Here is a 56,713-nt window from a genome sequence, read left to right as displayed (position 1 = left end):
GCTTGCCCCGCGATGGTGTCTACCGGTTTCAGCGGTTGAAGCGTTCCACCAGCGAGTACTGGGTACCCGCGGTGCTGGTCAGTTCTTCGCTGAGCAGCGCCGAGCGCTGGGCCTGGCCGGAGGTCTGATCGGCCAGGTCGGCAATGGTGCTGATGTTGCGGCTGATCTCCTCGGCCACCGCGCTCTGCTCTTCGGTGGCGGCGGCGATCTGGGTCGCCATGTCGGTGATGTTGGCCACGGCCTCGCTGATGCCTACCAACGCCTGGTCGGCCTCCATCACCCGCTCGACACCTTCCTGGGCCTGGCGGTGGCCGGTCTCCATGGTCTGCACCGCGTTGTTGGCGGTCTGTTGCAGCTTGGCGATCAGGGTGTGGATCTGCCCGGTGGATTCGGCGGTGCGCTGGGCCAACTGACGGACCTCGTCGGCGACCACGGCAAAGCCGCGGCCCATCTCGCCGGCGCGTGCCGCTTCGATGGCGGCGTTGAGCGCCAGCAGGTTGGTCTGGTCGGCGATGCCCTTGATCACATCGACCACGCCGCCGATCTCGTCGCTGTCCTTGGCCAGCTGGGTGACGGTCAGCCCGGTCTCGCCCACGGCGGCGGACAGCCGCTCGATGGCGTCACGGGTTTCACCGGCGATGTTACGGCCCTGGCTGGTCAGGCGATTGGCTTCCTGGGTGGCGTCAGCGGTGCGCTGGACATGGTTGGCCACTTCCTGGGTGGTGGCGGCCATCTGGTTGACGGCGGCGGCGACCTGCTCGGTTTCCACCCGCTGGCGCTCCAGGCCCGAGGAACTCTGGTGGGCCAAGGCGTCGGACTGGCGTGCCTGGTCGCTGAGCTGCTCGGCGCTGTCCTGCAGGCGGGTCAGGCAGGTCTTCATCCGTGCGTCCTGGCTGAGCATGGCCATTTCCAGGCGTGCCTGGACACCGCGGCTGTCGGTGTACATCTGCGCGATCAGCGGATCGGAAGTGGTCTGTTCGGCCAGGCGCAGCAAGCGCTTGAGGCCGCGCTGCTGCCAGCTCAGGCCGAGCAGGCCGAGCGGCACCGACAGGCCGGCGGCCAGGGCGAAGCCCCAGGAGTGACCGAGCCAGTTGCCGATCAGGAAGCCGATCTGGCTGACCAGGATGAACGGCAGCCAGTCCTGTAGCACCGGCAGCCACTTGTCGCGTTTCGGGATGGCCGAGCGGCCCTGGTTGATGCGCTGGTACAGCGCCTCGGCGCGACGGATCTGCTCGGCGGTGGGCTTGACCCGCACCGACTCATAACCAATTACCTGGTTGTTGTCGAAGATCGGCGTGACGTAGGCATTCACCCAGTAATGGTCGCCCGACTTGCAGCGGTTCTTGACGATGCCCATCCACGGCAGGCCTTGCTTGAGGGTCTGCCACATGTGGGCGAACACGGCCGGCGGCACATCGGGATGGCGCACAAGGTTGTGCGGCGCGCCCATCAATTCCTCGCGGGTGAAACCGCTGATCTCGATGAAGGCATCGTTGCAGTAGGTGATCACGCCCTTGGCGTTGGTGGTGGAGATCAACCGCTGCTGGGCAGGGAAAGTCCGTTCTCTCTGGGTAATCGGCTGGTTGTTACGCATTGGCTGTTCAATCCGCAAGGCTTTCGACGGGTATCGGCAAGCCTCTGGTTTTATTGAATGAATATTTAACTGGCTTGATCTGGGGCAAGGTGGCATCAGTGCCGCTGAGCTAATGCAGCCCACCTGATCGCAGCCGTTGCCGCCAATATTGCAGTTTTCTTTATAAATGATGACGAATAGGTCTGATCATGACCGATTGTTCAATGCGGGGCCAGCATCGGGTAGCTGAAAGCGGCGAAGTGCGCCAGGTTGACGCAGGTGTGGCAAAGCACCGCCGTCGCCAACCCGCCATGGCGATAGGCCAGACCATACCCCACTCCGGCCAGGGTCGCCAGGTAGAACCATTGCCAGCCACCGGCCAGGTGCGCAAGGCCGAACAACAGCGCGGCCACCAGCAACGCCAGCCCCTCGTGCCTGAACAGACGTTGCAGGCCGCCCTGGATGTAGCCACGGAACAGCAGTTCCTCGGTCAGGCTTACCAGTAGCAGGTTGTTCAGCAGCCACAGCCAGGCCTGGTCGGGCCATTTCGGTGCCCAGGCCACCATGCCCAGGGCCCAGGCGCCGCCCAGGCAGGCGAGCAGGGTCAGGGGCAGGGTCAGCGCCAGGCCCGGCAACAGGCCGCGTGGGCGCAGCATGATCAGCCACGGGCAGGCCAGCAGCAACCACAGGCCGATCAGGGGCTTGTCGAGGTTGAGGTACAGGGAGAAGGGCACGGCGCCTTCGCTGAGCACGGCCTTGTCGATCACCTTGGCGCTGTGGAAGCCGGGTAGCCAGTGCAAGGCCAGGGCGATGGCCAGGAGGATGAACAACAGGTGGCCGAGGCTTTGTTGCCAGCGTACCGGACGTCGAGCGAGCAGGGCACTGCACAGCAGGGCGAGCAAGGCGGGCAGGGCAGCGAGACCGAGGCTGCCGTAGGTCAGGGCGATCGCATAGCCGAGGGCGAGCAGGATCAGGGCGATCCAATGGGGAAGAGGCATGACATTTCCTTAGTGCCGGTGAATCCGAGGAGGGTAGGACTCCTCGTTTGGCCGTCAGGACACCTGAAATCAGCCACGCGGGGCAAGCCCCCACATTGCGTGGGAGCGGGCTTGCCCCGCGATGGGGCCTTACCCTGCGATCAATTGCCGCAGCACATAATGAAGGATCCCTCCCGACTTGAAGTACTCCACCTCATTGAGGGTATCGATCCGGCACAGTACCTCGATCTGCTCCTGGCGTCCGTCCTCGCGGGTAATGCGCACCGGCAGGCTCATGCCCGGGCGGATCTGCGCGCCGCCAAGGCCCAGCACATCGATGCGTTCCTTGCCGGTCAACCCGAGGCGCTTGCGGTCGTCGCCAGCCTTGAACTGCAACGGCAGCACGCCCATGCCCACCAGGTTGGAGCGGTGGATGCGCTCGAAGCTTTCCGCCAGCACCGCCTTGACCCCCAGCAGGTTGGTGCCCTTGGCCGCCCAGTCGCGGCTGGAGCCGGTGCCGTATTCCTGTCCGGCAATCACCACCAGCGGCGTGCCATCCTGCTGGTAGCGCATGGCGGCATCGTAGATCGACAGTTTCTCGCCCGTGGGTACGTACAGTGTGTTGCCACCTTCCTCGCCACCGAGCATCTCGTTGCGGATGCGGATGTTGGCGAAGGTGCCGCGCATCATCACCTCATGGTTGCCGCGCCGTGAGCCGTAGGAGTTGAAGTCCCGCGGTTCCACGCCCTTGCCGCGCAGGTAGCGGCCGGCCGGGCTGTCGGCCTTGATGTTGCCAGCCGGGGAGATATGGTCTGTGGTCACCGAGTCGCCGAGCAGGGCAAGGATGCGCGCGCCGTGGATATCGCCGATTTCCGGCAGTGGACCACTGATGTCGTCGAAGAACGGCGGGTGCTGGATATAGGTGGAATCGTCCTGCCAGACATAGGTGGCCGCCTTGGGCACCTCGATGGCCTGCCATTGGGCGTCGCCGGCGAATACTTCGGCGTATTCCTTGTGGAACATGCGCGTGTCGACATTGCCCACGGCCTCGGCGATCTCCTGCTGGCTGGGCCAGATATCGCGCAGGTACACGGGCTTGCCATCCTTGCCGGTGCCCAGCGAGTCCTGGGTCAGGTCGACGCGCACGCTGCCGGCCAAGGCGTAGGCCACCACAAGCGGCGGCGAGGCCAGCCAGTTGGTCTTGACCAATGGGTGCACCCTGCCTTCGAAGTTGCGGTTGCCCGACAGTACCGAAGCCACGGTGAGGTCGGCGCTGCCGATGGCCTTCTCGATCGCCTCGTCCAGGGGGCCGGAGTTGCCGATGCAGGTGGTGCAGCCATAGCCGACCAGGTCGAAGCCGAGCTGATCCAGATAAGGCGTGAGACCGGCGGCCTTGAAGTAGTCCGTCACCACCTTGGAGCCTGGGGCCAGCGAGCTCTTGACCCAGGGCTTGCGGGTCAGGCCCTTCTCCACGGCTTTTTTCGCCACCAGCCCGGCGGCCATCATCACGCTGGGGTTGGAGGTGTTGGTGCAGGAGGTGATGGCGGCGATCACCACGGCGCCGTCGCGCAAGGTGTGGGTCTGGCCGGCATGGCTGTAGTCGATCTCGCCGGCCTGGTCGGCATTGCCCACCGCCACCCCACCACCGCCTTCGCTTTCCAGGCGACCGACCTCCTTGGCCAGGGGTTTGGGCTGCAGTTCGATGAAGTGGTCGAAGGCCTGGGCGACCTGGCCCAGAGCAACCCGGTCCTGCGGCCGCTTGGGCCCGGCGAGGCTGGCTTCGACGTCGTTCATGTCCAGTGCCAGGGTGTCGCTGAACAGCGGCTCCTGGCCTGGCAGGCGCCACAATCCCTGGGCCTTGCTGTAGGCCTCGACCAGTTGCACGGCCTCTTCGGGGCGTCCGGACAGGCGCAGGTAGTCCAGGGTCACCTGGTCCACCGGGAAGAAACCGCAGGTGGCGCCGTACTCAGGGGCCATGTTGGCAATGGTGGCGCGGTCGGCCAGCGGCAGGTCGGCCAGGCCGTCGCCGTAGAACTCGACGAACTTGCCCACCACGCCCTTCTTGCGCAGCATCTGTGTCACCGTCAGCACCAGGTCGGTGGCGGTGATGCCCTCGCGCAGCTTGCCGGTGAGCTTGAAGCCGATGACCTCGGGGATCAGCATCGACACCGGCTGGCCGAGCATCGCCGCCTCGGCCTCGATACCACCGACGCCCCAGCCGAGCACGCCCAGGCCGTTGATCATGGTGGTGTGCGAGTCGGTGCCGACCAGGGTGTCGGGGAAGGCGTAGGTGCGGCCGTCCGCCTCACGGGTCCACACGGTGCGCCCCAGGTACTCGAGGTTGACCTGGTGGCAGATGCCGGTGCCCGGCGGTACCACGCGGAAATTGTCGAAGGCGCTCTGGCCCCAGCGCAGGAAGGCGTAGCGCTCGCCGTTGCGTTGCATCTCGATGTCGACGTTCTGAGCGAAGGCATTGGGGCTGGCGTAACGGTCGACCATCACCGAGTGGTCGATCACCAGGTCCACCGGCGACAACGGATTGATTCGCTGTGGGTCGCCACCGGCCTTGGCCATCGCCGCGCGCATGGCGGCCAGGTCGACCACCGCCGGCACGCCGGTGAAGTCCTGCATCAGCACCCGCGCCGGGCGGTACTGGATCTCGCGGTCGGAGCGACGCTCCTGCAGCCACTGGGCCAGGGCGCGCAGATCGTCGCCGGTGACGGTCTTGCCGTCTTCCCAGCGCAGCAGGTTTTCCAGCAGCACCTTCAGTGACATGGGCAGGCGCTGCAGGTCGCCGAGCTGGCGCGCGGCGTCGGGCAGGCTGAAATAGTGGTAGACATGGTCGGCCACCTGGAGAGTCTTGAGGGTTTTCAGGCTATCGAGCGAGGGCATTTACAACTCCTTGTGCTCCGGTGTCCGGCGATTGCGTGTCGCTCGCCGGTGTCACCGCTCTGGACCGGTCCGCACGGCACGGACCTGGCTGAACAGTCAGGTTAGACCGGTTTGTCTGGCCTGACCCTTTTCTGGACCGATGGGGCGTGTCGTCGGTTCCGATCTTCCTTTATCATTCGCCGCCCTGGCGCCGTCTGCGCCAGTGATGTGGAGTGAGAAATGAATACCCTGTTCATGCATTGCCGGCCCGGCTTCGAGGGCGAGGTCTGCGCCGAAATCAGCGAACACGCCGCCCACCTGGGTGTGTCCGGCTATGCCAAGGGCAAGCCGCAGAGCGCCTGCGCCGAGTTCGTCTGCAGCGAGCCGGACGGTGCCGAACGCATGATGCAGACACTGCGCTTCTCGCAGCTGATCTTCCCGCGCCAGTGGGCCCGCGGCACCTACGTCGAGCTGCCGGAGACCGACCGCATCAGCGTGCTGCTCGAGCACCTGGCCGCGCTGCCGGTGTGCGGCAGCCTGTGGCTGGAAGTGCTCGACAGTAACGATGGCAAGGAGCTGTCGACCTTCTGCCGCAAGTTCGAGGTGCCGCTGCGCAAGGCCCTGGAAAAGGCCGGGCGGCTGGTGGACGACGCCCGGCGGCCACGCCTGCTGCTGACCTTCATCAGCGGCCGGCGGGTGTTCCTGGGGCTTGCCGAGGCCGACAACTCGGCGCTGTGGCCGATGGGCATCCCGCGCCTGAAATTCCCCCGCGAGGCCCCCAGCCGCTCGACCCTCAAGCTCGAGGAGGCGTGGCACCAGTTCATTCCCCGCGAGCAGTGGGACCAGCGCCTGAACGACGACATGACCGGCGTCGACCTGGGCGCCGCGCCCGGCGGCTGGACCTACCAGCTGGTCAAGCGCGGCATGCTGGTGACCGCCATCGACAACGGGCCGATGGCCGAAAGCCTGATGGACACCGGCCTGGTCACCCACCTGATGGCCGACGGCTTCACCTGGAAGCCCCGCCAGACCGTCGACTGGATGGTCTGCGATATCGTCGAGAAGCCGGCGCGCACCGCTTCGCTGATCGAGACCTGGCTGGGCGAAGGGCTGTGCCGCGAGGCAGTGGTCAACCTGAAGCTGCCGATGAAGCAGCGCCACGCTGAGGTGCGCAAGCTGCTCGAGCGCATCGAGGCCGGGTTCAAGGCGCGCAAGGTGAAGGTATCGATCGCCTGCAAGCAGCTGTATCACGACCGCGAGGAAGTGACCTGCCACCTGCGCCGGCTGGACCTGAAACCGCGCTGAGGCCAGCGCGGGGGCTGTGACAGCCCCGCTTCATGCGCCACAATGACGATCATTTTGCGGAGCCCTACATGACCGATTTCACCCATGATGCGATCCTCGACGCCACCGGCCTGAACTGCCCGGAGCCGGTGATGATGTTGCACAAGCACGTGCGCGAACTGGCCGGCGGCGGCGTGCTCAAGGTGATCGCCACCGACCCGTCGACCCGCCGCGACATTCCCAAGTTCTGCATCTTCCTCGGCCACGAGCTGCTCGGCCAGCAGGAAGAGTCCGGCACCTACCTGTACTGGATCCGCAAGAAGGCCGACTGAGCCGCCTGTGATCGCGCTACACTGCGCTCCCCCTGACAGGAGAGCGCCATGCTGATAGTTGCCGACGAGAATATCCCGCTGCTCGATGCCTTCTTCGCCGGTTTCGGCGAGATCCGCCGTTACCCCGGCCGGGCCATCGACGCCGCCTGCGTCAAGGATGCCGATGTGCTGCTGGTACGCTCGGTGACCCGCGTCGACCGGCAACTGCTCGAAGGCAGCCGGGTGCGTTTTGTCGGCACCTGCACCATCGGCACAGACCACCTTGACCTCGAATATTTCGCCCAGGCCGGTATCCACTGGAGCAGCGCGCCGGGCTGCAACGCCCGGGGCGTGGTGGACTACGTGTTGGGCAGTTTGCTGACCTTGGCCGAGCTTGAAGGGGCAGACCTAAGCAAGCGCGTCTATGGCGTGGTCGGCGCCGGCGAGGTCGGTGGCCGTCTGGTTCGGGTGCTGCACGGCCTGGGCTGGAAGGTGCTGGTGTGCGACCCGGTGCGCCAGGCCGGCGAGGGCGGCGACTTTGTCGACCTTGAGATGATTCTTGATCAGTGCGACGTGATCAGCCTGCACACGCCGCTGCAGCGCGGCGGCGAGCACCCGACCTGGCACCTGCTCGACCATTCGCGCCTGGCGCGGCTGCGTGCCGGCGCCTGGCTGATCAACGCCAGCCGCGGACCGGTGGTGGACAACGCGGCCCTGCGCGAATTGCTGCTGGACCGCGAGGATGTGCACGCGGTGCTCGATGTGTGGGAGGGCGAGCCGCAGGTGGACCTGCAACTGGCCGATCTTTGCACCCTGGCCACGCCGCATATCGCCGGCTACAGCCTGGATGGCAAGCAGCGGGGCACGGCACAGATCTACCAGGCCTTCTGCCGCTGGCGCGGGGAACCCGAGCAGGTATACCTGGCCGATCTTCTGCCGGCTCCGGGCCTGGCTCAGATCGAGTTTGACGCGAACGCGGACCCGGCCTGGGCGCTGGCCACCCTGTGCCGGGCGGTCTATGACCCCCGCCGTGACGATGCGGATTTCCGTCGCAGCCTCAGCGAAGACCCAGCCGAACAGCGTGCGGCGTTTGACCTGCTGCGCAAGCACTATCCGGTACGGCGTGAGATCGAGGGGCTGGCAGTGCGTGTAGGTGGGCAGGCGCCGCAACTGGCGCAACTGGTCAGTGCTCTGGGGGCGGTGCTGGCCTGACGGCCGGCCAATAAAAACCCGGCGCAAGCGCCGGGTTGCACGCAATTCGGGGTCAGGCCTTGCCGGTTTTCTTGACCCGGCTCTCTTCCAGGTCCTTGCAGGCCTTCTGGATCATCTGCTCGGTGATCGGGACCTCACGGCCCTGGGCATCGATGATCGAGCCGCAGACCTGAGGTTGCGGACGGTTCTGTGTCTTGGGCGTGTCGGTGCTGTGCTGCAAGCTCATGTCCTGTCTCCTCTTTCAGGTTCAAGCTCAAGGTAGCGCTTCGCCGTGACTGGTCTGTGACAGTTTTCGGCGTCATGCCGGATCAGTCCAACAGAAACGGTGGTAAAGCTCTAGTCGCAGGTTAGAACGAATGGGCATAGTCACTGTCGTTCTCTTCGTTCATGGGACGGCGTCGTATTCCCGGACGTTGCACAGGGCCGACGAGTGGTAGTCTTGGTCTTGTCTCCGTATGGAACCACCCTCGCCATGCCCGATCCTATCTCTGCCCGCCAGCGCCGCGCCCTGTACCTGGGCTGGCGCTTCGTTCGTCCCTATCGCCGCCAGGCCCTGCTGGCCTTGCTGGCGCTGGTGGTCACCGCCGCCATCACCCTTTCCATGGGCCAGGGCATCCGTCTGCTGGTCGACCAGGGCTTCATGACCGGCTCGGCGCACCAGCTCAACCAGACCATCGGCCTGTTCCTGCTGCTGGTGGTGGCGCTGGCAGTGGGGACCTTCGCCCGTTTCTACCTGGTGTCGTGGATCGGTGAGCGCTGCGTGGCCGATATCCGCCGGGCGGTGTTCGACCACCTGATCGGCCTGCATCCGGGCTTCTTCGAGGACAATCGCAGTTCTGAGATCCAGTCGCGGCTGACCGCCGACACCACCTTGCTGCAGTCGGTGATCGGCTCGTCGCTGTCGATGTTCCTGCGCAACGCGTTGATGGTGCTGGGCGGGGTGATCCTGCTGTTTGTCACCAATCCCAAGCTGACCAGCATCGTGGTGCTGGCACTGCCGCTGGTGCTGGCGCCGATCCTGCTGTTTGGCCGGCGTGTGCGCAGCCTGTCGCGGCAGAGCCAGGACCGGGTGGCCGACGTGGGCAGCTATGTCGCCGAGACCCTGGGCCAGATCAAGACGGTGCAAGCCTACAACCATCAGGGGCATGACCAGGCGCGCTTCGCCGAGACCGTGGAGGCGGCGTTCGGCGTGGCGCGCCGGCGCATCGCCCAGCGCGCTTGGTTGATCACCCTGGTGATCGTGCTGGTGCTTGGGGCGGTGGGGGTGATGCTCTGGGTCGGCGGCATGGATGTGATTGCCGGGCGCATCTCTGGTGGCGAGCTGGCCGCCTTCGTGTTCTACAGCCTGATCGTCGGCAGTGCCTTTGGCACTCTGAGCGAGGTGATCGGCGAACTGCAACGGGCCGCGGGTGCCGCCGAACGTATCGCCGAGCTGCTGGCGGCGCAGACGGCGATCCTGGCGCCAGTGCCAGCGCAGGGGCTGGCGCAGGGGCGCGTGACGGGTGACATCCAGTTGTGCGACGTGCGCTTCGCCTACCCGTCGCGCCCCACTGCGGCGGCCATCGATGGTCTGAGCCTGCACATCCGCCCAGGCGAGACCGTGGCCTTGGTCGGGCCGTCGGGGGCCGGCAAGTCGACCCTGTTCGACCTGCTGCTGCGCTTCTACGACCCACAGGGCGGCGCGATTCTGCTCGACGGCCAGCCGATCACCGGGCTGGAGCCTGCCGAGCTGCGCCGCCAGTTCGCCCTGGTGGCCCAGCAACCGGCACTGTTCCGTGGCACGGTCGAGGCCAACATCCGTTACGGCCGGCCCGACGCCAGCCTGGCTGAGGTCGAGGCGGCGGCGCGCAGCGCCCATGCCGATGAATTCATCGCCCAGTTACCCCAGGGCTACCAGACGCTGCTGGGCGAGGGCGGCGTGGGCTTGTCCGGCGGCCAGCGCCAGCGCCTGGCGATTGCCCGGGCGCTGTTGGTGGATGCGCCGATCCTGCTGCTGGACGAGGCCACCAGCGCCCTGGACGCGCAGAGCGAGCACCTGATCCAGCAGGCCTTGCCGCTGTTGATGGCCGGGCGCACCACGCTGGTCATTGCCCACCGCCTGGCGACGGTGCAGCATGCCGACCGTATCGCGGTGATCGACAAAGGCCGACTGGCGGCAGTCGGCAGCCATCGACAACTGATCGAGCAAAGCCCACTCTACGCACGCCTGGCGACGCTGCAGTTCAACCCGGCCTGAGCGGCCATGGCTGTCGCAGTTTTGTAACAATTCTGTAGCAATTGCCTGAGACTATCTGCCTCGCTGTTGCGCAGTTGCTCGCCCTCGCTGCCATCGCCCGATGGCGGCGTTTTCGGGCCAGCGAAAGAGGACAAGGATGCCTCCGTCGGCGGTGCCGTCGTGTGCCGTTTTCCCTCTTCCTTGTTCCGAGATCCGCAATCTTGCGTAAATCCCTCAGAGTGCAAATTCTCTCCCTGCTCGGCGGCAGCCTGCTGGCGATCCTGCTGATCGCCCTGGTGTGCTTCCAGTTCCTGTCGTCCAGCGTGCGTGGCTATGCCGAGCTGGTGGACGGGCCGTTGCGTGCCTCGCAACTGATAGACGAAGCCAATCTGCAGTTCAAGATCCAGGTGCAGGAGTGGAAGAACGTGCTGTTGCGTGGTCGCCAGCCAGCGGAGCTGGACAAGTACTGGCAGCAGTTCCAGGCCCGCGAACAGCAGGTGCAGCAGTTGCTGGGGCAACTGATCGACAGCAGCGAGCCAGCGCTCAGGGCGCGCCTGGAGCAGCTCAAGGCCAGCCACCGGCAGCTGGGCTCGGCCTACGCGCAAGGTCGCCAGGCGTTCCTGGCCGCCGGCGGCGACCCGGTGGCGGGCGACCTGGCGGTAAAGGGCGTGGACCGTGCCACCAGCGACCAGATGAGCGCGTTGGTGGAGCAGTTGCGCGCCGATGCCCTCGGGCGTGCCGCCGCCATCAGTGCCAGCGCCGAGCGCACGGTGTGGCTGGGCGTGCTGGTAATGCTGGGTTCAGCTGTGCTGGTCGGGCTGTTCAGCCTGTGGCTGGTCAACCGTAGTCTGGTCGAGCCGATCCGCCAACTGATCGATTATGTCGCCCAGCTCAGCCAGGGGCGTTTCGCCGCCCGTGTCGACAGCCGCCGCGAGGATGAACTGGGACGCCTGGCGCTGGCCGCCAATACGCTGCGTGACTTCCTCGCCGATACCGTCGGACGCCTGAAGGACAATGCCGAGGAGCTGGAAACAGCCAGCGGCCGGCTGCGCAGCATCGCCGGCGACATGGCCCACGGCACCCACGATCAGTTCCAGCGCACCGACCAGGTCGCCACGGCCATGCACGAAATGTCCGCCACCGCCCAGGAAGTGGCGCGCCACGCCGCCGACGCCGCCCGCGCCGCGGACGAGGCCGACCACAGTGCCCAGGCCGGCGAGCAGGTCATGCAGCGGACCATCGACACCATCGCCGTGGTCAACCGCGAAATCGCCGGTACCGCGACGGTGATCCGTCACCTGGAGCACGACAGCACGCGCATCGGCAAGGTACTCGAAGTGATTCGCGGCATCGCCGAGCAGACCAACCTGCTGGCGCTCAACGCCGCCATCGAGGCCGCCCGTGCCGGCGAGGCCGGGCGCGGCTTCGCGGTGGTGGCCGACGAGGTGCGCAGCTTGGCCCAGCGCACCGCCGCGTCGATCGCCGAGATCCACCAGATCATCGAGGCCGTGCAGTCGGGCGCGGTGGAGGCGGTCAAGGCCATCGAGAGCGGCCAGCAGCGCAGCGAGGAGGGCGCTGAGCAGGTGCAGCAGGCCGGGCAGATGCTGCAGCGCATCACCACGGCGGTTGAAGCGATCCGCGACATGAACCGGCAGATCGCCACCGCTGCCGAGGAGCAGACCAGCGTCGCCGAGGACATCTCGCGCAACCTGGTCGAGATCACCCGCATCGCCACCGCCAACCAGGAGGCCGTGCAGCACACCGAACAGGCCGGGCAGCGCTTGCACGGATTGTCGGGGCAGTTGGGCGAGGTCACTTCCCGCCTGAGCGCTTGAAATCGCCTTCGCGGGTGGGGAAATCCGCCAGTTTCGCATGCGGTATCAGATGCCTGTGGCGGATTGTCGCCATCCACTGGGTAGCCGGGAACGCTAGGGGCGGTATCAGCCGTGGCCCAGGCCAACCTGGCACACTCTCTGCTTTACGCCGCCCCGGGCCACGGCCCGAGGCGATCGTGCCCCGATTTCGCAAGACTCCTGCTGACCAGAACAACAACATCCGGGCGTGCACGCCGGGGGCAACGACTGCCAGTCCTTCACTTCAATTGGATTGAGCTAATGAAAAAAATCCTGCTGACGCTCCTGTGCCTGGGCGTCATCGGCTGCTCCAAGCCCGCGGAGCCACAGAAGTCCGTCGATGTCCTGCTGATCGGCGGCGGCATCATGAGTGCAAGCCTTGGGACCTACCTCACCGAGCTGGAACCGAACTGGAAGGTCGACGTCTACGAGCGCATGGAGCAGGTCGCCGAGGAAAGCTCCAACGCCTGGAACAACGCCGGCACCGGCCACTCGGCGTTCTGCGAGCTGAACTACACCAGCGTCGGCAAGGACGGCAGCATCGACATCGGCAAGGCGGTCAACGTCAACGAGCAATTCGAGGTATCCAAGCAGTTCTGGGCCTACCAGGTCGAGCAGGGCGTGCTGAGCAACCCGCGTTCGTTCATCAACAATGTGCCGCACATGAGCTTCGTCTGGGGTGATGACAACGTCGCCTTCTTGCACAAGCGCGTCGAAGCCTTGCAACACAGCTCGCTGTTCCGCGGCATGGAGATCACCGAGGACCACGAGCAGATCCGCAAGTGGGTGCCGCTGGTGATGGAAGGCCGTGACCCCGGGCAGAAGGTGGCCGCGACCCGCATGGCCATCGGCACTGACGTGAACTTCGGCGAGATTACCCGCCAGCTGTTCGCCTCGATGGCCCGCAACCCCAATGTGCAGCTGCACCTGAGTCATGAAGTGCGCGACATTGTGCGCAATGACGATGGCAGCTGGAATGTGGTGGTGGCCGACCTGGCCAACGGTGGCAAGGAGTCGGCGGTCAAAGCCAAATTCGTCTTCATCGGCGCCGGTGGCGGTGCGCTCAAACTGCTGCAGAAATCCGGTATTCCGGAGGCCGAAGGCTATGCAGGCTTCCCGGTCGGTGGCCAGTTCCTGATGACCGACAATGCCGACCTGGTCACCCGCCACAAGGCCAAGCTGTACGGCAAGGCCTCGGTCGGCGCGCCGCCGATGTCGGTGCCGCACCTGGACACCCGGGTGATCGATGGCAAGGAAGTGCTGCTGTTCGGCCCGTTCGCGACCTTCTCCACCAAGTACCTCAAGCACGGCTCGTTGCTGGACATGTTCAGCTCGCTGACCACCCACAACATCAGCCCGATGATGCATGCCGGGATCGATAACATTGACCTGAGCACCTACCTGATGGGCCAGCTGATGCTGAGTTTCGATGACCGCATGGCAGCGCTGCGCGAGTACTTCCCCAACGCCAAGAACGAAGACTGGAAGCTGCTCCAGGCCGGCCAGCGCGTGCAGGTGATCAAGAAGGATCCCGAGCACGGTGGCGTCCTGCAGTTCGGCACCGAAGTGGTGGCCGCCAAGGACGGCAGCATTGCCGCGCTGCTGGGCGCCTCGCCCGGTGCCTCGACCGCCGCGCCGATCATGCTGAGCGTGCTGGAGAAGACCTTCAAGGACCGGATCAACAGCGCCGAGTGGCAAGCCAAGCTCAAGCAGATCGTGCCCACCTACGGCCAGAAGCTGAACAACGACCTTGAGCTGACCAACAAGACCCGTGAGTGGAGCAGTGCGCGCCTGCAACTGCTGTACGTGCCGGTGTTGCCGGAGTAAAGCAGTAGAAGCCCGTGCCATGCAGCGTCACGGCACGGGCCTGTCTTACTCCGGGCTTTTCGCAGGCAACAAAAAACCCGCTCTAGGCGGGTTTTTTGCGGGATATGGTCGGAGAGACAGGATTCGAACCTGCGGCCTTCTCGTCCCGAACGAGACGCGCTACCTGGCTGCGCTACACTCCGATGTGCAAAATGCTACTGCATCGCTTTTTTCAACGCAACCCCTTGTTGCAAAAAGGAGTTGCGTCCAAAAGCATTCCCGGATCACAGCTCCTTGACGGTGCGGATCTGGTCTTTGTTGATACGCGTGCGCTTGCCGTCGAGCTGCTCGAATTCGTAGAAACCGGAATCGTCGTCATAGGATGGGGTGTCCACCGCCTGGATCTCGCGGCCGTCGTTCAGGGTGATGACGGTTGGCGAGGCGCAGCCGGCGAGGGCGCCCAGGCCCAGGACAAGCAGGAAGGCGGGAAGGGTCCGTTGGATCATCGTGTTTCTCCAGTGCGATGGTGCTAGATGTCATTAAGACGCAGGGCGTCCACGCAAGTTCCTTGCACAGTCCAGCATAGCGCCATCGCGGCGGCATTGACCAAGAACAACGCCGCAGGCCGCCTGTGATATAACAGCGCACATTCCCAGTTACCCTGCGACGGACCCCCATGAAAGCCAAGGCAGATACCCCATTCGTTGCGCTGAACATCGCCGTGCTGACAGTCAGCGATACCCGCACCTTCGACACCGACACCTCCGGCCAGCTGTTCGTCGATCGCCTGGGCGCCGCCGGGCACCGCCTGGCCGAGCGCGTGCTGCTCAAGGACGACCTGTACAAGATCCGCGCCCAGGTCGCGACCTGGATCGCCGATGACCAGGTGCAGGTGGTGTTGATCACCGGCGGTACCGGCTTCACTGGCCGCGACAGCACCCCGGAAGCCGTGGCGTGCCTGCTGGACAAGCAGGTCGAGGGCTTTGGCGAGCTGTTCCGGCAGATCTCGGTGGCCGACATCGGTACCTCCACCGTGCAGTCCCGCGCCCTGGCGGGGCTTGCCAACGGCACCCTGGTCTGCTGCCTGCCGGGCTCGACCAACGCTGTGCGCACCGGCTGGGACGGCATCCTCGCCGAGCAGCTGGACGCCCGTCACCGGCCGTGCAATTTCGTGCCGCACCTGAAGCAGGCGGCGGCCTGTGACAGCCGTGGTTGAGGTGGCCCGGCCCTTGATGCCGGTGGAAGAGGCCCTGGAGCGCCTGCTGGCGCTGGCCGATACGGCGCCCATCGCCGAGACCGAACACGTAGCGCTGGGCGAGGCCGAAGGGCGGGTCCTGGCCCATGAGCTGGTGGCCGGCCTCGACCTGCCGCCGTGGCCCAACAGCGCCATGGACGGCTACGCCCTGCGCCTGGCCGACTGGCAGGGCGAACCGCTGCGGGTGACCCAGCGCATCTTCGCCGGGCATGCGCCACAGCCCCTGGAGCCTGGCACCTGCGCACGGATCTTCACCGGCGCGCCGCTGCCGGAAGGCGCCGATTGCGTCGAGATGCAGGAAAACACCAAGGTGCTTGAAGACGGCCGGGTGCGCTTTCTTGAACCCCTGGCGCTGGGGCAGAACGTTCGCCCCAAGGGCCAGGAAACCCGTGTCGGCGAACAGGTGATGAGCGCCGGCACGCGGCTGGGTCCGATCCAGCTCGGCCTGGCCGCGACCCTGGGCTTCGCTACGCTCGAAGTGCGGCGCCGGCCCCGGGTGGCGGTGCTGTCGACCGGCGACGAACTGGTCGAGCCGGGCCTGGCCCTGGGCCCCGGGCAGATCTACAACAGCAACCGACGCCTGCTGGTCAGTTGGCTGCAACGCCTGGGCTGCACGGTGGTCGATGCCGGCATCCTCCCGGACGATCTCGAGCGCACCCGCCAGTGCCTGGGCGGGCTGGGCGATGTCGACCTGATCCTGTCCACCGGCGGCGTGTCGGTGGGCGAAGCCGATTTCCTCGGCCTGGCCCTGCGCGAGGTGGGCGAGCTGGCGCTGTGGAAGCTGGCGATCAAGCCGGGCAAGCCGCTGACCTTCGGTCATTACCAAGGGGTACCGGTGATCGGCCTGCCGGGCAATCCGGCCTCGACCCTGGTCACCTTCGGCCTGCTGACCCGGCCCTATCTGCTGCGCCGACTGGGCGTGGCCCATGTCGCGCCGCTGCGCTTCAGCGTGCCAGCGGGCTTCGACTGGCCCAAGGCCGGAACCCGCCGAGAGTACCTGCGGGCGCGCATCGAGGACGGTCGCGTGCGCATCTACAAGAACCAGAGCTCCGGTGTGCTGCGCAGCGCGGCATGGGCCGACGGCGTGGTGGAAGTGCTCGAAGGCACGACGCCGCAACAGGACGATGCGGTGACATTCATCCCGTTCAGCGAACTACTTGGCTAGTACGCTACCGGTGGCCGCCGCGCCGGTCGGCGCCAGTTGGGTCAGGCGCATGTGCACGTTCTCCAGCTGCTGGGCGGCGACGCTCCAGTCATGACGCTGGCGGGCGAACTGGCGCCCGACCTCGCTGAGCTGGCACATGCGCCATGGCTGGTTGAGCAGTTGGGTGACCAGCAGCGCCAGCTGGCCGCTGTCGTCGCTGCCCAGGTAGTGCTCGCCGTTGTTCATGGCCAGGCCCGAGGCGCCCTTGCTGGTGGTGATTACCGGTAATCCGGCGGCCATCGCCTCAAGGATTTTTACTTTGGAGCCGCCGGCATGGCGCAGCGGTGCGAAGAACAGCGCCGAGCGCCGTTGCAGCTCGCGCAGGTCGGCACGATAGCCCACCCACTCGATGCGCGGGTCGTTCCAGTGCAGCTTCCAGCTGGCCGGCAGGGCGTGGCCGGCGATGGCCAGGCGCACCGCCGGATTGCTCATCCACACCTGGGGCAGGATCTCCTCCAGCGCCCATTCGATGGCCTCCAGGTTGGCGCCGTACTCGAAGTTGCCGACGAACAGCAGGCGCTGGCTGTGCGGCGTGGGGCGCACGTCCTGATAGTGGTCGCAGTCCACGCCATTGACCACCACGTTCACCGGGCGGCCGCTGATCTGGCTGATAAGCTCGGCATCGTGGGCGCTGACCGCCACCACCTCCGTGGGTTGGCGCAGCACCCGCTGTTCCCAGCGCCGGTAACGCCAGCGGTCGAAGGCGTTCAATGGCCGTAGCCACAAGGGCAGGCGGTCGTGGCAGGCGGCGCCCGTCACCGATTCCAGGTAGTGCTCGCTGAGCATGTAGGGCAGGCCGCGGGCCTGCAAGGCCTTCTCGAACGGCTGGAAGCTGTAGCTGTGCTCGATCTGGATCACATCCCAGGGTTCGTCCAGCAGTTGCTCGAAACGGTGCCTCAGGCACGGTGCCAGGCCGTTGATGATGGCCCGCATGGGGTAGTCGATAATGGGCGAGGCCAACAGGTTCAGCGGGCTGTGCAGTGGGCGCCGGGGCAGCACCAGCAGGCGCTCCACCAAGGGCTCCAGGGTCTCGCGCGCAGCGTCACACAAAGGGATCTTCGACTGCACCAGCAAGGTGATCCGGTGGCCATGCTGCGCCAGGGCGCGCAGCAGGTGGTATTGCCGGGTCTTGCTGCCGCTGGTGGTGGGCCAGGGCAGGTAGGGCAGGGTCCAGAGTATGCGCATGAGCCCGAATCCTCGCGGTTGGCCGGGTGTCGGCCCTGGATGGCAAGACGCGCCCGCTGGCAGTCAAGCAGATGCTGCTGCCGGGGCGCGTCCATAGATATCAGTAAAGCGCACGATGTCGTCTTCGCCCAGGTACTCGCCGCTCTGCACCTCGATCATCACCAGGTCGATGACGCCGGGGTTGGTCAGGCGATGGCTGCGCCCGGGCTTGATGAAGGTCGACTCGTTGGTGTCGAGCAGAAACTCCTCTTCACCGTTGGTCACGCAGGCCATGCCGCTGACCACGATCCAGTGCTCACTGCGGTGATGGTGCATCTGCAGCGACAGCGATTCGCCGGGGCGGACCATGATGCGCTTGATCTTGAACCGTGGCCCTTCCTCGAGCACGGTGTACAGGCCCCAGGGGCGGGTCACGGTGCGGTGCAGGCGGTAGGCGTCATGGCCCTGTCGCTTGAGTTGCTGGGCGATCACCTTGACCTCCTGGCTGCGCGCCGCGTCGGCGATCAACAGGGCGTCGGGGGTGTCGATGACGATCAGGTTGTCCAGGCCCACCGCGCCCACCAACCGTCGCGGCGAGTCGATGTAGCAGTTGCTCACGTCATGCAGCACGGTTTCGCCGTTGCAGTGGTTGCCCTGGCTGTCGGCCGGGCGCAGCTCGCGCACCGCTTCCCAGCTGCCGATATCGCTCCAGCCGATGGCGCAGGGCACCACGGCCACCTGGGTGGAGGGCTCCATGAGCGCGTAGTCGATTGAGATATCAGGCGCGAGCGCGAAACTGTCGGCGTCGAGTTCCACCTGCTGGCCGCACGCCCCCTCCTTGAACGCGCTCTGCACCAGGCAGTGGGTCACGTTGTGCAGCAGCTCGGGGGCGTGGGCCTGCAGCTCCTGCAGCACCGTGCCCGCGCGCAGGCAGAACATGCCGGCGTTCCACAGGTGCCGGCCACCGTCCAGGTAGGCCTGGGCGGTGTCTGTGTCTGGCTTTTCGACGAAGCGGGCGACCCGGTAACTGTCGCCGTCGAGCGGCTGGCCCAGTTCGATGTAGCCGAAGCCGGTCTCGGCGCGGGTCGGCAGCAGGCCGAAGGTGGTCAGCCAGCCTTGTGCGGCCAGGGCCATGGCCCGCTGGACAGCCGCCTCGAAGGCGTCCTGGTCCTGGATCAGGTGGTCGGCGGGGAGTACCAGCAGCAGGCTGTCCTCGCCATGCAGGCGGGCGCAGTGCAGCGCTGCGGCGGCGATGGCGGGGGCGGTGTTGCGACCGAAGGGTTCGAGGATGAAGTCCAGGGCGATGCGCTGGCTGCCGACCTGGCGATACTCGTCCTGGGTACGGAACACCACTTCGCGGTTGGTCACCGTGAGTACCCGCTCGACGCCGGGCAGGCTGCTGGCGCGGCTGAAGGTCTTCTGCAGCAGGCTCATGCCATCGGGTAGGCGCATGAAGGGCTTGGGCATGGCCTCGCGGGAGACCGGCCACAATCGGGTGCCGGCGCCGCCAGCGATGATGCAGGGGATCAGAACGCTCATAGTCACAGCCTCGAATCAGGGCGCCGGGGGCGGCGCAATGCACGGAAATCACGACCTGTCAGGCGTCTGGCGGCACAAAGTCAATAAAATGACTTTTCGAGTCGGCTTCGTCCGTGATGGCCAAATATTTGTCAGATGATGCACCTGTGATGCTCGGCTTTCAATGGCATTTGTGTGAAGCGGCGGTTTTTCGGCGTAGCGGGGAGCAATCTGCTCGTCGCAGTGGTCGAGATTGCGGTAGGGCATTTCTATTCGGGGAGAACGGCATGAGCGAGCGCAAGGCACTGTTGATCCTGCATGGCAAACAGGCCGGCAACGAAGAGGTGCGAGCCGCGGTGGGCCAGCTGCGCGAGCGGGGCTGGACCCTGGATGTGCGCCTGACCTGGGAGGGCGGCGACGCCCAGCGCCTGGTCGGCGAGGCCCTGGCCGCGGGCTATGGCCAGGTGGTGGCCGGTGGCGGTGACGGCACGTTGCGTGATGTGGCCGAAGCCATGGGCCTGGCCGCGACCCAGGCCAGCCTGGCACTGTTGCCGCTGGGTACCGCCAACGACTTCGCCAGGGCGGCCGGCGTGCCCCTCGAACCGCAGGCGGCTCTCGACCTGCTGGAGGTGCCGGCGCGGCCGATCGACCTGGGGCGGGTGGGCGACCAGTTGTTTTTGAACATGGCCACCGGGGGCTTCGGCAGCCAGGTCACGGCCAACACCTCGGAAGACCTGAAGAAAGTGCTGGGTGCGGCTGCCTACCTGTTCACCGGCCTGTCACGCTTCAGCGAGCTGCAGGCCGCCTCGGTGGAACTGCAGGGGCCCGGCTTCCAGTGGCAGGGCGAATTGCTGGCGCTGGGCATCGGCAACGGCCGCCAGGCCGGCGGCGGGCATGTGCTGTGCCCGGAGGCGACGGTGGATGACGGCCTGCTGGATATCGGCATTCTGCCGGCGCCGCAGGAGGTGGCGGGGGCCTTGCGCGACTTGCTGGCCGGCGACGGGCTGTTCGTTCGCGCGCGGCTGCCCTGGGTGGTCATCAAGGGCGCCCAGGGGCTGGACATGAACCTCGACGGCGAGCCGCTGCAGGCCGCCAGCCTGCGTTTCGAGGCCATGCCGCAGGCGTTGCGCGTGCACTTGCCTGCGGGCTCGCCGCTGCTCAGTCGTCCAGGCTGATGATCTTTTCGCGCACGGCGAACAGTACCAGGCCCGCCACGTCGTAGATCTGCAGGCGTTTCATGATCTGCGAGCGGTGGGTCTCCACGGTCTTGATCGACAGGCCCAGGCCGGCGGCGATCTCTCGGGTCGACTTGCCGCGCACGATAAGGCGCAGGATCTCCAGCTGGCGACCGGTCAGGTTATGGCCTTCGCTGCTCGGCTGGCGGCCGTTCTGCGCGCGCAGCAGCGCCTGGTTGATGACGGTGTGGGCGATGGCCGGGCTGAGGTAGCGTTCGTCGTTGCGCAGCGCGGTGAGCGCTTGTTCCAGTTCGGTGGCCGTGGTGTCCTTGAGCAGGTAGCCGTGGGCGCCGCTTTCCAAGGCACGCATGATCAATTCCGGATCGGTGTGCATCGACAGGATCAGGACCTTGCAGGTGCAACCGTTTGCGCGCAATTGCGTCAGCGCGTCCAGACCGCTGGTCGAACGCATGGAAATGTCCAGCAGGACGATGTCTGGCGCCAGGCGCAGCACGTGGTCCAGGAGCTGGCTGCCGTCGTCGGCTTCGCCGACCACGGTGTAACCGGGGATGTCCGATACCAGTGCCCTGACGCCTGCGCGAATCAGGGAGTGATCGTCCACCAGCAGTAATCTACAGGTCATCGGGGGCAGGGGTCCTGGCGCGTTCTTGGCTGCGGGGTGGCCACGGAAAGAGGGCTTCTATCTGGGTGCCTTGGCCGGGCTGGCTGGTGATGGTCAGGCTGCCTTGCAGCGCGGTCACCCGCTCCTGCATGCCAGCCATGCCGCGCTGGCCGTATTCTGCGGGGAACTGGGCCGGAACGAAGCCGCCGCCGTCGTCGTGGATCGACAGGGCCAGGCCGGCCGGGGTGCGTTGCAACCTAACCACCAGATTACGCGCGTCGGCGTGGCGTAGCATGTTGGTGACCGCCTCCTGGGTAATGCGGAAGGCGGCCATGGCCACTTCTTCGCTGATGCCGCCCAGGCGCTGGTTGCATTCCAGGCTCCAGTGTACCTCGGTGTTCTCCAGGGTGCGCAGCAGGTGCGCGCGCAGGCTTGCCTCCAGGCCCAGGCTGGCCAGCTGGCGCGGGTTGAGAATGGTGGAAACGTCGCGCACGTTGCTCAGGGTCAGGTCCAGGGTGCTGCGCAGGGTGCTGCAGTGCTCCTGCAGCTCGGCCGGTACCCGGCGTTGCAGCCAGTCGACCTGGAGCTTGGCGGCGGTCAGCAGTTGGCCGATATCGTCGTGCAGCTCGCGGCTCAGTCGCTGGCGCTCGCTTTCCTGCACCTTGAGCATGCGCGTGGCCAATTCCGCCGGGCGCAGGCTGATCGAGCGCGCCCAGTGGCGCAGGTGCCAGCCGACGCCGAGCATCGCCAGCAGTTGCAGCAGCAGCTGGCTGGCCGACAAGGGCTGAGTGCTCAGGTACACCACCAGGTTTGCCGCCAGCGATGCAACGCACAGCAGGGCGGTCGTCCAGCGCAGCAGGGCAACGGGGGGGCGACAACGCTGGAGAAACTTCAAGCGTGGGAGCATAGATAAGGAAGCCACTGAGTTATAGCGGTTTTTAGCATTGCACGCGTCTGCCCCGAGATTTTTCCGCTCCACCACTCATCAAGTGTCGGATGCGGATCCAATCGGCCGATAACCTGGGCGCGCATGTTCGAATGCACGCATGTTATCACTTTGATTGAGTTTGGTCGCGGGGGGATAACTGCTTGAAAGCTCGTATTTTCCGGGCTGTGGCGGGCCTGTCGGGCGAGGGGGATGGCTAGCAGAGTGCCATTATTAAATGATGTTTCCGCTGGGTGTGGAATAACTAACAATTCGTCTTTGCCAACACATTTGGAAAAACTTGGCCAACTTTGCAAGTTTAACCCGGGTGCGGGCTTAGTTGGGACTCAGTTGCTCGCTTTAGTGTTGCAGGTCGCAAGCCTCGGTACCGTTATCCACTGTATGGGGGTGAGCGCAGAACACCCCCGTCTGCTGGCAGTCCGCGCACAGCTGCACGGACGGCTGGCCCAGTGCGGTGGCCAGTTCACCCAGCAGCTGCCGCTGTTCATCGGTGTCCATGCCTAGCTGGCCGGTGTGTGGGTCGAGCAACTCCAGTTGCCAGTCGAGCAGGGTCAGGCAGGCGTCCAGTGCGGGCAGGCTGCTGCCGTGCAGGTGCTGCTGGGCGCAGGTGGGTGCGAGCAGCTTTTGCAAGGCGAACGCATAGTGGGCGACCTCGAGCAGGCCGAGCGTGTCTGCACGGCGGGCCAGGGTGTCGAGTGCAGTGGTGAGGCTGTGGCAGGCGTCCGGGTCGTTGGCGATCAGCTCCAGGTGCTGCAGGCATTCCTGGGATCTGGCCAGCAGGACCTGCGCGTCCTGCAAAAAGGCCGCCACGGCGGCGTTGTGCAGTGGTGTGCTATCCATCATGGCGCCCCGTGGTCAGGGATTGGCCGTACCAAGATGATTGCTCGCAAAAGCCTGACTCCGTTCATGCAGTGAGAATGGCGTCACATTAATGGCTAATGGATATTGCGAACATCAGGTTGCACCCGATTGCTACTAGGGGTTTCCCTGATGAGGATTCAGGTGGTTTGTTCGTTGCGAGCGAGGGACGCGGCGGGATGTGGCAGCAGTAAAGCATGATGGTAAAGTGATATCAATCACCTGGAGCGGCTTTTTCCATCAGGGGTCAAGCTACGCGCGCATCCGCCGATACAGGGGGATGCATTCATTTTTACCGACTCACGCCTGGGGGCTTTCCAATGGCTGGCATTCTCGACACGGTAGACCAACGCACGCAACTGGTGGGTGAGAACCGCCTGGAAATCCTGATGTTCCGTCTGGCCGGCCGACAGTTGTTCGCCATCAACGTATTCAAGGTCCAGGAAGTGCTGCAGCTGCCAAAGCTGACGCTCATGCCGCAGCGCCATTCCTTCGTCTGCGGCGTGGTCAACCTGCGCGGCCAGACGCTGCCGGTGATCGACCTGTCCCAGGCGATCGGCATGCGCCCGCTGCTGCCGGGTCCTGACAGCACCATCATCGTCACCGAATACAACCGTTCGGTGCAGGCGTTCCTGGTAGGCGGTGTCGATCGTATCGTCAACATGAACTGGGAAGCCATCATGCCGCCACCGGCCAGCGCTGGTCGCCAGCACTACCTCACCGCGATCACCAAGGTCGACGAGAAGCTGGTGGAGGTCATCGACGTGGAGAAGGTGTTGGCCGAGATCGTGCCGTACAACGCCAAGGTGTCCCGCGACAAGCTGGAAGACCCGGTACTGGCCCGCGCCCGTGGCCGCGAAGTGCTGCTGGTAGACGACTCCAGCGTGGCCCTGGCGCAGTTGCGCGACACCCTGTCGCAATTGGGAGTGAAGCTGCACGTGGCCAGCGACGGCCTCAAGGCCCTGCGGCTGCTCAAGGGTTGGGCCGACGCCGGGGAGAATGTCTGCGAGAAGTTGCTGATGATTTTCACCGATGCCGAAATGCCAGAGATGGACGGTTACCGGCTGACCACCGAGATCCGCAACGACCCGCGCCTGCGTGGCCTTTACGTGGTGCTGCACACCTCGCTGTCGGGTAGTTTCAACGAATCCATGGTCAAGAAGGTCGGTTGCGACAACTTCCTGTCCAAGTTCCAGCCCGATCGTCTGGTGGATGTGGTGCGTCAGCGTCTGAACATGGATCACGCCTAGGTGTAAGCTTGGTTTTTAAATGGCAACCAGGTGAGCAGGGATGTTTCTGAGTGCGTTGTATCGATACCCGGTAAAATCGGGGCGGGCCCAAGGCCTGCAAGCGTCCGCGGTCGGCAATCTGGGCCTGGACGGTGACCGCCGCTGGTTGGTGGTGGAGGAGGAGAATGGCCGCTTCCTGACCCAGCGGGCCTGGCCCCGGTTGGGGCAGGTCGGCGCCGATTACGGCGAGCAGGGCCAGTTGCTGCTGCAGGCACCGGGACAGGCACCCTTGGAGGTGCCCGTGCCGCCGGCCGACGAGGCCCTGCGCGGCGTCACCATCTGGCGGGACACCTTGCGCGTACCCGATGCCGGCGATGCGGCTGCAGCCTGGCTCAGCGACCTGCTGGGCAAGGCGGTAAGGCTGGTGTACTGCCCCGAACAGCGGGCCCGCTACCTGCCCAGCGGCTACGGCCTCAACAGTGACCGGGCAGCGTTTCCCGATGGTTTTCCGTTGCTGCTGATCGGTCAGGCCTCACTGGATGAGCTGAGCCAGCGGGTGGGGCGCCCCATGGAGATGCTGCGTTTTCGCCCGAACCTGGTGGTCGAGGGGGCCGAGGCCTTCGCCGAGGACCGCTGGAAGCGTATCCGTATCGGTGACATGACCTTCCGCGTGCTCAAGCCGAGCGTGCGCTGCATCCTCACCACCCTTGATCCCGTCACGGGCGAGCGCAGCCCGGACCGCGAGCCGTTGACCACGCTCAAGACGTTTCGCGAGAAGGAAGGGGATGTGCTGTTTGGCCAGAACCTGGCGGTGGATGGCGAGGGGCAGCTGCAGGTGGGAATGGACGTCCAGGTCCTCGATTAGTGCCATCGCGAGGCAAGTCACATCGGTGCGCCGATGCGACTTGCCTCGCGAAAGGGTTCGATCACATATCGTCGAAATACCGTTCATGCCAATCCACCAGCGGTTGCGGTGAATTGAGCTTCTGCCCATAGATGACCGAATACGACAGCACGTTCTGCACGTACTGGCGCGTCTCGTCGAACGGAATCGACTCGACCCACACATCGAAGCTCAAGTGCTTGGCGCCCTTGAGCCACTGGCGTACGCGTCCGGGGCCGGCGTTGTAGGCGGCCGAGGCCAGCACGCGGTTGCCGTTGAACTGGCTGTGCACCTGGCTCAGGTAGGCGGCGCCGAGCTGGATGTTCTTGTCCGGGTTGAATACCTGGGCCGGCGAGGCCAGCGGGATGCTGAACTTGCGCGCGGTTTCCTTGGCCGTGCCTGGCATCAGCTGCATCAGGCCGCTGGCGCCGACACTGGAGCGGGCGTCTTCCATGAAGGCGCTTTCCTGGCGGGTAATGGCGAACACCCAGCTTGAATGCAGGCCGCGGACCTTGGCTTCGCGCACCAAGGTGTCGCGATGGGCCATGGGGAAGCGGATGTCCAGGTCGTCCCAATACTGGGCCTGGCTGATGGTGCGAATGGCCGGGAAGTACCAGCGCATGTCGTAGGCCAGGCGGGCCTGGGCGACCATCTCGTCACGGTTGAAGTGACGGCTGACGTGGTACCACTCGCGCCGGCCCTCGACGATCTGGCCGCGGGCATGGAACTCCAGGGCGCGACGCACACCCGGGGTGTTGCGGACCTTATTGATCACCGCCTGGCTGAGTGCCAGCGGCTTGTTGTTCAACTGGTAAGGCGTCTGCGCCCGGTCGGCGGCGAGGAAACCGTAGAAATCGCGCTCGCGGGCGACGGTTTTGTACAGCAGCGGAATCTGCGGGTTGTTCGGCTGTGCCAGTTCCAGGCTGCGTGCCTGCCAGTACTTCCAGCGGTTGCTGCTGGCCAGGTCCTGGGGCAGGCGCCTGGTCAGCTCGTAGGCGTCCTCCCAGCGGCCCAGGCGCAGCAGCAGACGCAGGCGCCATTCGCTGACGGTGTTGTCACGCAGCTCGGGGTCGTAGCGGGTCATCAGGTCGAGGGCGCGCGGGTCGTAGCGCCGGGCCAGGGTCAGGCCGATCTCGCGGGCGATGGCGACCTTCTCGTCACGGGAGAAGTGCATGCGCTGGGCGTAGTCGTCGAGCAGCGCCATGGCCTGCTCGGGGTCCTGGCGGGCCAAGCGGCGCAGGCCGAGGCTGACCACGTCGGACATGGCTTCGTTGACCGGGGTGAAGCGCGATGGCTGGTTGAGCAACTCCGGCTTTTGCGCCACGTCGATCAGTAGCTTGCCCTGGGGGGCGAGGGTGGTGAGGGTCTTGACCAGGCTGTTGGCCAGGCCATAGTTGCGCGCCTGGGCCGCCAGCTTGGCGCGCTGCCAGCGCTTGGCCTCGGTCAGTTGGCCTTCGGCGGCCCACATGGCGAACAGGGTGTCGCAGGCGGTGGGCTGCGACTTGCCGACGTTCCACAGCTTGTCGGCGGTGGCGAAACCTTCGGCGCGCAGGCCGTGGGAGAGCTGGTACTGGCCGTTGAGGCAATCCAGCTCGGTGAAGTTGAGCTTGGGGTCGTAGTATCGGGTAAAGGTGTTCCACTCGCCGCGTTCAGCCAGCCAGCGCAGCCAGCGCAGTTTCATCCAGTTGGCCTGGGGCAGGTCGCCGTGGGCCTTGAGGAAGCCCTCGATCTCCTCGTTGCTGGCGCTCTTCAGGCGGGCGGTCAGCTCGTCATAGGTGAGGTAGGGTGTCAGCGGATAATCGCGCAGCGCCTGCGCGTAACGCAGGTAAGGACCCTTGTCGCCCTTGGCCAGGGCGCGCTTGGCCTCGTCGTAGTACTGACGCTGCTGGGTGATGTCGACGGCCTGTGCGGCGCTCGCGGCGGTGGCGGTGAGCAGCAGGCAGGAAGCAATTTGTAACAGGCGGCTGCGCATGATACGTCCGGGCAGTAGAACCATGGAAAGTGACGGCGGAGCCAGCACTGTTGGGTATTAGTGTCTAGCTTAGCCGTTTGCCGGTGGCGGGTGAAAGCACTGTGCTTGTATCGAGTTGTTATCCGACGCCCTGCTGCCGGCGATGGGCTTTTGATGTCGTGAAGGGGCAAGTCAGGTAGAATGCGCGCCCGGTTTTTGGAGATGATCATGACCCTGCTCAAATTCAGCGATGTGTCCCTCGCGTTCGGCGCCATGCCGCTGTTGGACAAAGTGTCCTGGCAGATCGCCCGTGGCGAGCGGGTGTGCATCATCGGCCGCAACGGCACGGGCAAGTCGAGCATGCTGCGCCTGGTCAAGGGCGAGCAGAAGCCCGACGACGGTGATATCTGGCGCGCGCCGGGGCTGAAGATCGGCGAGCTGCCGCAGGAACTGCCGGTGGCCGACGAGCGCAGTGTGTTCGACGTGGTGGCCGCAGGCCTGGATGGCGTGGGCGAGCTGCTGGCCGAGTACCACCACCTGAGCCAGAACATCCACGGCGATGACGACCTGGAAAAGCTCATGCACGTCCAGCATGAGCTGGAGGCCCGCGACGGCTGGCGCCTGCAGCAAGTGGTGGAAAGCACCCTGAGCCGCCTGCAGCTACCGGCCGACAAGACCCTGGCCGAGCTCTCCGGCGGCTGGCGCCGTCGCGTGCTGCTGGCCCAGGCACTGGTGTCCGAGCCCGACCTGTTGCTGCTCGATGAGCCGACCAACCACCTGGATATCGGCGCCATTGCCTGGCTGGAAGAGGCCCTGAGCGGCTTCAACGGCGCGGTGCTGTTCATCACCCACGACCGCTCCTTCCTGCAGAACCTGGCTACACGCATCCTCGAGCTGGACCGTGGCGGGCTGATCGACTGGAACGGCGACTACGCCAGCTTCCTGGTGCACAAGGAGGCTGAGCTGGCCGCCGAGGCCACTGCCAACGCGCTGTTCGACAAGCGCCTGGCCCAGGAGGAGGTGTGGATTCGCCAGGGCATCAAGGCCCGGCGTACCCGTAACGAAGGCCGCGTACGCGCGCTCAAGGCGCTGCGCGTGGAGCGCAGCGAGCGCCGTGAGCGCCAGGGCAAGGCCAATATCCAGATCGAAGTGGCTGACAAGTCAGGCAAGCAAGTGATGGTGCTGGAAGATGTCAGCTTCGCCCACAAGGATGGCCCGAAACTGGTCAAGGACTTCTCCATGGTACTGCAGCGCCAGGACCGCATCGGCCTGCTCGGCGCCAACGGTACCGGCAAGACCACGCTGCTCAAGCTGATGCTCGGTGACCTGGAGCCGACGTCTGGCAAGGTCGAGCGCGGCACCAAGCTGGAAGTGGCCTACTTCGACCAGATGCGCCATCAGCTGGACCTGGAAAAGACTGTCATCGACAACCTGGCCGAAGGCCGCGACTTCATCGAGATCGATGGCCAGAACCGCCACGTGCTGAGCTACCTCGGCGACTTCCTGTTCAGTCCGCAGCGTGCGCGCACGCCGGTCAAGGCGTTGTCCGGTGGCGAGCGCGCGCGCCTGCTGCTGGCCAAGCTGTTCAGCAAGCCGGCCAACCTGCTGGTGCTGGACGAACCGACCAACGACCTCGACGTCGAGACCCTGGAGCTGCTCGAGGAAGTGCTGTCCAACTACAAGGGCACGGTGCTGATGGTCAGCCACGACAGGGCCTTCCTCGACAACGTGGTGACCAGCACCCTGGTGTTCGAGGGTGAGGGCCGTGTGCGCGAGTACGTCGGTGGCTACGAGGACTGGATCCGCCAGGGTGGTTCGCCGAAACTGCTGGGCGTGACCGAGAGCAAGGGCGGCAAGTCCGAGCTCAACAGCGCGGTGGTAGCCAAGACGGTGGAAGAGCAGGCACCTGCCGCTGCCGTCGCGCCTGCTGCCGATGCCAGCAAGAAGAAGCTCAGCTACAAGCTGCAGCGCGAGCTGGAGGCGCTGCCAGGGCAGATCGATGCGCTGGAACAGCAGATGGCCGAGGTACAGGAAGAGGTCAATGCCTCGAACTTCTACCAGCGTCCTATCGATGAAACCTCAGCAGTGCTGGCCAAGCTGGAGAAGCTGCAGGGCGAGCTGGACGTGCTGGTGGAGCGCTGGGCCGAGTTGGAAGGCTGAACGCATCGCGGGGCAAGCCCGCTCCCACGCAGCCCCGTCTGACGAGCTGTGTGGGAGCGGGCCTGCCCCGCGATTACAGGCTTACTCGGCCTTCTTCTGCAACCGCACCGCCAGAACATCGCACGGCGCGCCGTGCAGCACGTCATTGGCGGTGGAGCCCAGCAGCAGCGCCAGGCCATGGCGGCCATGGCTGCCCACCACGATCAGGTCGCAGTGTTGATCCTTGGCCAGCTGGTGGATTTCCTGTCGCGGCTGGCCGTAGACCAGGTGGGAATCGCCACGATTGATGTCCGGATACTTGTTGTACAGACGGTCCATGCGCTCCTTGGCCTGGTCGAACTGTTGCTGCTGCAACTGCGAAAGGTCCATTGGCACGTCGCCGCCGAAGGCCATGGCCATGGGTTCGACGATATGCACCAGGGATACCTTGGCGCCGCTGGCCAGGGCGATGGCTTTGGCCCGCTTGATCACCGGGTCGCATTCTTCGGTCAGGTCGACGGCGACCAGAAGATGTTCGTAGGACATGTGCAGTACTCCTGACAATCGCGATAGTAGAAGTATGGTCGCTTTCGGGCCGGGCGTGCGTGAAACCTGGATAACCCGCTCATTTGCAACGCTTTATAAGGTCTACAGATATGACGGTATGGCTAGTGGTGTCAATCCTTGCGCTGATGCTCAGCCCGCTGGCCTGGCTGCGTCAGTCGCGCAAGCAGAGCGAACAGATGAACCTGCGCCTGGAGGGGCGGCGCATGGGGCTGGCCATGCAGCTGGCACCGCAGCAGTGGCCGCACTGGCTGGAAAAGGAGCCGCCCAGCCCCTGTCCGCAATACCACCGGGCGCGGCGCAAGGGCCGCGAGGACTGCTGGTGCTACTGGCAGATCAGTCCGGGCGTGTGGTGGAACCAGTGGCGCGAACCCTGCGAGGAGCCGCGTCTGGCCGAGGTCTTCGCTCGTCTGCCGGCAACCGTCTACAAGGTCGAGGCCGACCGGCGCATGATCGCCCTGTACTGGAGCGAGCGGGGCGATAAATCTGTTTTGCAGGATATTGCCCAGGCCCTCGATACCCTCGCCTAACCTGATCAACGCAAAACGGCGCGCAGGAGCAACCATGCTCTTGCGCGCCGTTTTGCGTTCTGCAGTGCAGAAAAGGGCCAGGCAGGCCGGAAACACTTTCATGCAGGCCCAGTGTAGCCATCGTTGGCGAATGCGTTTAGAAAAAAGCGCCGTTCGCCGTCGGTGATGGTCGATCGCTGACATGAATGGTCGGCGATCACTGTCATCATTTTTCGTACCCGGTGGGTAGAAGATGACTGGAAAGTCGCGTTTTCACGGTGTTCGCGAGCATTTGACAACGCCGTTCATTTCGGAGAATGTGTGCACACCCAAGTCAAACGGGCGTATGAATTGAGCGTTTGTATGTCAGACGGCTCTTACAGAATCCCGATTAGCGCGTCGACGGGTGTGCCTGGAGCGAGTGACCGGTAGACCGGCTCTTGCGCCAGCGTTCGACGTGTACTGTTCAGCTTCCATATCGTGGAGATCAGTTGATGATTTACGAAGGTAAAGCCATCACGGTTAAGGCTCTTGAAAGCGGCATCGTCGAACTGAAGTTCGACCTCAAGGGTGAGTCCGTCAACAAGTTCAACCGTCTCACTCTGAACGAGCTGCGTCAGGCCGTGGACGTGATCAAGGGCGCTGCCTCGATCAAGGGCGTGATCGTCAGCAGCGGCAAGGACGTGTTCATCGTCGGCGCCGACATCACCGAATTCGTCGACAACTTCAAGCTGCCCGAGGCCGAACTGGTCGCCGGCAACCTGGAAGCCAACCGCATTTTCAATGACTTCGAAGACCTGCAGGTGCCGACCGTCGTCGCCATCAACGGCATTGCCCTGGGTGGCGGCCTGGAGATGTGCCTGGCCGCCGACTACCGGGTCATGTCCAGCAGCGCCAAGATCGGCCTGCCGGAAGTCAAGCTGGGCATCTACCCAGGCTTCGGCGGCACCGTGCGTCTGCCGCGCCTGATCGGCTCGGACAACGCCATCGAGTGGATCGCCTCGGGCAAGGAAAACCGTGCCGAGGACGCCCTGAAGGTCGGCGCCGTCGACGCCGTGGTGGCGCCCGAGCTGCTGCAGGCCGGTGCCCTGGACCTGATCAAGCGCGCCATCAGCGGCGAGCTGGACCACAAGGCCAAGCGCCAGCCCAAGCTGGAAAAACTCAAGCTCAATGCCATCGAGCAGATGATGGCGTTCGAGACCGCCAAGGGCTTCGTCGCCGGCCAGGCCGGCCCGAACTACCCGGCGCCGGTCGAGGCCATCAAGACCATCCAGAAGGCTGCCAACTTCGGCCGTGACAAGGCCCTGGAAGTCGAAGCCGCCGGCTTCGCCAAGCTGGCCAAGACTTCGGTCGCCGAGAGCCTGATCGGCCTGTTCCTGAACGACCAGGAGCTCAAGCGCAAGGCCAAGGCCCATGACGAGATCGCCCACGACGTGAAGCAGGCCGCCGTGCTCGGCGCTGGCATCATGGGTGGCGGCATCGCCTACCAGTCGGCGGTCAAGGGCACGCCGATCCTGATGAAGGACATCCGCGAGGAAGCCATCCAGCTGGGCCTGAACGAGGCCTCCAAGCTGCTCGGCAAGCGCGTCGAGAAGGGGCGCCTGACCCCGGCGAAGATGGCCGAGGCACTCAACGCCATTCGTCCGACCCTGTCCTACGGCGATTTCGCTAACGTCGACATCGTCGTCGAGGCCGTGGTCGAGAACCCGAAGGTCAAGCAAGCGGTACTGGCTGAAGTGGAAGGCCAGGTGAAGGAAGATGCCATCCTGGCCTCCAACACCTCGACCATCTCCATCAACCTGCTGGCCAAGGCGCTCAAGCGCCCGGAAAACTTCGTCGGCATGCACTTCTTCAACCCGGTGCACATGATGCCGCTGGTCGAAGTCATCCGCGGCGAGAAGTCCAGTGAAGTCGCGGTCGCGACTACCGTGGCCTACGCCAAGAAGATGGGCAAGAACCCGATCGTGGTCAACGACTGCCCGGGCTTCCTGGTCAACCGCGTGCTGTTCCCGTACTTCGGCGGCTTCGCCAAGCTGGTCAGCGCCGGCGTCGACTTCGTGCGCATCGACAAGGTCATGGAAAAGTTCGGCTGGCCGATGGGCCCGGCCTACCTGATGGACGTGGTCGGCATCGACACCGGCCACCACGGCCGCGATGTGATGGCCGAAGGCTTCCCGGACCGCATGAAGGACGATCGTCGCTCCGCCGTCGACGCCCTCTACGAGGCCAACCGCCTCGGTCAGAAGAACGGCAAGGGCTTCTACGCCTACGAGACCGACAAGCGCGGCAAACCGAAGAAAGTCGCCGACGCCAGCGTGCTCGACGTGCTCAAGCCAGTGATCTTCGAGCAGCGTGAAGTCAGCGACGAGGACATCATCAACTGGATGATGGTGCCACTGTGCCTGGAAACCGTGCGCTGCCTGGAAGACGGCATCGTCGAAACCGCCGCCGAAGCCGACATGGGCCTGGTCTACGGTATCGGTTTCCCTCCCTTCCGCGGTGGCGCGCTGCGCTACATCGATTCGATCGGGGTCGCCGAGTTCGTCGCACTGGCCGACAAGTACGCCGACCTGGGGCCGCTGTACCACCCCACTGCGAAGCTGCGCGAAATGGCCAAGAACGGCCAGCGCTTCTTCAACTGAGCGCCCAACGAGCTAGAGCGAGAATATTGATATGAGCCTGAATCCAAGAGACGTGGTGATTGTCGACTTCGGTCGCACGCCGATGGGCCGTTCCAAGGGTGGCATGCACCGCAACACCCGCGCCGAGGACATGTCCGCGCACCTGATCAGCAAGCTGCTGGAGCGCAACGACAAGGTCGATCCGAAGGAAGTCGAGGACGTGATCTGGGGCTGCGTCAACCAGACCCTGGAGCAGGGCTGGAACATCGCCCGCATGGCGTCGCTGATGACCCAGATCCCGCACACCTCCGCCGCCCAGACCGTCAGCCGCCTGTGCGGATCGTCGATGAGCGCGCTGCACACCGCCGCACAGGCGATCATGACCGGTAACGGTGATGTGTTCGTGGTCGGTGGCGTCGAGCACATGGGCCACGTCAGCATGATGCACGGCGTCGACCCCAACCCGCACATGTCCTTGCACGCCGCCAAGGCTTCCGGGATGATGGGCTTGACCGCCGAGATGCTCGGCAAGATGCACGGCATCACCCGTGAGCAACAGGATCTGTTCGGCCTGCGTTCGCACCAGCTCGCCCACAAGGCGACGGTCGAGGGCAAGTTCAAGGACGAGATCATCCCGATGCAGGGTTATGACGAGAACGGCTTCCTGAAGGTCTTCGACTACGACGAGACCATTCGCCCGGAAACCACCCTCGAAGGCCTGGCGTCGCTCAAGCCTGCGTTCAACCCCAAAGGTGGCACCGTCACCGCGGGTACCTCCTCGCAGATCACCGACGGCGCCTCGTGCATGATCGTCATGTCCGGCCAGCGCGCCATGGACCTGGGGATCCAGCCACTGGCGGTGATTCGCTCGATGGCGGTGGCCGGTGTCGACCCTGCGATCATGGGCTACGGCCCGGTCCCGGCGACGCAGAAAGCCCTCAAGCGCGCTGGCCTGACCATCGCCGACATCGACTTCTTCGAGCTCAACGAAGCCTTCGCCGCACAGGCCCTGCCGGTGCTGAAGGACCTGAAAGTGCTCGACAAGATGGATGAGAAGGTTAACCTGCACGGCGGCGCCATCGCTCTGGGCCACCCGTTCGGTTGCTCCGGTGCGCGGATCTCCGGCACCCTGCTCAACGTCATGAAGCAAAATAGCGGTACCCTGGGCGTCGCCACCATGTGTGTCGGCCTGGGCCAAGGCATCACCACTGTCTTCGAACGCGTCTGATCGCGTTGCGGGACAGCAGCCGGGGCCATGTGCCCCGGCTTTTGTTTTTTACAGGATTTGTTCAAGAGGGCGAGTGACATGCAGATACAACCTGGTGTGTACCGGCATTACAAAGGCCCTGAATACCGCGTGTTCAGTGCGGCGCGGCATTCCGAAAGCGAAGAATGGATGGTCTTCTACCAGTGCCTGTATGGTGACTACAGCTACTGGGTCAGGCCACTTTCGATGTTCCAGGAGTCCGTCGAGGTTGACGGCGAGCAGGTGCCACGCTTTGCTTTGGTCAAGGCCGAAGAGGGGCTGGGCGAGCGGCTTGGCAAGGCGCACGAGTGATCGACCACGCTTGACCTCACTCTTTTGCCACTATATATAGCGGTGCCGCGTCCGGCACCTGACGCGTTTTTCATCTTCAGATTCAGGAATACTCCGATCCATGGGCAAATCGCTGGTCATTGTGGAATCCCCGGCCAAGGCCAAGACCATCAACAAGTACCTGGGCAGCCAGTACGTGGTGAAGTCGAGTATCGGCCACATCCGTGACCTTCCCACCAGCGGTTCCGCCAGTGCGAGCAAGGAACCGGCGGCCAAGCGCGGCAAGACCGCGGCCCAGGCCCCGGCCTTGTCGCCGAAGGAGAAGGCGCGCCGCACCCTGGTCGCGCGCATGGGCGTCGACCCGGAAGCGGGCTGGAAGGCCAAGTACGAGATCCTTCCCGGCAAGGAGAAGGTGATCGAGGAACTGCGCCGCCTGGCCAAGGATGCCGACACCATCTATCTCGCAACCGACTTGGATCGCGAGGGGGAAGCCATTGCCTGGCACCTGCGCGAAGCCATCGGCGGCGACGACAGCCGCTACAAGCGCGTGGTGTTCAACGAGATCACCAAAAAGGCTATCCAGGAAGCCTTCTCCCAGCCGGGCGAGCTCGATATCGACCGGGTCAACGCCCAGCAGGCGCGGCGCTTCCTCGACCGCGTGGTCGGCTACATGGTCTCGCCGCTGCTGTGGGCCAAGATCGCCCGCGGCCTCTCCGCAGGTCGTGTGCAGTCGGTGGCGGTAAAGTTGGTGGTCGAGCGTGAGCGCGAGATCCGCGCGTTCAATCCGGAAGAGTACTGGGAAGTCCACGCCGACCTGGGCACCGCCAAGAACGCCAAGGTGCGTTTCGAGGTGGCTCGCGAGAAGGGCGAAGCTTTCAAGCCGCTCAACGAAGCCCAGGCCATGGCCGCGCTGGAGAAGCTCAAGGCCTCCAGCTACAGCGTGAGCAAGCGCGAGGACCGGCCGACCAGCAGCAAGCCTTCGGCGCCGTTCATCACCTCCACCCTGCAGCAGGCCGCGAGCAACCGCCTGGGCTTCGGGGTGAAGAAGACCATGATGATGGCCCAGCGTCTGTACGAAGCCGGCTACATCACCTACATGCGTACCGACTCGACCAACCTGTCGACCGACGCGGTCGAGATGGCGCGCAGCTACATCGAGAAAGAATTCGGCAAGCAGTATCTGCCCGCCGCGCCGATCGTCTACGGAAGCAAGGAAGGCGCCCAGGAGGCGCACGAGGCGATTCGTCCGTCGGATGTAAACACCCATCCGACCAAGCTCAGCGGCATGGAGCGTGACGCCGAGCGCCTGTACGAGCTGATCTGGCGCCAGTTCCTGGCCTGCCAGATGCCGCCGGCGCAATACCTGTCCACCAGCGTCACCGTGGTGGCCGGCGAGTTCGAGCTGCGTGCCAAGGGCCGCATCCTCAAGTTCGACGGTTACACCCGCGTCCTGCCGCAGCAGAGCAAGCCGGGCGAGGACGACGTGCTGCCGGAAATGGCCCAGGGCGAGGCGCTCAAGCTGATCCAGCTCGATCCCAGCCAGCATTTCACCAAGCCACCGGCGCGCTTCACCGAAGCGAGCCTGGTCAAGGAAATGGAAAAGCGCGGCATCGGCCGACCGTCGACCTACGCGGCGATCATCTCGACTATCCAGGACCGTGGCTACGTTACCCTGCACAACCGTCGGTTCTACTCCGAGAAAATGGGCGACATCGTCACCGAGCGCCTGTCCGAGAGCTTCGCCAACCTGATGGACTACGGCTTCACCGCAGGCATGGAAGAGAACCTCGACGACGTGGCCCAGGGCGAGCGTGACTGGAAGAACGTCCTTGACGAGTTCTATGGCGACTTCAGCAAGAAGCTGCAGACTGCCGAGTCCACCGAGCACGGCATGCGGGCCAACCAGCCAACCCTGACCAACATCGCCTGCAAGGAATGCGGCCGGCCGATGATGATCCGTACCGCCTCCACCGGTGTGTTCCTTGGCTGCTCGGGTTACAGCCTGCCGCCGAAGGAGCGCTGCAAGGCCACGGTCAACCTGGTGCCGGGCGACGAGATCGCCGCCGACGACGAGGGCGAGTCCGAGTCGCTGGTGCTGCGCGGCAAGCACCGTTGCCCGATCTGCGCCACTGCGATGGACGCCTACCTGCTCGACGAGAAGCGCAAGCTGCACATCTGTGGCAACAACCCGGACTGCGCTGGCTACGAGATCGAGGAGGGCAGCTACCGCATCAAGGGCTACGAAGGCCCGAGCCTGGAGTGCGACAAGTGCGGCAGTGAGATGCAGCTCAAGACCGGCCGGTTCGGCAAGTTCTTCGGCTGCACCAACCCTACCTGCAAGAACACCCGCAAGTTGCTCAAGAGCGGCGAGGCAGCGCCGCCGAAGATGGACAAGGTGGACATGCCGGAGCTCAAGTGCGAGAAGGTCGACGACACCTACGTGCTGCGCGACGGCGCTTCGGGGCTGTTCCTGGCCGCCAGCCAATTCCCGAAGAACCGCGAGACCCGTGCGCCGCTGGTGTTGGAGATCGTTCCGCACAAGCACGAGATCGATCCGAAGTACCACTTCCTCTGCGAAGCGCCGCAGAAGGACCCGGATGGGCGCCCGGCGGTGATTCGCTACAGCCGCAAGACCAAGGAGCAGTACGTGCAGTCCGAGGTCGACGGCAAGCCGACCGGCTGGAAGGCGTTCTACGACGGCAAGGCGTGGAAGGTCGAAGACAAGCGCTGATCTAAGTTGTGACTGGGGCCGCGAAGCGGCCCCAGTCATTTGATGACAAGCAAAGCGCAATCCCTGAAACTGCAGGCAATCGTCTTGCAGCCTTCAGGAGTCAGCCGAAATGGCCCAGGAACTCTACACCCGCACCAACCAGAAACTGTTCTTCGCCGGCCTCGCCCTGGAATCCATGGCCAAGGCCGCCGACAGCCAGGCCATGAACGCCCAGGGCCTGCTCCAGGCCGAGCGCGAATCGGCGCTGTTCCACCTGTATGGCGCACTGCTGGGGTTGTGCCACGAGATCGCCGGCTTCTACCGCTTGCCGCAGGCTTCAGCGCCACGGGCCGAGCTGCTGTTCAGTGACGAGGTGCTGCAGAGCGTGGCGATCCCGGAAATGGCCGAGCTGCTGGAGCTCGCCCGTCAACCGGAAACCTGGCTGGCGCGTCTGCTGGCCGCTTATGCCGATTTGTTCCGACCGCCGGTCGCGCAGAAACCCGTGAAGGGCGACGTCACCCAACCGCTGATCCAAGCCGTCAATCTGGACGCGCGCGAGCCAGCCGAGCTTTCCCGCGAGGAGCTCGAAGCCTGGCGGCAGAATCTGAAAAGCCTGGTGAGACGCTTCCGCGAAGCGCTGAGTGAGTGCTGACTGCCGCCATGGCTGGTACACTACTGGCCTTTCGTGAAAAGCAGGCCCTTTATGTCAACGTCCTTTCTAGAAATTGTCGAGTTGCCTGATGGCCGGATCGAGCTGCGCCGCGCCGAAGATGAAGGCTCCCTGGTGACCTTGGATTTCTCCGAGGATGCCAAGGCATTCCTGCAAGGACAGCATGTGGAAGTGGCCAAGGCCATGCTCAGCGTCGGCGTGCAGATGGCCGGTCGCCTCGTCGAGGGTGACTTCGAGCGTGAAGAGGGGCCACGCGTCCTTCACTGAGGCAGGTTACAGGCCCAGGGTTTCAAGCGTTTGACAGGCAAAGCCTGAACATCAGCCGAGGCGGATGTTCAGGCTTTGTGCGTTTCCGCTGGCGGCGGCGCGCTGGAGCTGTTGACGAGCATTGCTATTCAGGGTGCCTAGCCAGCTGACCACCGTGTGGCTGTGGCCCAGGCGCAAGGCTTCGCAGGCCAGTTGCAGGGCGGTCTGGTTGCCGCCGGGTTGTAGCAGCAGGATGCGTTCACGGTTCAGGCCGGCATCGCGCAGCCAGGCCTGGGTGAGGCTGCCGGGCGGGGCGATGAGCGTCAGCCAGCGGCTGTCGTCTTCTTCGCTGAGTTCGCGCAGGACCGGTGCCAGCAGACTCTGGCAATGCCCGGGTGCGCCGCGCAGGGTCAGTTCGCTGAACAGCTCGGGCTGGCTGCTCTTGCGCGGCGTCGGGGCGGGCTTGAGGCCAGGCAGAACCGGCTGGGCGAGAAAGGCTTCGAACAGCGGCAGCTGGGCTTGCTGGGGTGCATGGGTGAACGGCTGCATGGCGCCTCCTGGTTCAGCGGCGCAGGACGCCGACGCTTAAGCCCTCGATCACCAGCTCCTGTTCTTTCAGGTCGACTTCGATGGGGGCGAATTCGGGGTTTTCGGCGAGCAGCCAGACCTTGCTGCCTTCGCGCTTGAAGCGCTTGACGGTCACTTCGTCGCCGATGCGGGCCACCACCACCTGGCCGTTGCGGGCTTCGCGGGTGGTGTGCACGGCCAGCAGATCGCCGTCGAAGATGCCGATGTCCTTCATGCTCATGCCGTGTACGCGCAACAGGTAGTCGGCGCGGGGATGGAAGAAGGCCGGGTTGATGTTGCAGGATTCCTCGATGTGCTGCTCGGCGAGGATTGGTGCGCCGGCGGCGACCCGGCCAATGATGGGCAGGCCGCTGTCGTCGCTTTTCGGCTCCAGGCCGGGAATGCGGATGCCGCGGGAGGCGCCGGGGGTCATCTCGATGGCGCCCTTGCGGGCCAGGGCCTTCAGGTGTTCCTCGGCGGCGTTGGGTGACTTGAAGCCCAGCTCCTGGGCGATCTCGGCGCGGGTCGGCGGGAAGCCGTTGTCTTCGAGGCAGCGCTTGATGAAGGCCAGAATCTCGGCTTGGCGTGGCGTCAGTTTCAGCATGGGCGAGGGCTCTGTCTTTTTATACAGTGACTGGGATTATATACAGTGGCTCGCAGCCTGCAACCCACCCGGACCAAGAAAGATCGGATGGCCGACGCATCTTGTCGCTTGCAGCCTGACTCTTGGCGCTTTTAAATGGCGACCGACCGGTCACCCAGCCTTGACATTGGCAGGTCTGAAACGTATGTTTCAAACAACTGTTTGTCAGGCGGAGTAGTCATGGCCCAATCGGAAACCGTTGAACGCATCCTCGATGCGGCGGAGCAGCTGTTCGCGGAGCGCGGGTTCGCGGAAACCTCATTGCGGCTGATCACCAGCAAGGCCGGGGTCAACCTGGCGGCGGTGAACTACCATTTCGGTTCGAAGAAAGCCCTGATCCAGGCGGTGTTCTCGCGCTTCCTGGGGCCGTTCTGCGCGAGCCTGGAGCGCGAGCTGGAACGCCGCCAGGCGCGTCCCGAGCAGAAGGCCTCGCTCGAGGAGCTGCTGGAAATGCTGGTGGAGCAGGCCCTGGCCGTGCAGCCGCGCAGCAACAACGACCTGTCGATCTTCATGCGCCTGCTGGGCTTGGCCTTCAGCCAGAGCCAGGGTCATCTGCGACGTTACCTGGAAGACATGTACGGCAAGGTGTTCCGCCGCTACATGCTGCTGGTTAACGAGGCCGCGCCGCGTATTCCGCCGCTGGAGCTGTTCTGGCGCGTGCACTTCATGCTTGGCGCCGCGGCGTTCAGCATGTCGGGGATCAAGGCCCTGCGGGCCATCGCCGAGACCGATTTCGGCATCAACACCTCGATCGAGCAGGTCATGCGCCTGATGGTACCGTTCCTGGCCGCCGGCATGCGCGCCGACAGCGGCGTTACCGACGAGGCCATGGCCACGGCGCAGTTGCGTCCGCGCAGCAAGTCCGCCGCCCCCGCCAAGGCCTGAGCACTGGGCGGGGCAGGGCGCTTGCGCTAAGCTAACGCCCATGCCAGACCTTGTCTCCCGCCGCATTTTCCGCCACCACGGCCGCTTCGCCACTGAAGCATCGGGCAGTTCGTTGTCCGATGGTTGCGTGCGCCCGCGCCACGGCGAAGCGCCCCTGGACCTCCTCCCATGAAGGACTCCCTATGACTTCCAGCCTGCAAGGCTCCCTGATGGTGGATATCGCCGGTAAATGGCTGACCGCCGAAGACCGCCATCTGCTGCGCCAGCCCGAAGTGGCCGGCCTGATCATCTTTGCCCGCAACATCGACAGCCCGCGTCAGGTGCGCGAGCTGTGCGCGTCGATCCGCGCCATCCGCCCCGAACTGATCCTCGCCGTGGACCAGGAAGGCGGGCGGGTCCAGCGTCTGCGCCAGGGTTTCGTGCGCCTGCCGGCCATGCGCGCGATCGCCGACAACGCCAACGCCGAGTACCTGGCCGAGCAGTGCGGCTGGCTGATGGCCACCGAGGTGCTGGCGGTGGGCCTGGACCTGAGCTTCGCTCCGGTGCTGGACCTCGATCACCAGCGCAGCGCCGTGGTCGGCAGCCGCGCCTTCGAAGGCGATCCACAGCGTGCCACCGCGCTGGCTGGTGCGTTCATCCGCGGCATGAACGCCGCGGGCATGGCTGCCTGCGGCAAGCATTTCCCCGGCCACGGCTGGGCCGAGGCCGACTCCCATGTGGCGATCCCGGTCGACGAGCGCAGTCTGGAGCAGTTGCGCGCGGCCGACCTGGTGCCGTTCACCCGCCTGGGTGGCCAATTGGCGGCGGTGATGCCGGCCCACGTGATCTATCCGCAGGTCGACAATCAGCCGGCCGGCTTCTCCCGGCGCTGGCTGCAGGACATTCTGCGGGGCGAACTGGGCTTTGACGGGGTGATCTTCAGCGACGACCTGTCCATGGCCGGCGCCCATGTGGTGGGTGATGCCGCCAGTCGTATCGAGGCGGCCCTGAGCGCCGGCTGCGACATGGGCCTGGTGTGCAACGACCGAGCGGCGGCGGAGCTGGCGCTGAGCGCGGCGCAGCGGATGAAGGTCAAGCCGTCGCCGCGCATCGCGCGGATGCGCGGGCAGGGCTTTGCGCGTACCGATTACCGACAGCAGCCGCGTTGGCTGGAGGCGTTGGGGGCGTTGAAGGAAGCCCAACTGGTCGATTGACCTCGCCCCTCATCGCGGGGCAAGCCCGTTCCAGCGAAGCCCTGAGGGCTCGTGGGGCGGGCTTTTATTTACTTCGTTTACCCGGCAACGGCGCGAACAGCGCCTCGATCTCGTCATCCCCCAGCCGCCATTGCCCGGCCTGCCCGCCATCGAGCAGCCCGGCCGCCAGCGCTGCCTTTTCCTGTTGCAACTGCTGGATCTTCTCCTCCACCGTCCCCCGGGTGATCAGCTTGAACACGAACACCGGCTTGTCCTGGCCAATACGGTAGGCACGGTCGGTGGCCTGGTTTTCGCTGGCCGGGTTCCACCACGGGTCGTAGTGGATCACGGTGTCGGCGGCGGTCAGGTTCAGTCCGGTGCCGCCGGCCTTGAGGCTGATCAGGAACACCTCGCTGTCGCCATTCTGGAACTGCTGTACCGGCGCGCGGCGGTCGCGGGTGTCGCCGGTCAGCAGGCTGTAGCGGATGCCACGCTTCTCCAGTTCGAACTCGATCAGCGCCAGCATCGAGGTGAACTGCGAGAACAGCAGTACCTTGCGCCCCTCGCTGAGCAGCTCCTCGAGCATTTCCAGCAGGCTGCCCAGCTTGCCTTTGTCGGCGAATGTGCCCTTGGCCTCGGTGCCCTTGACCAGGCGCAGGTCGCAGCACACCTGGCGCAGCTTGAGCAGCGCGTCGAGGATGACGATCTGGCTGCGGGCGGCGCCGTTGCGGGCGATTTCGTCGCGGACCTTCTTGTCCATCGCCACCCGTACCGCCTCATAGGTGTCGCGCTGGGCGTCGCTGAGCTCGACCCAGTGGATCATCTCGGTCTTGGCCGGCAGCTCGGTGGCCACCTGCTCCTTGGTACGGCGCAGCAGGAACGGGCGGATGCGGCTGGCCAGGTGGGCCATGCGCTCGGCGTCGCCGTGGCGCTCGATCGGGGTGCGGTAGTCCTGGGTGAAGCGCTTGCTGTCACCCAGCCAGCCGGGCATCAGGAAGTGGAAGATCGACCACAGTTCGCCGAGGTTGTTCTCCATCGGGGTGCCGGTCAGGCACAGCCGCTGACTGGCCTGCAGCTCACGCACCGCCTGGGCGGCCTTGCTGGTGCTGCTCTTGATGTTCTGCGCCTCGTCCAGTACCAGCAGGTGCCAGGACTGGGCCTTGAGGTGTTCAAGATCGCGAGGGACGAGGGCGTAGGTGGTCAGTACCAGGTCGTAGTCGGCCAGGTTGGCGAAGTGCTTGCTGCGGCCGGGGCCGTGCAGGGCCAGGACGCGCAGGTCGGGGGCGAAGCGCCGGGCCTCGTCGAGCCAGTTGGGCACCAGGCTGGTGGGCATCACCGCCAGTGCCGGGTGGACCAGGCGCCCGGCTTCCTTCTCCAGCAGCAGGTGGGCCAGGGTCTGCAGGGTCTTGCCCAGGCCCATGTCGTCGCCAAGGATGCCGCCGGTGCCCATTTCGCGCAGGGCCTGCAGCCAGTTCAGGCCTTGCTGCTGGTAGGGGCGCAGGGTGGCGTTCAGGCCCTTGGGCGGCGTCACCTGCAGGTCGCGGGCGTCACGCAGGCGCCGGCCCAGGTCGCGGACATGGTTGCCGCCTTGCCATTGCAGTGGCAGGTGGTCGATGTCGTTCAGGCGCGCGGCGTCGGCGCGCTCCAGGCGCAGGCTCGGGCCGCTGGCGTCCTCATGCAGGTACAGCTCGCCCAGAGTGCCCATCACCGCCTTGATCCGCCCGTAGGGCAGGGCGACTCGCAGCGCCGGGCTGTCGTGGCGGGCGCGGTTGAGGTCGATCAGCAGGTGTTCATCGTCACTGCGCCGCGCCAGCTCGCTGGGGCGCAGCAGCTCGGGGCTTGCGCGCAGTAGCTGCAGGACTATTGGCAGCAGGCTGTGTCGCTGGCCGTCGACGACGATGCCCAGCTCCAGGTCGAACCATTCGTGGCCCGGCGCTTCGTCGATGGTGGCGTACCAGTCGTCGACCTCGTGCAGGTTGAAGGCGAAGTCGCGGTGCACGTCAATGGCCCAGCCGGCCTCGCGCAGGCGCGGCAGGCCTTCGCGGGCGAAGCGCAGCCAGGCTTCGTCGTCGGGCAGTTGGTACATTTCGCCGGCGCTGTCGGGCAGGGCCTTGCTCTGGCGGGTGGCGGGCTTGAAGCCCTGCTCGCGTAATGCCTTGCGCAGGGCCTGCTCGGCCTGGGGCTGGCGGCGGATGCGCTGGCTGGTGCTGCCCACCAGGCGGCTCAGCGGCTTGTCGTCGCCGCCGCTGGCGCGCAGGCCGTCGTAGTCGAACGCCAGCGCGGCGCGGTGCTGCATCTGCCGTTGCATGCGTCCGGTCTTGGGCGTGTAGGCGCTGAACTCGAGGCTGCCGAGGGTCAGGTGCGGGATCGGCTCGATGTTGTCGAGTTGTTCCTGTTGCACGGTAGTGGGCGTCGGCAGCTGATGATTGAGGGCGTTGAGCTTGTGGCTGAGGGGCACGATAAGGTGTTCCGGTACATCGGGAGCAAGGGACAGCTGCAGGGCGGTGTGCGGATCCAGGTCGTGGGAAACGGTGCCGACTTCCTGGGTGTCGATATCGAAGTAGTACAGCGGCACCAGCGGCAGCACGCAATCGAGCGGTACCTCGCCGTTGTACCACAGGCCGCGATAGTCGCCGTTGTCCAGGCGTACCCAGCGGAACGCTGCCTGGCGGGGCGCGCCCGGGATCAGCAGGGGCAGGCCTTCGATGAACATCATGCGCCCGGTGTCCAGTGCTCGTTGCAGCAGCTCGCCGCCTTCGTGTCCCTTGAGTGGATAGCCGCGCTCATGGCCGTAGGGTGCAGTCTGCGCCGAGAGCTGGCGCAGGATGCGCAGGTCCTCGTCCTTGACGAACTTTGGCGGCTCGTAGAGCAGTTCGTACAGCGACTGGACGCGGCTGTAGCGAATGCCGTGCTCTTCGCGGGTGCCTTTGCGCACACGCAGCGCGCAACTCTGGTCGTCGTTGAGTATCAACTGGTAGCAGACCATGCGGCCGCGCTTGTCTTGCGTGGCGTCTTGTCGCGGCGCAGGCGGCTCTAGCCCCTGCAGCCAGTGCTGCAGGTGATGGGGCAGCTGGTCGCCGTTGGCCGCGACCTGTCCGTAGCGGTTGGCCAGGGTATAGAGCGCGGCGGCGCAGTGCTTGCAGTTGGTGCCGACCGGACAGGAGCAGTCGCCGCGCACATGGCACTGCCCGGAGGGACCGGCAGTGATGATGATCCGCTGGCGGTAGACGTTGCCGCCGCTGCCGTGGCAGGTGGATTCGATGCGCGAGTCGCCGTGGGACTGGATCTGCACCAGGCCCTGTTCGGCGTACCGTTCGCCCCGTTGCAGGGTGGCTGCGGAAAAGTCGCGCTTCCAGCTCGGGTTCTCGGCTGCCAGCTTCTGCACATCGGCGTTCACGTCACTGCTCCATCATTTCCGGGTCCGGCAGTGGGATCTTGCGCATGCCGGCCGGCGAAACCCTGAGCAGCAGCGCCAGGTGACCGCCATCGAAGAAGGTCAGCTGGCCGGCCTTCATGTTGCTGTTGTTCTGCTTGAGCTGTTCGCTCTGCAGCACGCTGCCGTTGCCATCGAGCTGGTTGACCCAGAAGTTGGCGTCGACGGCGATGAAGCGATCTTCCCTGATGCTCAGGTTGCCCTCGATGGGGAAGTGGCCGAACTGTTCGTCGCCGACGCCGAGGGCGACAGTCTCGGTGTCCTGCTGCCAGGCCTTGTGCAGCAGCACGGTGTAGTCGGCGGTGGCCTGCAGGCGGGTGACTTCATCACCCAAACCGGTTGGACGCTCGGCGCCTTTTTCCAGGCGCGGCGCGCCGGCGCTCCAGTCTTCCGGAGCGAAGGGGCTGGTGATCGCCGGCACGGCGTTCTGCCGCACCAGGATCATTTCTACCTGGTAGGGGCCTGCGGCGAAGGCAGCCGGCGCGAGCAGGGCCAGCAGCAGGGTCAGGCAACGGATGGCACGCATGAAGCTTCCTTATGGATTTTGTGGAGTGAGGCGCTCGAACAGCGCTTCCAGGGTGTTGAAACGTTCTTCGGGGCGTTCCATCGGCACCAGGAAGCGGAACTGGGTCGCGCCTTCGAACTTGTAGCGTTTGGGCTGGCCCTGGATCAGCTTGATCAGGGTCAGCGGGTCGACCGGGGTCTCGGCCTCGAACTCGAGCTTGCCGCCGTTGGGGCCGGCGTCGACTTTCTTGATGCCGAGCTTTTCCGCCTGCAGCTTGAGCAGGGTCAGGCGCATCAGGTTCTTGGTCGGCTCTGGCAGCAAGCCGAAGCGGTCGATCATTTCCACCTGCAGGTCCTTGAGGCCCTCTTCGTCGGCCGCCGAGGCGATGCGCTTGTAGAGGATCAGGCGTGCATGCACGTCGGGCAGGTAGTCCTCGGGGATCAGCGCCGGCAGGCGCAGGTTGATCTCCGGGCCGCCGCCCAGCGGCTGCTCGAGGTTCGGCTGGTTGCCCTTGCGGATGGCCTTGACCGCGCGCTCGAGCATCTCCATGTACAGGGTGAAGCCGACGGCCTGGATCTGCCCGCTCTGGCCTTCGCCAAGCAGTTCGCCGGCGCCGCGGATCTCCAGGTCGTTGGTGGCCAGGACGAAGCCCGCGCCCAGGTCCTGGGTATTGGCGATGGCCTCCAGGCGTTTCTCGGCATCGGCACTGATCTGCTGGCGCGGCGGCGTCAGCAGGTAGGCATAGGCCTGGTGGTGGCTGCGCCCGACCCGGCCGCGCAGCTGGTGCAGCTGGGCCAGGCCGAACTTGTCGGCGCGCTCGATGACAATGGTGTTGGCGCTGGGCACGTCGATGCCGGTCTCGATGATGGTCGAGGCGATCAGCACGTTGAAGCGCTTGTGGTAGAAGTCGCTCATCACCTGTTCGAGTTCACGCTCGCGCATCTGCCCGTGACCGATGCCGATGCGCGCCTCGGGCACCAGTTCGGCCAGTTCCGCGGCGCACTTCTCGATGGTCTTGACGTCGTTGTGCAGGTAGTACACCTGGCCGCCGCGCAGCAGTTCGCGCAGCAGCGCTTCCTTGACCGTGCTCTTGTTCTGCTCCATGACGAAGGTGCGCACCGACAGGCGCCTGGCCGGCGGAGTGGCGATGATCGACAGGTCGCGCATGCCCGACACCGCCATGTTCAGCGTGCGGGGAATCGGCGTTGCGGTCAGGGTGAGGATGTCCACTTCGCTGCGCAGGGCCTTGAGCTGTTCTTTCTGGCGCACGCCGAAGCGGTGTTCCTCGTCGATGATGGCCAGGCCCAGGTCCTTGAAGCGCACATCATCCTGCAGCAGCTTGTGGGTGCCGATGAGAATGTCGATCTTGCCTTCGGCCAGTTCCGCCGCGGCGCTGGCGACTTCCTTGGCCGACTTGAAGCGGCTCATCACCTCGACCTTCACCGGCCAGTCGGCGAAGCGGTCGCGGAAGCTGTTGTAGTGCTGCTGGGCGAGCAGGGTGGTGGGTACCAGCACCGCCACCTGGCGGCCACTGTGCACGGCGATGAAGGCGGCGCGCATGGCCACTTCGGTCTTGCCGAAGCCGACGTCGCCGCAGACCAGGCGGTCCATGGGCTGGCCGGCGAGCATGTCGGCGCGTACCGCCTCGATGGCGGCCTGCTGGTCGGGGGTTTCCTCGAACGGGAAGCCGGCACTGAAGGTGGCGTAGTCGGCGGCCGGGTCGGCGAAGGCATAGCCTTTGCGCGCGGCGCGGCGGGCATAGATGTCAAGCAGCTCGGCGGCGACGTCGCGCACCTGTTCGGCGGCCTTGCGCTTGGCTTTCTGCCAGGCTTCGGAGCCCAGCCGGTGCAAAGGCGCCAGGGCGTCGTCGCTGCCGGTGTAGCGGGCGATCAGGTGCAGGTTGGCCACCGGCACGTAGAGTTTGGCGCCCTCGGCGTATTCGAGGGTGAGGAACTCGGCGGCCTGGCCGTCGATCTCCAGGGTCGCCAGGCCCAGGTAGCGGCCCACGCCATGGTCGATGTGCACCACCGGGGCGCCTTCGCGCAGCTCGGTGAGGTTCTTGATCACCGCGTCGTTGGCCGCCTCGCCGCGTTTCTCGCGGCGCCGGCGCTGCATCACGCGCTGGCCGAACAGCGGGCTTTCGGCGACCAGGGCCAGGCTGGGGTCGTCCAGCAGCAGGCCGTCGTCCAGCGGCGCGATGGTGATCGCCAGGCGTTCGCCGCCATTGACGAAGTCGGCCCAGCCGTCGACGGTGTGCGGGCGCAGCTTCAGGCGTTCGAGCAGCTCCAGCAGCACTTCGCGTCGGCCCGCCGATTCCGCCGTGAACAGCACCCGGCCGGGGAACTGGTCGAGGAAGTTCGCCAGTTCCGCCAGCGGCTGGTTGGCCTTGGCCTCGATGGCCAGGTTGGGCAGGGCGCGGGCCGGAAAGCGCTCGCGGCCGACGCCGGGCTCGACGTCGTCGGCACCGATCACCACCCGTGGCCATTGCTTGAGGCGGGCGAAGCAGTCCTCCACCGGCATGAACAGCTCCGCCGGCGGCAGCAGCGGTCGGCTGAGGTCGCCGCGGCGCTCTTCATAGCGCCCGCGCACGTCGTTCCAGAAATGCTCGGCGGCCTGCTCCACGCCCGGCAGGGAGAACACCTGGGTGTCCGCCGGCAGGTAGTCGAACAGGGTGGCGGTCTCTTCGAAGAACAGCGGCAGGTAGTACTCGATGCCGGCGGGGATGATGCCGCTGGTGAGGTCCTGGAAGATCGCGCTGCGGCGGAAGTCCACGTCGAAGCGTTCGCGGAAGCGCGCCTTGAAGCGCGTCACCTCGTCCTTCTGCATGGGAAACTCGCGCGCCGGCAGCAGTCGGATCGAGTCGACCTTGTCGATCGAGCGCTGCGACTCCGGGTCGAAGGTGCGCAGGGTCTCGATCTCGTCGTCGAACAGGTCGATGCGGTACGGCTGCTTGCTGCCCATGGGGAACAGGTCGATCAGCGCGCCGCGCACGGCGAACTCGCCATGCTCGTAGACCGTGTCGACGCAGCGGTAGCCGCTGGCCTCGAGGCGCGTGCGCATCTGCTCGACGTCGATCTTCTGGCCGACGTCCAGCACCAGGCTGCTGCCCAGCAGGAAGCGCGTGGGGGCCAGGCGGTGCAGGGCGGTGGTGATCGGCACGACCAGGATGCCGTGGTCCAGCTCCGGCAGCCGGTAGAGGCTGGCGATGCGCTGGGAGATGATGTCCTGGTGCGGCGAGAACAGGTCGTAGGGCAGGGTTTCCCAGTCTGGGAACGGCAGCACCGGCAGCGCCGGCGCGAAGAAGCGCAGCTCCTGCTCGAGGCGGTCGGCCGCCTGGCTGTCGGCGGTCAGCAACAGGGTGAAGCGACCGGCGGTACTGGCCGCCTCGGCGATGGCCAGGCTCAAGGCGGCGCCGGGCAGGTTGCCCCAGGTTTGTTTGCCGGCCGTGGCCGACATTTGCGGTAGGCGCAGAACTGACACGGGAGATCGGACTCCAAGCGATGCGGCAAAGAGGTCGATTGTACCGGTGCCGGGGCTCGCTGTCAGGCTCGCGAGGGCATGACGACGGGGTCTGGCGTCGGCGACAGGCGCTCATTGCCCGATACGCCGAGGGGCGTCATAATGTAGCCCCTTTTTTGTTCCCCTACATGTGGAAGGTTACCGTGACTCAGAAGCCCGACCAGTGTCTTGGTGAGTGGATCGATCGTGAAGCCCTGGCTGAAGCGATGATCCCGCTTATCGGTCAGCTCTACCGCAACAACAACGTGGTGAGCTCGATCTATGGCCGCAGCCTGATCAACCGTTCGGTTATCTCGATCCTCAAAGCCCACCGCTTTGCCCGTCACCGTCAGACCGACGAGACCGAGCTGTCCGTCCACGAGACATTCCCCCTGCTCAAGGCCATGAGCGAGCTGAAACTGGGTGCCGCCTCGGTGGACCTGGGCAAGCTGGCCAACAAGTTCAAGGCCGAAGGCAACGGCCGCAGCGCCGAGCAGTTCGTCCGTGACGAACTGGCCGACGTCGTGGGTCAGCAGAACGCTTCCGCACGCAAGGGCACCGACGTCGTCCTGTACGGCTTCGGCCGTATCGGCCGCCTGCTGGCGCGCATCCTGATCGAGAAGACCGGTGGTGGCGACGGCCTGCGCCTGCGCGCCATCGTCGTGCGCAAGGGCGCCGAGAACGACCTGGTCAAGCGCGCCAGCCTGCTGCGCCGTGACTCGGTGCACGGTCCGTTCGACGGCACCATCGTCATCGATGAAGCCAACAACACCATCACCGCCAACGGCAACCTGATCCAGGTGATCTACGCCAAGAGCCCGAGCGAAGTCGACTACACCCAGTACGGCATCCACGATGCGCTGATCGTCGACAACACCGGCGTATGGCGTGACGCCGACGGCCTCGGCCAGCACCTGGCCTGCCCGGGCGCTGCTCGCGTGATCCTCACCGCACCTGGCAAGGGCGCGCTGAAGAACATCGTGCACGGCATCAACCACGGCGACATCAGCGCCGACGACAAGATCATCTCGGCGGCGTCCTGCACCACCAACGCCATCGTGCCGGTGCTCAAGGCCATCAACGACCAGTACGGCATCGTCAATGGCCACGTCGAAACCGTTCACTCGTTCACCAACGACCAGAACCTGATCGACAACTTCCACAAGGGCAGCCGTCGTGGCCGCGCCGCGCCGCTGAACATGGTCATCACCGAGACCGGTGCCGCCACCGCCGCCGCCAAGGCCCTGCCGGTGCTCAAGGGCAAGCTGACCGGCAATGCCATCCGTGTGCCGACGCCGAACGTGTCGATGGCCATTCTCAACCTGAACCTCGAGAAGGCCACCACCCGCGAAGAGCTGAACGAGTACCTGCGCCAGACCGCCATGCACTCGGAGCTGCACAAGCAGATCGACTACGTCAGCTCCCAGGAAGTGGTGTCCACCGACTTCGTCGGCTCGCGCCACGCCGGTGTGGTCGACGCCGAGGCGACCATCTGCAACGACAACCGAGTTGTCCTGTACGTCTGGTACGACAACGAGTTCGGTTACAGCTGCCAGGTGGTACGCGTGATGGAAGACATGGCTGGTGTGAACCCGCCAGCGTTTCCACGCTGATCCGCTTGTAATGCGTTGAAAAAACGGGAACCTTCGGGTTCCCGTTTTTTTTCTTTCCGCCTCGCTGCTATCGATGTGGGAGCGGCCTTGTGTCGCGAAAGGGCTGCGCAGCAGCCCCGGCAATTGTGGTGGCGTTGCAGAAATCCCGGGGCCGCTTTGCGGCCCTTTCGCGACACAAGGCCGCTCCCACATCGACCGCGTGGGCAGGTCAATCGAGAGATCTAAGTTGCGCACAGTTCTTCTGCTTTGCCTGTTGTTGCTGTCAGCCTGCAATCAAGGCCCCACCCTCGAGCGCTTCGGCGGCCCGACCATGGGCAGCAGCTACAGCATCCAGTACGTGCGCCAACCCGGCGGCCCTGCGCCCGACCAGGTCCAGGCCGAGGTCGAGGCCATCCTCCAGGCCATCGACGCCCGCTACTCCACCTACCGCGGCGACTCTACCGTCAGCCGTTTCAACCAGCTCCCGGCCAATCAGTGCCTGCCCATCGACGCCGACCTGTTCGAGCTGGCCAGCTTCGGCCAGCACCTGGCCGAGCAGAGCCGGGGTGCCTTCGACCTCACCGTTGAGCCACTGCTCGACCTCTGGGGCTTTGGCCCGCAGGCCCGCGAGATGCACGTGCCCGACCCGCAGGCGCTGGCACGTGCACGTGAGCGTGTGGGCTACCGGCACCTGCGCATCGAGGGTGACGCCCTGTGCAAGGACGCCCCCATCGAGCTGGACTTCAACAGCATCGCCGCTGGCCACGCCGTCGACCTGATCGCCCAGCGCCTGCGCGGCATGGGCATCGAGGCGTTTCTCGCCGAAGCCACCGGCGAGCTCAAGGTCGTGGGCCGCAAGCCCGACGGCAGTGCCTGGCGGGTGGCCCTGGAGCTGCCGCGCGAGGATCGCCAGATCGCCCGCCAGGTCATCGACGTGGAGGACATGGCCGTGTCGACCTCGGGTGACTATCGGCATTATTTCGAGGACAATGGCCGGCGCTATTCGCACACCTTCGACGCCCATCTCGGGCGCCCGGTCGAGCACGACCTGGCGGCGGTGACGGTGCTCGACGGCTCGGCGCTGCAGGCCGACGGCTACTCGACCCTGCTGTTGATCCTCGGGCCGCAGCAGGGCTGGGATTTCGCCGTCGCCCACGGCATTGCCGCGGTACTGGTGACCCGGGTCGAGGGTGGTTTCGTCTCCCGTTCCACGCCGGCCTTCGAGCGGGTGGTGAAAGGCGAGTGAAAGGCAAGCCACGGATGATCAATGCCAGGGAAGCGGTGAAACGACATGTAGTGCAGGCAATAATGGCCTACGACGCGACCAAGGGTTAATGTGCGCGGCGTTCACGCTTGATTAGACTGCACCCGAATTTTCTCATGGCGCCCCGGCGACATGATCGCGCCCCGCGGCCATCCGGCCGGCGGGCCAGTTCTGAAGGAGTACGCATGGCTGTCTACAACTACGACGTAGTGGTGCTGGGTTCCGGCCCGGCCGGAGAAGGCGCGGCAATGAACGCCGCCAAAGCAGGGCGCAAGGTGGCCATGGTCGACAGCCGTCGCCAGGTCGGCGGTAACTGCACCCACCTGGGCACCATCCCGTCCAAGGCGCTGCGTCACTCCGTGCGGCAGATCATGCAGTTCAACACCAACCCGATGTTCCGCGCCATCGGCGAGCCGCGCTGGTTCTCCTTCCCCGACGTGCTCAAGAGCGCCGAGAAAGTCATCAGCAAGCAGGTTGCCTCGCGTACCGGCTACTACGCGCGCAACCGCGTCGATGTGTTCGTCGGCACCGGCAGCTTCGCCGACGAGCAGACCGTCGAAGTGGTCTGCCCCAACGGCGTGGTCGAGAAGCTCAACGCCAAGCACATCATCATTGCCACCGGCTCGCGTCCGTATCGCCCGGCCGACATCGACTTCCACCACCCGCGGGTCTACGACAGCGACACCATCCTCAGCCTGAGCCACACCCCACGCAAGCTGATCGTCTACGGCGCCGGGGTGATCGGTTGCGAATACGCCTCGATCTTCAGCGGCCTGGGTGTGCTGGTCGAGCTGGTCGACAACCGCGGCCAGCTGCTGAGCTTCCTCGACTCGGAAATCTCCCAGGCGCTGAGCTACCACTTCAGCAACAACAACATCACCGTGCGCCACAACGAGGAATACGACCGCGTCGAAGGCCTGGACAACGGGGTGATCCTGCACCTGAAATCGGGCAAGAAGATCAAGGCCGACGCCTTGCTGTGGTGCAACGGCCGTACCGGCAACACCGACAAGCTGGGCCTGGAGAACATCGGCATCAAGGTCAACAGCCGTGGCCAGATCGAAGTTGACGAGACCTACCGCACCAGCGTGCCGAACATCTATGGCGCCGGTGACGTGATCGGCTGGCCGAGCCTGGCCAGCGCCGCCCACGACCAGGGCCGCTCGGCCGCCGGCAGCATCGTCGACAACGGCAGCTGGCGCTTCGTCAACGACGTGCCAACCGGCATCTACACCATTCCGGAGATCAGCTCGATCGGCAAGAACGAGCAGGAGCTGACCCAGGCCAAGGTGCCCTATGAAGTGGGCAAGGCCTTCTTCAAGAGCATGGCCCGCGCGCAGATCGCCGGCGAGCCGCAGGGCATGCTGAAGATCCTGTTCCACCGCGAGACCCTGGAAGTCCTCGGTGTGCACTGCTTCGGCTACCAGGCCTCGGAGATCGTCCATATCGGCCAGGCGGTGATGAACCAGCCGGGCGAACAGAACAACCTGAAGTACTTCGTCAACACCACCTTCAACTACCCGACCATGGCCGAGGCCTATCGGGTAGCTGCCTACGATGGACTGAACCGGCTTTTTTGAGCGGCTCCGACCGGTGGCCTGAGCCGGTCGGGGAGACCGATTTCAGCCCTACCCGAGGGTGGTCCTGGCCAAACCGGGAAAGTCTGTAATCAGGCTGTCCACGCCAAAGTCGGCGAGCCGGCGCATCAGCGCCGGTTCGTTGACCGTCCATACCGACACATGCAGGCCCTGGCGCTGCGCCTTGATCAGGCGTTCGGGGGTGCACAGCGTCCAGTTCAACGCCAGCATCTCGCAGTCGTAGTTCTGCGCGACCTTCAGCGGGTCGAGCCAGGCGTACTCGGCAACCAGTCCGCGCTTGATGTCGGGTACCAGCTCCTGGGCGGCGCCCAGCACTTCCCGTGAACTCGAGGTGATGGTCACCTTGTCCAGCAGGCCATGCTGCTGGGCCAGTTCGCGGATCGCCAGCACGGTGCTGGCGGCACGGGTGCGCGAGGCACTCTTGACCTCCAGCTGCCAGTGCTCGAACGGGCACTTCTCGAACAACTCCTCGAGCCGCGGGATGGGGCAGGGCTGCACATGGCCCGGGCCGCCCTTGCGCGCATCGTAGGTGACCAGCTCGGCGGCGGTGTGCTCGACCACCTTGCCGCGCCGGCCAGTGGTGCGCTTGAGGGTCGGATCATGGATTACCATCAGCTCGTTGTCGGCCGACAGGTGCAGGTCGAGTTCGCAGCGGGTCACGCCATGGGACAGGCACTGGCGAAAGCTCTGCAGGGTATTCTCGGGCGCTTCGCCCTTGGCGCCGCGGTGGCCATAGATCAAGGTCACGTTCGTTCCTTCAAATCAGAGAGAAAAGGGCTTCAGGAAGCGGGGGCGTTCTGTTCCAGCGCCTGGCGTCGTTGCTGTTGCTGGCGCTGCAGGATGTAGCGGGCCAGCAGCTGGCGCTGGGCGTCGGTCATGTCGATGAACTCGGTGCCTACCTCGTAATCGCCATCCGGGCGCGGGTCGCAGTGGGTGACCCGGCCGCGTAGGAGCAGGCCATGGGCGCGGGGCATCAGCACCATCTTCACCTTGACCCGGGTGCCGGGGTCGATCTTCTGCGCCTGGGCGAACTCGATGCCGCCTTCAGAGATGATCACCGGCTGCGGCTGGCCGATTTCGCCGATCAGGGTCTGGGCGACCACGGCGCTGAGCAAGTCGAGACGTTTGTTCTGGGCGCGCAGGAAGGCGGCCAGGGTGCGGTCTTTTTCGCTCAGCTGGCGCAACAGGTGCTGCGACTCGAAGTCCGAAAGGTGCAGTTCGCTGAGCAGGTTGAACAGCTCGGAATCATCCTGCAACAGTTCTGTTTCAAGGGCTTCGGCCGCGCTAAGGGGGCTGATTTGAAGTGCGATCCGATCTTCGATGCGGTAGTATTCGCGGCGATCTTCTTCGTCTAATGTCGTCATGGCGAACCCAAGGTTACGGCGGTGGTCCGAGTGTAAAGCCGCCGTAGGCGCCTCGCCACAAGGACGTTCCCTTTCATCCGAACAAGCCCCGACATGTTCAGACCTCTATTCGTATTCATCGGTACGCGTTACACCCGTGCCAAGCGCCGCAATCACTTCGTCTCGTTCATTTCGCTCACCTCGATGATCGGCCTCGCCCTGGGCGTGGTGGTGATGATCGTGGTGCTCTCGGTGATGAACGGGTTCGACCACGAGATGCGTACCCGCGTGCTGGGTATGATCCCCCATGCAACGCTGGAGACCGGCCAGCCGATCGACGACTGGCAGGCCCTCGCCTCTAAAGTAAAGCAGAATCCGCAGGTGCTGGCGGTCGCGCCATTCACACAGATGCAGGGCCTGCTGACCCATGAAGGCAAGGTGCAGAAGGTGCTGCTCAACGGTATCGACCCGGCCCGCGAGCGCGAGGTGTCGATCATCGACAAGTTCGTCCTCGACGGCAGCCTCGACAAGCTGGCCCCGGGCGAGTGGGGCATCATGATCGGCGACAAGGCCGCGCAGAAACTGGGCGTGGGCATCGGCGACAAGCTGACTTTCGTTGCCCCCGAGGTCAGCGTCACCCCGGCGGGGATGTTCCCGCGCATGAAGCGCTTTACCGTGGTCGGCACCTTCCATGTCGGCGCCGGCGAGATCGACGGCTATCTGGGCCTGACCAACATCGCCGACCTGTCGCGCCTGCACCGCTGGAAGGCCGACCAGGTCCAGGGCGTGCGCCTGAAGTTCGACGACCTGTTCCAGGCCCCGCGGGCCTCTTGGGCCATCGCCCAGCAGCTGGGCGAGCAGGAGTTCTACCCGCGTGACTGGACCCGCACCCACGGCAACCTGTACCAGGCGATCCGCATGGAGAAATCCATGATCGGCCTGCTGTTGCTGCTGATCGTCGCGGTGGCGGCGTTCAACATCATTTCCACCCTGGTGATGGTGGTCAACGACAAGCGCGGCGACATCGCCATCCTGCGCACCCTGGGCGCCACGCCCGGGCAGATCATGGCCATCTTCATGGTCCAGGGCACGGTGATCGGCGTGGTCGGCACGCTGATCGGCGCGGTCCTGGGCATCCTCGGCGCGCTTAACGTGAGCGCGGCCATCGCCGGCATCGAGACCCTGATCGGGCACAAGTTCCTCAATGCCGATGTGTACTTCATCGATTACCTGCCGTCGCAGATCCAGGCCCAGGACGTGTACATGGTCTGTGGTGCGGCGCTGGTCCTGAGTTTCTTCGCCACCCTGTATCCGGCCTGGCGCGCCTCGCGCACCCAGCCGGCGGAGGCGCTACGTTATGAGTGAGTCGCGCATGAGTGATAAAGCCGTGTTGAGCTGCCGCAACCTGGGCAAGAGCTACGAGGAAGGCCCGGAGTCGGTCCAGGTCTTGTCGGGGTTGAACCTCGAACTGCACCCGGGCGAGCGGGTGGCCATCGTCGGCAGCTCGGGCTCGGGCAAGAGTACCTTGCTCAACCTGCTCGGCGGCCTCGACACCCCGAGCCAGGGCAGCGTCTGGCTGGCCGGCGAGGAGCTGTCGGCGCTGGGCGAGCGGGCCCGCGGCCTGCTGCGCAACCGCGCCCTGGGCTTCGTCTACCAGTTCCACCACCTGCTGGCGGAGTTCACCGCCCTGGAAAACGCCTGCATGCCGCTGCTGATCGGCAAGACGCCGATCGCCGAGGCCCGCGAGCGTGCCGAGGCGCTGCTCAAGCGCGTTGGCCTGGGGCATCGGTTGAATCACAAGCCGGCCGAGCTGTCCGGTGGTGAGCGCCAGCGTGTGGCGATCGCCCGCGCCCTGGTCAACCGCCCGGGCCTGGTCATGCTCGACGAGCCCACTGGCAACCTCGACCACCACACCGCCCAGGGTATCCAGGAACTGATGCAGGAGCTGTCGAATCACTCGCAGACCGCATTCCTGGTTGTGACCCACGACCTCAACCTGGCGCGGCAGATGGACCGTGTGCTGCGCCTGGAAGACGGGCACCTGGTGGCGATCTGAGTCGCCTGCATGGGGCGGCCTGAGGCGGCCCCGATTCATTTTTCACTTGGGTGTCCTCGTTCATGTTCAGACCCTTGTCGTTGTTCATCGGTGCCCGCTACACCCGTGCCAAGCGCCGCAACCACTTCATCTCGTTCATCTCGATGACTTCGATGATCGGCCTGTCGCTCGGCGTGCTGGCGATGATCACGGTGCTGTCGGTGATGAACGGCTTCCAGCGCGAGATGAGCTCACGCGTGCTGGGCCTGGTGCCC

Annotated in this window: 46 protein-coding genes, 1 tRNA gene and 1 pseudogene (1 of these 48 only partly in view); 28 read left to right on the top strand and 20 right to left on the bottom strand. The window is 65.2% G+C overall.

Features of this window, described 5'->3' with window-relative positions; genetic code table 11:
* Positions 1-28: 28 nt before the first annotated feature.
* The 3 genes from AC25MA_RS01930 to acnA all read right to left on the bottom strand — a co-directional run bounded on the left by AC25MA_RS01930 (position 29) and on the right by acnA (position 5,442).
* Complete coding sequence (locus AC25MA_RS01930; protein WP_028692766.1) at positions 29-1,594, bottom strand: methyl-accepting chemotaxis protein; 1,566 nt, start codon at positions 1,592-1,594, stop codon at positions 29-31.
* A gap of 200 nt (positions 1,595-1,794) precedes the next feature.
* A complete protein-coding gene (locus tag AC25MA_RS01925) occupies positions 1,795-2,571 on the bottom strand; it encodes a CPBP family intramembrane glutamic endopeptidase (RefSeq protein ID WP_062359609.1) in 777 nt (258 codons plus the stop codon).
* A gap of 129 nt (positions 2,572-2,700) precedes the next feature.
* Positions 2,701-5,442 carry an aconitate hydratase AcnA gene (gene acnA / locus AC25MA_RS01920; protein WP_028692764.1) on the bottom strand — a complete coding sequence of 914 codons (2,742 nt, stop codon included), beginning with the start codon at positions 5,440-5,442 and terminating at the stop codon, positions 2,701-2,703.
* A 219-nt stretch (positions 5,443-5,661) separates the two neighbouring features.
* Between acnA and rlmM the strand changes: the two genes are divergently transcribed.
* From rlmM to pdxB, 3 genes are all read left to right on the top strand, one after another.
* Complete coding sequence (rlmM, locus tag AC25MA_RS01915; protein ID WP_062359604.1) at positions 5,662-6,726, top strand: 23S rRNA (cytidine(2498)-2'-O)-methyltransferase RlmM; 1,065 nt, start codon at positions 5,662-5,664, stop codon at positions 6,724-6,726.
* Between the two features lie 68 nt (positions 6,727-6,794).
* The gene (gene tusA, locus AC25MA_RS01910; protein WP_028692762.1) at positions 6,795-7,037 is read left to right on the top strand and encodes a sulfurtransferase TusA; all 243 of its coding nucleotides are present in this window, start codon (positions 6,795-6,797) and stop codon (positions 7,035-7,037) included.
* Positions 7,038-7,085: 48 nt separating this feature from the next.
* Positions 7,086-8,228, top strand: a complete 1,143-nt coding sequence (gene pdxB, locus AC25MA_RS01905; protein WP_088852575.1) for a 4-phosphoerythronate dehydrogenase PdxB — start codon at positions 7,086-7,088, stop codon at positions 8,226-8,228.
* Positions 8,229-8,280: 52 nt separating this feature from the next.
* Here pdxB and AC25MA_RS01900 read toward each other — a convergent pair whose 3' ends face one another.
* Positions 8,281-8,454 carry a PA1571 family protein gene (locus tag AC25MA_RS01900; protein ID WP_167388413.1) on the bottom strand — a complete coding sequence of 58 codons (174 nt, stop codon included), beginning with the start codon at positions 8,452-8,454 and terminating at the stop codon, positions 8,281-8,283.
* Between the two features lie 246 nt (positions 8,455-8,700).
* Between AC25MA_RS01900 and AC25MA_RS01895 the strand changes: the two genes are divergently transcribed.
* From AC25MA_RS01895 to mqo, 4 genes and pseudogenes are all read left to right on the top strand, one after another.
* The gene (locus tag AC25MA_RS01895) at positions 8,701-10,464 is read left to right on the top strand and encodes an ABC transporter transmembrane domain-containing protein (RefSeq protein ID WP_486971752.1); all 1,764 of its coding nucleotides are present in this window, start codon (positions 8,701-8,703) and stop codon (positions 10,462-10,464) included.
* A gap of 671 nt (positions 10,465-11,135) precedes the next feature.
* A pseudogene (locus AC25MA_RS01890) lies at positions 11,136-11,345 on the top strand (methyl-accepting chemotaxis protein); the annotation flags it as partial.
* A 165-nt stretch (positions 11,346-11,510) separates the two neighbouring features.
* Positions 11,511-12,278, top strand: a complete 768-nt coding sequence (locus AC25MA_RS01885; protein ID WP_371877805.1) for a methyl-accepting chemotaxis protein — start codon at positions 11,511-11,513, stop codon at positions 12,276-12,278.
* 279 nt (positions 12,279-12,557) lie between these two features.
* Positions 12,558-14,123 (top strand): malate dehydrogenase (quinone), encoded by a 1,566-nt coding sequence (mqo, locus tag AC25MA_RS01880; RefSeq protein WP_028692758.1) that lies wholly within the window; start codon positions 12,558-12,560, stop codon positions 14,121-14,123.
* A gap of 105 nt (positions 14,124-14,228) precedes the next feature.
* Here mqo and AC25MA_RS01875 read toward each other — a convergent pair.
* Together AC25MA_RS01875 and AC25MA_RS01870 are read right to left on the bottom strand one after the other, a co-directional pair.
* Positions 14,229-14,305, bottom strand: a tRNA-Pro gene (locus AC25MA_RS01875).
* A gap of 81 nt (positions 14,306-14,386) precedes the next feature.
* Positions 14,387-14,608 carry a YgdI/YgdR family lipoprotein gene (locus tag AC25MA_RS01870; RefSeq protein ID WP_028692757.1) on the bottom strand — a complete coding sequence of 74 codons (222 nt, stop codon included), beginning with the start codon at positions 14,606-14,608 and terminating at the stop codon, positions 14,387-14,389.
* Between the two features lie 170 nt (positions 14,609-14,778).
* Here AC25MA_RS01870 and moaB point away from each other — a divergent pair, with 170 nt between their 5' ends.
* Together moaB and AC25MA_RS01860 are read left to right on the top strand one after the other, a co-directional pair.
* Positions 14,779-15,318: a molybdenum cofactor biosynthesis protein B gene (gene moaB / locus AC25MA_RS01865; protein ID WP_028692756.1), complete on the top strand. Its 540-nt coding sequence runs from the start codon at positions 14,779-14,781 to the stop codon at positions 15,316-15,318.
* Positions 15,302-16,522 carry a molybdopterin molybdotransferase MoeA gene (locus tag AC25MA_RS01860; protein WP_028692755.1) on the top strand — a complete coding sequence of 407 codons (1,221 nt, stop codon included), beginning with the start codon at positions 15,302-15,304 and terminating at the stop codon, positions 16,520-16,522. Before moaB ends, AC25MA_RS01860 begins: the two co-directional genes overlap by 17 nt.
* On the opposite strand, the gene AC25MA_RS01855 is transcribed toward AC25MA_RS01860, so the two are convergent.
* Together AC25MA_RS01855 and AC25MA_RS01850 are read right to left on the bottom strand one after the other, a co-directional pair.
* Positions 16,511-17,746, bottom strand: coding sequence for a glycosyltransferase family 4 protein (locus AC25MA_RS01855; RefSeq protein ID WP_486971751.1), 1,236 nt, complete (start codon positions 17,744-17,746; stop codon positions 16,511-16,513). The genes AC25MA_RS01860 and AC25MA_RS01855 overlap by 12 nt on opposite strands.
* 63 nt (positions 17,747-17,809) lie before the next feature.
* Positions 17,810-19,264: a mannose-1-phosphate guanylyltransferase/mannose-6-phosphate isomerase gene (locus AC25MA_RS01850; RefSeq protein WP_028692753.1), complete on the bottom strand. Its 1,455-nt coding sequence runs from the start codon at positions 19,262-19,264 to the stop codon at positions 17,810-17,812.
* 266 nt (positions 19,265-19,530) lie between these two features.
* Between AC25MA_RS01850 and yegS the strand changes: the two genes are divergently transcribed.
* Positions 19,531-20,418: a lipid kinase YegS gene (gene yegS, locus AC25MA_RS01845; protein ID WP_213883409.1), complete on the top strand. Its 888-nt coding sequence runs from the start codon at positions 19,531-19,533 to the stop codon at positions 20,416-20,418.
* Here yegS and AC25MA_RS01840 read toward each other — a convergent pair.
* From AC25MA_RS01840 to AC25MA_RS01830, 3 genes are all read right to left on the bottom strand, one after another.
* The gene (locus AC25MA_RS01840; RefSeq protein ID WP_062359593.1) at positions 20,402-21,061 is read right to left on the bottom strand and encodes a response regulator; all 660 of its coding nucleotides are present in this window, start codon (positions 21,059-21,061) and stop codon (positions 20,402-20,404) included. The two genes, yegS and AC25MA_RS01840, sit on opposite strands and share 17 nt — an antisense overlap.
* On the bottom strand, positions 21,051-21,947 hold the full coding sequence (locus AC25MA_RS01835) for a sensor histidine kinase (RefSeq protein WP_028692750.1): 897 nt from the start codon (positions 21,945-21,947) through the stop codon (positions 21,051-21,053). Before AC25MA_RS01835 ends, AC25MA_RS01840 begins: the two co-directional genes overlap by 11 nt.
* Before the next feature lie 378 nt (positions 21,948-22,325).
* Entirely contained in the window at positions 22,326-22,826 is a 501-nt protein-coding gene (locus tag AC25MA_RS01830; protein ID WP_036986768.1) for a hypothetical protein, read from the bottom strand.
* A gap of 338 nt (positions 22,827-23,164) precedes the next feature.
* Here AC25MA_RS01830 and AC25MA_RS01825 point away from each other — a divergent pair, with 338 nt between their 5' ends.
* Positions 23,165-24,094, top strand: a complete 930-nt coding sequence (locus tag AC25MA_RS01825; protein WP_486971750.1) for a chemotaxis protein CheV — start codon at positions 23,165-23,167, stop codon at positions 24,092-24,094.
* Between the two features lie 40 nt (positions 24,095-24,134).
* Positions 24,135-24,938: an MOSC domain-containing protein gene (locus AC25MA_RS01820; RefSeq protein WP_028692747.1), complete on the top strand. Its 804-nt coding sequence runs from the start codon at positions 24,135-24,137 to the stop codon at positions 24,936-24,938.
* Positions 24,939-24,999: 61 nt separating this feature from the next.
* Here AC25MA_RS01820 and AC25MA_RS01815 read toward each other — a convergent pair whose 3' ends face one another.
* The gene (locus AC25MA_RS01815; RefSeq protein ID WP_028692746.1) at positions 25,000-26,928 is read right to left on the bottom strand and encodes a transglycosylase SLT domain-containing protein; all 1,929 of its coding nucleotides are present in this window, start codon (positions 26,926-26,928) and stop codon (positions 25,000-25,002) included.
* A 207-nt stretch (positions 26,929-27,135) separates the two neighbouring features.
* Here AC25MA_RS01815 and AC25MA_RS01810 point away from each other — a divergent pair, with 207 nt between their 5' ends.
* Positions 27,136-29,067: an ATP-binding cassette domain-containing protein gene (locus AC25MA_RS01810; protein ID WP_062359591.1), complete on the top strand. Its 1,932-nt coding sequence runs from the start codon at positions 27,136-27,138 to the stop codon at positions 29,065-29,067.
* Between the two features lie 81 nt (positions 29,068-29,148).
* Here AC25MA_RS01810 and AC25MA_RS01805 read toward each other — a convergent pair whose 3' ends face one another.
* Positions 29,149-29,592: a universal stress protein gene (locus tag AC25MA_RS01805; protein WP_028692744.1), complete on the bottom strand. Its 444-nt coding sequence runs from the start codon at positions 29,590-29,592 to the stop codon at positions 29,149-29,151.
* Positions 29,593-29,702: 110 nt separating this feature from the next.
* Between AC25MA_RS01805 and AC25MA_RS01800 the strand changes: the two genes are divergently transcribed.
* The 7 genes from AC25MA_RS01800 to AC25MA_RS01770 all read left to right on the top strand — a co-directional run bounded on the left by AC25MA_RS01800 (position 29,703) and on the right by AC25MA_RS01770 (position 37,924).
* On the top strand, positions 29,703-30,140 hold the full coding sequence (locus AC25MA_RS01800; RefSeq protein WP_028692743.1) for a hypothetical protein: 438 nt from the start codon (positions 29,703-29,705) through the stop codon (positions 30,138-30,140).
* Positions 30,141-30,613: 473 nt separating this feature from the next.
* The gene (fadB, locus tag AC25MA_RS01795; RefSeq protein WP_486971749.1) at positions 30,614-32,761 is read left to right on the top strand and encodes a fatty acid oxidation complex subunit alpha FadB; all 2,148 of its coding nucleotides are present in this window, start codon (positions 30,614-30,616) and stop codon (positions 32,759-32,761) included.
* A 31-nt stretch (positions 32,762-32,792) separates the two neighbouring features.
* Positions 32,793-33,968: an acetyl-CoA C-acyltransferase FadA gene (gene fadA / locus AC25MA_RS01790; RefSeq protein ID WP_486971748.1), complete on the top strand. Its 1,176-nt coding sequence runs from the start codon at positions 32,793-32,795 to the stop codon at positions 33,966-33,968.
* A gap of 78 nt (positions 33,969-34,046) precedes the next feature.
* Complete coding sequence (locus AC25MA_RS01785; protein WP_028692740.1) at positions 34,047-34,298, top strand: DUF1653 domain-containing protein; 252 nt, start codon at positions 34,047-34,049, stop codon at positions 34,296-34,298.
* 100 nt (positions 34,299-34,398) lie between these two features.
* Complete coding sequence (gene topA / locus AC25MA_RS01780; RefSeq protein ID WP_062359588.1) at positions 34,399-37,008, top strand: type I DNA topoisomerase; 2,610 nt, start codon at positions 34,399-34,401, stop codon at positions 37,006-37,008.
* Between the two features lie 109 nt (positions 37,009-37,117).
* Positions 37,118-37,639, top strand: coding sequence for a DUF6586 family protein (locus tag AC25MA_RS01775; protein ID WP_028692738.1), 522 nt, complete (start codon positions 37,118-37,120; stop codon positions 37,637-37,639).
* Between the two features lie 51 nt (positions 37,640-37,690).
* Positions 37,691-37,924: a hypothetical protein gene (locus AC25MA_RS01770; protein ID WP_023630868.1), complete on the top strand. Its 234-nt coding sequence runs from the start codon at positions 37,691-37,693 to the stop codon at positions 37,922-37,924.
* A gap of 51 nt (positions 37,925-37,975) precedes the next feature.
* Here the strand turns inward: AC25MA_RS01770 and sulA are convergent, their stop codons facing one another.
* Positions 37,976-38,452, bottom strand: a complete 477-nt coding sequence (sulA, locus tag AC25MA_RS01765; RefSeq protein WP_062359586.1) for an SOS-induced cell division inhibitor SulA — start codon at positions 38,450-38,452, stop codon at positions 37,976-37,978.
* A 13-nt stretch (positions 38,453-38,465) separates the two neighbouring features.
* Entirely contained in the window at positions 38,466-39,074 is a 609-nt protein-coding gene (lexA, locus tag AC25MA_RS01760) for a transcriptional repressor LexA (RefSeq protein ID WP_028692736.1), read from the bottom strand.
* A gap of 219 nt (positions 39,075-39,293) precedes the next feature.
* Here lexA and AC25MA_RS01755 point away from each other — a divergent pair, with 219 nt between their 5' ends.
* Together AC25MA_RS01755 and nagZ are read left to right on the top strand one after the other, a co-directional pair.
* Positions 39,294-39,998: a TetR/AcrR family transcriptional regulator gene (locus AC25MA_RS01755; RefSeq protein WP_028692735.1), complete on the top strand. Its 705-nt coding sequence runs from the start codon at positions 39,294-39,296 to the stop codon at positions 39,996-39,998.
* Between the two features lie 194 nt (positions 39,999-40,192).
* Positions 40,193-41,191 carry a beta-N-acetylhexosaminidase gene (gene nagZ, locus AC25MA_RS01750; protein ID WP_175406179.1) on the top strand — a complete coding sequence of 333 codons (999 nt, stop codon included), beginning with the start codon at positions 40,193-40,195 and terminating at the stop codon, positions 41,189-41,191.
* A 64-nt stretch (positions 41,192-41,255) separates the two neighbouring features.
* On the opposite strand, the gene AC25MA_RS01745 is transcribed toward nagZ, so the two are convergent.
* Genes AC25MA_RS01745 through mfd form a run of 3 tightly spaced genes read right to left on the bottom strand, consistent with a single transcriptional unit; the run spans position 41,256 to position 48,588 of the window.
* The gene (locus tag AC25MA_RS01745; RefSeq protein ID WP_207851601.1) at positions 41,256-44,567 is read right to left on the bottom strand and encodes a DEAD/DEAH box helicase; all 3,312 of its coding nucleotides are present in this window, start codon (positions 44,565-44,567) and stop codon (positions 41,256-41,258) included.
* 1 nt (position 44,568) lies between these two features.
* Positions 44,569-45,129: a CsiV family protein gene (locus tag AC25MA_RS01740; RefSeq protein ID WP_028692733.1), complete on the bottom strand. Its 561-nt coding sequence runs from the start codon at positions 45,127-45,129 to the stop codon at positions 44,569-44,571.
* A 9-nt stretch (positions 45,130-45,138) separates the two neighbouring features.
* A complete protein-coding gene (gene mfd / locus AC25MA_RS01735) occupies positions 45,139-48,588 on the bottom strand; it encodes a transcription-repair coupling factor (protein ID WP_028692732.1) in 3,450 nt (1,149 codons plus the stop codon).
* 167 nt (positions 48,589-48,755) lie between these two features.
* Between mfd and AC25MA_RS01730 the strand changes: the two genes are divergently transcribed.
* The 3 genes from AC25MA_RS01730 (at position 48,756) to sthA (ending at position 53,042) form a co-directional block, all read left to right on the top strand.
* The gene (locus AC25MA_RS01730; RefSeq protein ID WP_036986701.1) at positions 48,756-50,219 is read left to right on the top strand and encodes a glyceraldehyde-3-phosphate dehydrogenase; all 1,464 of its coding nucleotides are present in this window, start codon (positions 48,756-48,758) and stop codon (positions 50,217-50,219) included.
* Between the two features lie 226 nt (positions 50,220-50,445).
* Positions 50,446-51,444: an FAD:protein FMN transferase gene (locus AC25MA_RS01725; RefSeq protein WP_186597079.1), complete on the top strand. Its 999-nt coding sequence runs from the start codon at positions 50,446-50,448 to the stop codon at positions 51,442-51,444.
* A 203-nt stretch (positions 51,445-51,647) separates the two neighbouring features.
* Complete coding sequence (gene sthA, locus AC25MA_RS01720) at positions 51,648-53,042, top strand: Si-specific NAD(P)(+) transhydrogenase (RefSeq protein ID WP_023631920.1); 1,395 nt, start codon at positions 51,648-51,650, stop codon at positions 53,040-53,042.
* A 48-nt stretch (positions 53,043-53,090) separates the two neighbouring features.
* On the opposite strand, the gene AC25MA_RS01715 is transcribed toward sthA, so the two are convergent.
* Both AC25MA_RS01715 and AC25MA_RS01710 read right to left on the bottom strand, forming a co-directional pair.
* Positions 53,091-53,807: a glycerophosphodiester phosphodiesterase gene (locus AC25MA_RS01715; RefSeq protein ID WP_028692729.1), complete on the bottom strand. Its 717-nt coding sequence runs from the start codon at positions 53,805-53,807 to the stop codon at positions 53,091-53,093.
* Between the two features lie 32 nt (positions 53,808-53,839).
* Complete coding sequence (locus AC25MA_RS01710; RefSeq protein ID WP_028692728.1) at positions 53,840-54,424, bottom strand: PilZ domain-containing protein; 585 nt, start codon at positions 54,422-54,424, stop codon at positions 53,840-53,842.
* Positions 54,425-54,517: 93 nt separating this feature from the next.
* On the opposite strand from AC25MA_RS01710, the gene AC25MA_RS01705 reads away from it, so the two are divergent.
* The 3 genes from AC25MA_RS01705 to AC25MA_RS01695 form a co-directional block, all read left to right on the top strand.
* Complete coding sequence (locus AC25MA_RS01705; protein ID WP_028692727.1) at positions 54,518-55,768, top strand: lipoprotein-releasing ABC transporter permease subunit; 1,251 nt, start codon at positions 54,518-54,520, stop codon at positions 55,766-55,768.
* A 7-nt stretch (positions 55,769-55,775) separates the two neighbouring features.
* Positions 55,776-56,459, top strand: coding sequence for a lipoprotein-releasing ABC transporter ATP-binding protein LolD (lolD, locus tag AC25MA_RS01700; protein WP_175406177.1), 684 nt, complete (start codon positions 55,776-55,778; stop codon positions 56,457-56,459).
* Positions 56,460-56,521: 62 nt separating this feature from the next.
* Positions 56,522-56,713: the beginning of a lipoprotein-releasing ABC transporter permease subunit gene (locus tag AC25MA_RS01695; RefSeq protein WP_028692725.1), read on the top strand. 1,053 nt of this gene lie beyond the right edge of the window; the window shows 192 of its 1,245 coding nt (coding positions 1-192); the start codon lies at positions 56,522-56,524; its stop codon lies off the right edge, out of view.

It is taken from the genome of Pseudomonas sp. P65(2024), assembly GCF_057480955.1.
The sequence above is the reverse complement of the archived record's forward strand: the minus strand, read 5'-3'. Positions and strand labels throughout refer to the sequence as shown.

What these genes read in the sequence shown, in the direction of transcription:
- AC25MA_RS01710 (WP_028692728.1), bottom strand. Translation starts at nt 54,424, where the DNA reads ATGACGACATTAGACGAAGAAGATCGCCGCGAATACTACCGCATCGAA.
- lolD (WP_175406177.1), top strand. Translation starts at nt 55,776, where the DNA reads ATGAGTGATAAAGCCGTGTTGAGCTGCCGCAACCTGGGCAAGAGCTAC.
- AC25MA_RS01785 (WP_028692740.1), top strand. Translation starts at nt 34,047, where the DNA reads ATGCAGATACAACCTGGTGTGTACCGGCATTACAAAGGCCCTGAATAC.
- lexA (WP_028692736.1), bottom strand. Translation starts at nt 39,074, where the DNA reads ATGCTGAAACTGACGCCACGCCAAGCCGAGATTCTGGCCTTCATCAAG.
- sulA (WP_062359586.1), bottom strand. Translation starts at nt 38,452, where the DNA reads ATGCAGCCGTTCACCCATGCACCCCAGCAAGCCCAGCTGCCGCTGTTC.
- yegS (WP_213883409.1), top strand. Translation starts at nt 19,531, where the DNA reads ATGAGCGAGCGCAAGGCACTGTTGATCCTGCATGGCAAACAGGCCGGC.
- AC25MA_RS01775 (WP_028692738.1), top strand. Translation starts at nt 37,118, where the DNA reads ATGGCCCAGGAACTCTACACCCGCACCAACCAGAAACTGTTCTTCGCC.
- AC25MA_RS01900 (WP_167388413.1), bottom strand. Translation starts at nt 8,454, where the DNA reads ATGAGCTTGCAGCACAGCACCGACACGCCCAAGACACAGAACCGTCCG.
- AC25MA_RS01895 (WP_486971752.1), top strand. Translation starts at nt 8,701, where the DNA reads ATGCCCGATCCTATCTCTGCCCGCCAGCGCCGCGCCCTGTACCTGGGC.
- AC25MA_RS01835 (WP_028692750.1), bottom strand. Translation starts at nt 21,947, where the DNA reads ATGCTCCCACGCTTGAAGTTTCTCCAGCGTTGTCGCCCCCCCGTTGCC.
- moaB (WP_028692756.1), top strand. Translation starts at nt 14,779, where the DNA reads ATGAAAGCCAAGGCAGATACCCCATTCGTTGCGCTGAACATCGCCGTG.
- AC25MA_RS01870 (WP_028692757.1), bottom strand. Translation starts at nt 14,608, where the DNA reads ATGATCCAACGGACCCTTCCCGCCTTCCTGCTTGTCCTGGGCCTGGGC.
- acnA (WP_028692764.1), bottom strand. Translation starts at nt 5,442, where the DNA reads ATGCCCTCGCTCGATAGCCTGAAAACCCTCAAGACTCTCCAGGTGGCC.
- AC25MA_RS01770 (WP_023630868.1), top strand. Translation starts at nt 37,691, where the DNA reads ATGTCAACGTCCTTTCTAGAAATTGTCGAGTTGCCTGATGGCCGGATC.
- AC25MA_RS01930 (WP_028692766.1), bottom strand. Translation starts at nt 1,594, where the DNA reads ATGCGTAACAACCAGCCGATTACCCAGAGAGAACGGACTTTCCCTGCC.
- AC25MA_RS01825 (WP_486971750.1), top strand. Translation starts at nt 23,165, where the DNA reads ATGGCTGGCATTCTCGACACGGTAGACCAACGCACGCAACTGGTGGGT.
- topA (WP_062359588.1), top strand. Translation starts at nt 34,399, where the DNA reads ATGGGCAAATCGCTGGTCATTGTGGAATCCCCGGCCAAGGCCAAGACC.
- pdxB (WP_088852575.1), top strand. Translation starts at nt 7,086, where the DNA reads ATGCTGATAGTTGCCGACGAGAATATCCCGCTGCTCGATGCCTTCTTC.
- sthA (WP_023631920.1), top strand. Translation starts at nt 51,648, where the DNA reads ATGGCTGTCTACAACTACGACGTAGTGGTGCTGGGTTCCGGCCCGGCC.
- AC25MA_RS01855 (WP_486971751.1), bottom strand. Translation starts at nt 17,746, where the DNA reads ATGCGCATACTCTGGACCCTGCCCTACCTGCCCTGGCCCACCACCAGC.
- AC25MA_RS01755 (WP_028692735.1), top strand. Translation starts at nt 39,294, where the DNA reads ATGGCCCAATCGGAAACCGTTGAACGCATCCTCGATGCGGCGGAGCAG.
- AC25MA_RS01820 (WP_028692747.1), top strand. Translation starts at nt 24,135, where the DNA reads ATGTTTCTGAGTGCGTTGTATCGATACCCGGTAAAATCGGGGCGGGCC.
- tusA (WP_028692762.1), top strand. Translation starts at nt 6,795, where the DNA reads ATGACCGATTTCACCCATGATGCGATCCTCGACGCCACCGGCCTGAAC.
- AC25MA_RS01840 (WP_062359593.1), bottom strand. Translation starts at nt 21,061, where the DNA reads ATGACCTGTAGATTACTGCTGGTGGACGATCACTCCCTGATTCGCGCA.
- AC25MA_RS01810 (WP_062359591.1), top strand. Translation starts at nt 27,136, where the DNA reads ATGACCCTGCTCAAATTCAGCGATGTGTCCCTCGCGTTCGGCGCCATG.
- AC25MA_RS01705 (WP_028692727.1), top strand. Translation starts at nt 54,518, where the DNA reads ATGTTCAGACCTCTATTCGTATTCATCGGTACGCGTTACACCCGTGCC.
- AC25MA_RS01800 (WP_028692743.1), top strand. Translation starts at nt 29,703, where the DNA reads ATGACGGTATGGCTAGTGGTGTCAATCCTTGCGCTGATGCTCAGCCCG.
- AC25MA_RS01925 (WP_062359609.1), bottom strand. Translation starts at nt 2,571, where the DNA reads ATGCCTCTTCCCCATTGGATCGCCCTGATCCTGCTCGCCCTCGGCTAT.
- AC25MA_RS01885 (WP_371877805.1), top strand. Translation starts at nt 11,511, where the DNA reads ATGGCCCACGGCACCCACGATCAGTTCCAGCGCACCGACCAGGTCGCC.
- AC25MA_RS01830 (WP_036986768.1), bottom strand. Translation starts at nt 22,826, where the DNA reads ATGGATAGCACACCACTGCACAACGCCGCCGTGGCGGCCTTTTTGCAG.
- mqo (WP_028692758.1), top strand. Translation starts at nt 12,558, where the DNA reads ATGAAAAAAATCCTGCTGACGCTCCTGTGCCTGGGCGTCATCGGCTGC.
- fadA (WP_486971748.1), top strand. Translation starts at nt 32,793, where the DNA reads ATGAGCCTGAATCCAAGAGACGTGGTGATTGTCGACTTCGGTCGCACG.
- AC25MA_RS01740 (WP_028692733.1), bottom strand. Translation starts at nt 45,129, where the DNA reads ATGCGTGCCATCCGTTGCCTGACCCTGCTGCTGGCCCTGCTCGCGCCG.
- AC25MA_RS01815 (WP_028692746.1), bottom strand. Translation starts at nt 26,928, where the DNA reads ATGCGCAGCCGCCTGTTACAAATTGCTTCCTGCCTGCTGCTCACCGCC.
- fadB (WP_486971749.1), top strand. Translation starts at nt 30,614, where the DNA reads ATGATTTACGAAGGTAAAGCCATCACGGTTAAGGCTCTTGAAAGCGGC.
- AC25MA_RS01730 (WP_036986701.1), top strand. Translation starts at nt 48,756, where the DNA reads ATGTGGAAGGTTACCGTGACTCAGAAGCCCGACCAGTGTCTTGGTGAG.
- AC25MA_RS01850 (WP_028692753.1), bottom strand. Translation starts at nt 19,264, where the DNA reads ATGAGCGTTCTGATCCCCTGCATCATCGCTGGCGGCGCCGGCACCCGA.
- rlmM (WP_062359604.1), top strand. Translation starts at nt 5,662, where the DNA reads ATGAATACCCTGTTCATGCATTGCCGGCCCGGCTTCGAGGGCGAGGTC.
- AC25MA_RS01805 (WP_028692744.1), bottom strand. Translation starts at nt 29,592, where the DNA reads ATGTCCTACGAACATCTTCTGGTCGCCGTCGACCTGACCGAAGAATGC.